This window comes from Streptomyces sp. NPDC028635, assembly GCF_040637635.1.
GTDB lineage: Bacteria > Actinomycetota > Actinomycetes > Streptomycetales > Streptomycetaceae > Streptomyces.
Genome location: NZ_JBEZWX010000051.1, coordinates 1 through 41,031 on the forward strand (window position 1 = coordinate 1; position 41,031 = coordinate 41,031).

Annotated in this window: 41 protein-coding genes and 1 pseudogene; 21 read left to right on the top strand and 21 right to left on the bottom strand. The window is 72.4% G+C overall.

What is annotated here, in order from left to right:
* Positions 1–245: 245 nt before the first annotated feature.
* Positions 246–1,076 carry a hypothetical protein gene (locus tag AB0E88_RS32435; protein ID WP_361638073.1) on the top strand — a complete coding sequence of 277 codons (831 nt, stop codon included), beginning with the start codon at positions 246–248 and terminating at the stop codon, positions 1,074–1,076.
* A 93-nt stretch (positions 1,077–1,169) separates the two neighbouring features.
* Positions 1,170–1,511: a hypothetical protein gene (locus tag AB0E88_RS32440; RefSeq protein ID WP_361638075.1), complete on the top strand. Its 342-nt coding sequence runs from the start codon at positions 1,170–1,172 to the stop codon at positions 1,509–1,511.
* A 44-nt stretch (positions 1,512–1,555) separates the two neighbouring features.
* Here AB0E88_RS32440 and AB0E88_RS32445 read toward each other — a convergent pair whose 3' ends face one another.
* From AB0E88_RS32445 to AB0E88_RS32480, 8 genes are all read right to left on the bottom strand, one after another.
* Positions 1,556–1,729, bottom strand: a complete 174-nt coding sequence (locus AB0E88_RS32445; RefSeq protein ID WP_361638077.1) for a hypothetical protein — start codon at positions 1,727–1,729, stop codon at positions 1,556–1,558.
* A 28-nt stretch (positions 1,730–1,757) separates the two neighbouring features.
* The gene (locus tag AB0E88_RS32450; RefSeq protein WP_361638079.1) at positions 1,758–2,114 is read right to left on the bottom strand and encodes a PRC-barrel domain-containing protein; all 357 of its coding nucleotides are present in this window, start codon (positions 2,112–2,114) and stop codon (positions 1,758–1,760) included.
* A gap of 449 nt (positions 2,115–2,563) precedes the next feature.
* The gene (locus AB0E88_RS32455; RefSeq protein ID WP_361638081.1) at positions 2,564–3,829 is read right to left on the bottom strand and encodes a cytochrome P450; all 1,266 of its coding nucleotides are present in this window, start codon (positions 3,827–3,829) and stop codon (positions 2,564–2,566) included.
* Positions 3,826–4,443 (bottom strand): ATP/GTP-binding protein, encoded by a 618-nt coding sequence (locus AB0E88_RS32460; protein WP_361638082.1) that lies wholly within the window; start codon positions 4,441–4,443, stop codon positions 3,826–3,828. The genes AB0E88_RS32455 and AB0E88_RS32460 overlap by 4 nt, the downstream gene beginning before the upstream one ends.
* On the bottom strand, positions 4,424–4,780 hold the full coding sequence (locus tag AB0E88_RS32465; RefSeq protein ID WP_361638084.1) for a DUF742 domain-containing protein: 357 nt from the start codon (positions 4,778–4,780) through the stop codon (positions 4,424–4,426). Before AB0E88_RS32465 ends, AB0E88_RS32460 begins: the two co-directional genes overlap by 20 nt.
* A complete protein-coding gene (locus tag AB0E88_RS32470; RefSeq protein WP_361638086.1) occupies positions 4,777–5,196 on the bottom strand; it encodes a roadblock/LC7 domain-containing protein in 420 nt (139 codons plus the stop codon). Before AB0E88_RS32470 ends, AB0E88_RS32465 begins: the two co-directional genes overlap by 4 nt.
* Before the next feature lie 120 nt (positions 5,197–5,316).
* Entirely contained in the window at positions 5,317–7,023 is a 1,707-nt protein-coding gene (locus AB0E88_RS32475) for an ATP-binding protein (RefSeq protein ID WP_361638088.1), read from the bottom strand.
* A gap of 587 nt (positions 7,024–7,610) precedes the next feature.
* Positions 7,611–8,474 carry a restriction endonuclease gene (locus AB0E88_RS32480; protein WP_361638090.1) on the bottom strand — a complete coding sequence of 288 codons (864 nt, stop codon included), beginning with the start codon at positions 8,472–8,474 and terminating at the stop codon, positions 7,611–7,613.
* 157 nt (positions 8,475–8,631) lie between these two features.
* On the opposite strand from AB0E88_RS32480, the gene AB0E88_RS32485 reads away from it, so the two are divergent.
* The 4 genes and pseudogenes from AB0E88_RS32485 to AB0E88_RS32500 all read left to right on the top strand — a co-directional run.
* Complete coding sequence (locus AB0E88_RS32485; protein ID WP_361638092.1) at positions 8,632–9,849, top strand: amidohydrolase family protein; 1,218 nt, start codon at positions 8,632–8,634, stop codon at positions 9,847–9,849.
* Between the two features lie 178 nt (positions 9,850–10,027).
* Positions 10,028–10,591, top strand: a complete 564-nt coding sequence (locus tag AB0E88_RS32490) for a DUF2243 domain-containing protein (RefSeq protein WP_361638094.1) — start codon at positions 10,028–10,030, stop codon at positions 10,589–10,591.
* Positions 10,591–11,448 (top strand): cytochrome c oxidase assembly protein, encoded by an 858-nt coding sequence (locus AB0E88_RS32495; RefSeq protein WP_361638096.1) that lies wholly within the window; start codon positions 10,591–10,593, stop codon positions 11,446–11,448. The genes AB0E88_RS32490 and AB0E88_RS32495 overlap by 1 nt, the downstream gene beginning before the upstream one ends.
* Positions 11,442–11,687: pseudogene (locus AB0E88_RS32500) on the top strand (SDR family oxidoreductase); the annotation flags it as partial. The gene AB0E88_RS32495 and the pseudogene AB0E88_RS32500, both read left to right, overlap by 7 nt.
* Positions 11,688–11,803: 116 nt before the next feature.
* On the opposite strand, the gene AB0E88_RS32505 reads toward AB0E88_RS32500, so the two are convergent.
* On the bottom strand, positions 11,804–12,760 hold the full coding sequence (locus AB0E88_RS32505) for a helix-turn-helix domain-containing protein (RefSeq protein ID WP_361638098.1): 957 nt from the start codon (positions 12,758–12,760) through the stop codon (positions 11,804–11,806).
* 117 nt (positions 12,761–12,877) lie between these two features.
* Here AB0E88_RS32505 and AB0E88_RS32510 point away from each other — a divergent pair, with 117 nt between their 5' ends.
* Both AB0E88_RS32510 and AB0E88_RS32515 read left to right on the top strand, forming a co-directional pair.
* On the top strand, positions 12,878–13,189 hold the full coding sequence (locus AB0E88_RS32510; RefSeq protein ID WP_361638099.1) for a hypothetical protein: 312 nt from the start codon (positions 12,878–12,880) through the stop codon (positions 13,187–13,189).
* 188 nt (positions 13,190–13,377) lie between these two features.
* On the top strand, positions 13,378–15,762 hold the full coding sequence (locus AB0E88_RS32515) for a phosphoketolase family protein (RefSeq protein ID WP_361638101.1): 2,385 nt from the start codon (positions 13,378–13,380) through the stop codon (positions 15,760–15,762).
* Positions 15,763–15,893: 131 nt separating this feature from the next.
* Here the strand turns inward: AB0E88_RS32515 and AB0E88_RS32520 are convergent, their stop codons facing one another.
* The gene (locus AB0E88_RS32520) at positions 15,894–16,394 is read right to left on the bottom strand and encodes a lamin tail domain-containing protein (protein ID WP_361638103.1); all 501 of its coding nucleotides are present in this window, start codon (positions 16,392–16,394) and stop codon (positions 15,894–15,896) included.
* Between the two features lie 175 nt (positions 16,395–16,569).
* Here AB0E88_RS32520 and AB0E88_RS32525 point away from each other — a divergent pair, with 175 nt between their 5' ends.
* A complete protein-coding gene (locus AB0E88_RS32525) occupies positions 16,570–16,884 on the top strand; it encodes a helix-turn-helix transcriptional regulator (RefSeq protein ID WP_361638104.1) in 315 nt (104 codons plus the stop codon).
* Positions 16,881–18,512 carry a helix-turn-helix transcriptional regulator gene (locus AB0E88_RS32530; RefSeq protein WP_361638106.1) on the top strand — a complete coding sequence of 544 codons (1,632 nt, stop codon included), beginning with the start codon at positions 16,881–16,883 and terminating at the stop codon, positions 18,510–18,512. The genes AB0E88_RS32525 and AB0E88_RS32530 overlap by 4 nt, the downstream gene beginning before the upstream one ends.
* Before the next feature lie 150 nt (positions 18,513–18,662).
* Here AB0E88_RS32530 and AB0E88_RS32535 read toward each other — a convergent pair whose 3' ends face one another.
* The 3 genes from AB0E88_RS32535 to AB0E88_RS32545 all read right to left on the bottom strand — a co-directional run bounded on the left by AB0E88_RS32535 (position 18,663) and on the right by AB0E88_RS32545 (position 20,725).
* Positions 18,663–19,148, bottom strand: coding sequence for a DUF6083 domain-containing protein (locus tag AB0E88_RS32535; RefSeq protein WP_361638108.1), 486 nt, complete (start codon positions 19,146–19,148; stop codon positions 18,663–18,665).
* Positions 19,149–19,293: 145 nt separating this feature from the next.
* On the bottom strand, positions 19,294–19,752 hold the full coding sequence (locus tag AB0E88_RS32540) for a TIGR03618 family F420-dependent PPOX class oxidoreductase (RefSeq protein ID WP_361638110.1): 459 nt from the start codon (positions 19,750–19,752) through the stop codon (positions 19,294–19,296).
* Positions 19,753–19,984: 232 nt separating this feature from the next.
* Entirely contained in the window at positions 19,985–20,725 is a 741-nt protein-coding gene (locus AB0E88_RS32545; RefSeq protein ID WP_361638141.1) for a YoaK family protein, read from the bottom strand.
* Positions 20,726–21,002: 277 nt separating this feature from the next.
* Here AB0E88_RS32545 and AB0E88_RS32550 point away from each other — a divergent pair, with 277 nt between their 5' ends.
* The 3 genes from AB0E88_RS32550 (at position 21,003) to AB0E88_RS32560 (ending at position 23,483) form a co-directional block, all read left to right on the top strand.
* On the top strand, positions 21,003–21,974 hold the full coding sequence (locus AB0E88_RS32550) for an alpha/beta hydrolase (protein WP_361638112.1): 972 nt from the start codon (positions 21,003–21,005) through the stop codon (positions 21,972–21,974).
* Between the two features lie 20 nt (positions 21,975–21,994).
* Positions 21,995–22,708, top strand: a complete 714-nt coding sequence (locus tag AB0E88_RS32555; protein ID WP_361638113.1) for an alpha/beta hydrolase — start codon at positions 21,995–21,997, stop codon at positions 22,706–22,708.
* Positions 22,709–22,907: 199 nt separating this feature from the next.
* Positions 22,908–23,483 (top strand): DNA starvation/stationary phase protection protein, encoded by a 576-nt coding sequence (locus AB0E88_RS32560; RefSeq protein WP_361638115.1) that lies wholly within the window; start codon positions 22,908–22,910, stop codon positions 23,481–23,483.
* An 11-nt stretch (positions 23,484–23,494) separates the two neighbouring features.
* Here AB0E88_RS32560 and AB0E88_RS32565 read toward each other — a convergent pair whose 3' ends face one another.
* Together AB0E88_RS32565 and AB0E88_RS32570 are read right to left on the bottom strand one after the other, a co-directional pair.
* On the bottom strand, positions 23,495–24,289 hold the full coding sequence (locus AB0E88_RS32565; protein WP_361638116.1) for an SDR family oxidoreductase: 795 nt from the start codon (positions 24,287–24,289) through the stop codon (positions 23,495–23,497).
* A gap of 130 nt (positions 24,290–24,419) precedes the next feature.
* On the bottom strand, positions 24,420–24,920 hold the full coding sequence (locus tag AB0E88_RS32570; protein ID WP_361638118.1) for a carboxymuconolactone decarboxylase family protein: 501 nt from the start codon (positions 24,918–24,920) through the stop codon (positions 24,420–24,422).
* A gap of 96 nt (positions 24,921–25,016) precedes the next feature.
* Here AB0E88_RS32570 and AB0E88_RS32575 point away from each other — a divergent pair, with 96 nt between their 5' ends.
* On the top strand, positions 25,017–25,988 hold the full coding sequence (locus AB0E88_RS32575; RefSeq protein ID WP_361638119.1) for a pirin family protein: 972 nt from the start codon (positions 25,017–25,019) through the stop codon (positions 25,986–25,988).
* A gap of 42 nt (positions 25,989–26,030) precedes the next feature.
* Here the strand turns inward: AB0E88_RS32575 and AB0E88_RS32580 are convergent, their stop codons facing one another.
* From AB0E88_RS32580 to AB0E88_RS32590, 3 genes are all read right to left on the bottom strand, one after another.
* Complete coding sequence (locus AB0E88_RS32580; protein WP_361638121.1) at positions 26,031–26,870, bottom strand: class II glutamine amidotransferase; 840 nt, start codon at positions 26,868–26,870, stop codon at positions 26,031–26,033.
* 113 nt (positions 26,871–26,983) lie between these two features.
* Positions 26,984–27,502: a hypothetical protein gene (locus AB0E88_RS32585; protein WP_361638123.1), complete on the bottom strand. Its 519-nt coding sequence runs from the start codon at positions 27,500–27,502 to the stop codon at positions 26,984–26,986.
* Positions 27,503–27,794: 292 nt separating this feature from the next.
* Positions 27,795–30,446: a LuxR C-terminal-related transcriptional regulator gene (locus AB0E88_RS32590; protein WP_361638125.1), complete on the bottom strand. Its 2,652-nt coding sequence runs from the start codon at positions 30,444–30,446 to the stop codon at positions 27,795–27,797.
* A gap of 303 nt (positions 30,447–30,749) precedes the next feature.
* Between AB0E88_RS32590 and AB0E88_RS32595 the strand changes: the two genes are divergently transcribed.
* Complete coding sequence (locus AB0E88_RS32595; RefSeq protein WP_361638126.1) at positions 30,750–32,663, top strand: glycoside hydrolase family 15 protein; 1,914 nt, start codon at positions 30,750–30,752, stop codon at positions 32,661–32,663.
* Complete coding sequence (locus AB0E88_RS32600; RefSeq protein ID WP_361638128.1) at positions 32,656–34,092, top strand: MFS transporter; 1,437 nt, start codon at positions 32,656–32,658, stop codon at positions 34,090–34,092. Before AB0E88_RS32595 ends, AB0E88_RS32600 begins: the two co-directional genes overlap by 8 nt.
* A gap of 21 nt (positions 34,093–34,113) precedes the next feature.
* On the opposite strand, the gene AB0E88_RS32605 is transcribed toward AB0E88_RS32600, so the two are convergent.
* Positions 34,114–34,974, bottom strand: a complete 861-nt coding sequence (locus AB0E88_RS32605; protein WP_361638130.1) for a YhjD/YihY/BrkB family envelope integrity protein — start codon at positions 34,972–34,974, stop codon at positions 34,114–34,116.
* A gap of 324 nt (positions 34,975–35,298) precedes the next feature.
* Here AB0E88_RS32605 and AB0E88_RS32610 point away from each other — a divergent pair, with 324 nt between their 5' ends.
* Positions 35,299–35,496, top strand: a complete 198-nt coding sequence (locus AB0E88_RS32610; RefSeq protein WP_361638143.1) for a hypothetical protein — start codon at positions 35,299–35,301, stop codon at positions 35,494–35,496.
* Positions 35,497–35,511: 15 nt separating this feature from the next.
* Here the strand turns inward: AB0E88_RS32610 and AB0E88_RS32615 are convergent, their stop codons facing one another.
* Together AB0E88_RS32615 and AB0E88_RS32620 are read right to left on the bottom strand one after the other, a co-directional pair.
* Positions 35,512–36,921 (bottom strand): DUF2252 domain-containing protein, encoded by a 1,410-nt coding sequence (locus AB0E88_RS32615; protein ID WP_361638132.1) that lies wholly within the window; start codon positions 36,919–36,921, stop codon positions 35,512–35,514.
* Positions 36,918–37,478 (bottom strand): potassium channel family protein, encoded by a 561-nt coding sequence (locus AB0E88_RS32620; protein ID WP_361638134.1) that lies wholly within the window; start codon positions 37,476–37,478, stop codon positions 36,918–36,920. The genes AB0E88_RS32615 and AB0E88_RS32620 overlap by 4 nt, the downstream gene beginning before the upstream one ends.
* Positions 37,479–37,746: 268 nt before the next feature.
* Between AB0E88_RS32620 and AB0E88_RS32625 the strand changes: the two genes are divergently transcribed.
* The 4 genes from AB0E88_RS32625 to AB0E88_RS32640 all read left to right on the top strand — a co-directional run bounded on the left by AB0E88_RS32625 (position 37,747) and on the right by AB0E88_RS32640 (position 40,919).
* Complete coding sequence (locus AB0E88_RS32625; protein ID WP_361638136.1) at positions 37,747–38,436, top strand: DUF308 domain-containing protein; 690 nt, start codon at positions 37,747–37,749, stop codon at positions 38,434–38,436.
* Positions 38,437–38,491: 55 nt separating this feature from the next.
* Positions 38,492–39,850 carry a hypothetical protein gene (locus tag AB0E88_RS32630; protein WP_361638145.1) on the top strand — a complete coding sequence of 453 codons (1,359 nt, stop codon included), beginning with the start codon at positions 38,492–38,494 and terminating at the stop codon, positions 39,848–39,850.
* 124 nt (positions 39,851–39,974) lie between these two features.
* Entirely contained in the window at positions 39,975–40,439 is a 465-nt protein-coding gene (locus AB0E88_RS32635) for an SHOCT domain-containing protein (protein WP_361638138.1), read from the top strand.
* Between the two features lie 27 nt (positions 40,440–40,466).
* Entirely contained in the window at positions 40,467–40,919 is a 453-nt protein-coding gene (locus AB0E88_RS32640; protein WP_361638139.1) for a hypothetical protein, read from the top strand.
* The last annotated feature ends 112 nt before the right edge of the window (positions 40,920–41,031 follow it).

Here is a 41,031-nt window from a genome sequence, read left to right on the forward strand (position 1 = left end):
GGTGCCGGCGTCCACCGCCGGCACCCCCGCCCCTCCCCATGCCCTCCGGTACGGCGCTCCATCAGCCCCCTACCGGTCCCAGCCGCGCCGCCCCTCCCTGCGACCCAACTCGCCCACGCTCCCTGTGTGTTCGGATGCATCCGGGGCAATCGGGACGACATGACGGCGGCTGGCCGGCAGCCGCCACGGGTCGAAGAGGGGGAAGGCGGATCATGCGGAACGCGTGGACGAGGTCCGGTGCGCTCATGGTGGCCACGGCCGTGCTGGGCGGCGTCCTGGCCGGCTGCGGAACCGAGGGCGGGGCCGACACGCCAGGAAAGGCCGGCCGGTCCGGCGCCGCGCCGGAACAGGGCACCGCGGCCGTGCGCGCCGCCTACGACAGGACGGCCGAGGCGGGCACGGCGAAGCTGACGGTACGGGTCAGGGCCACGGCGGACGGGCAGACGGCCGCCTCCGACGGACGGGGCGTCGTCGACCTGAAGGACGGCGACAGTGCCCTGACGGTGACCGCCCAGGGCCGTCCGGTCGAGCAGCGCGTGGTGGACCGGATCCTCTACCAGAAGGTGCCGGGCGCCCGCACGCCGGCTGGCAAGCCCTGGGTGCGGGTCGACCTGAAGCGGATGGCCGCACAACAGGGCCTGGGCACCCAGGGGATCGGCGACCCGGCCCGGTCCACCGCGTTCGCCAAGGCGGTCACGGACCGGGGGGTGACCGAGGCCGGCCGGGAGACCGTGGGCGGCGTGGCCACCACCCGCTACCGGGTCACCGTCGACGTGGCCGCCCTTCCCGGCGGGGCGGACCTGCGCCGGCAACTCGGCCCGGCCGTGCCGATGCAGCTCTGGCTCGACGACGACGGCAGGATCCGGCGCCAGCAGATCGAAACGGCCGTCAGGACGCCGATCCCCGCGTCCGCCCCGGCCTCCGGGCAGAGCGCGGCACCGCAGCAGCTGAGGATCGTCACGGTCCTGGAGTACTCCGACTTCGGCACGGACGTCGACGTCGAGGCGCCGCCCGCCGGGCAGGTGACCGACCTGACCGGCCGTGCACCCCAGGGCGGCGGCACCCCGCACGCCTGACAGCCGTGAACCGGTCCCCGGGGCGATCGCTTGATCGGGCCGATCGCGGGCATCCGCGACCTTGCCGACTCACGTCGCCAGGGGAGGATCTTGATGAACCGAGGAAGCCGCATACTCACCGCTCTGCACGCAGCTGTAGGCGTGTGGCTGGTCTGGTGCACGGTCCGTACCTGGGGCGCCGCGACGACGTGGATCAGTGTGATCATGGCCGCGGCTGCCGCCACCGTGCTCGCCGGCGTCGTCCGCCCCCTCGTCGCCGACCGGCGCCGGGCCGGGCGCGAGCGGGACGGGCGGCGCGGGACGCGGCACGTGGACGCCGCCGAGGCGCTCGCCCGGCGGGAACTGTCGGCCGCGTGCTGCGAGCGCTGGTGGACCTCGCTCGGCGCCGACCACGACACGGCCTGCGGCCGCCGGGCGCACCGCAGCGCGGCGTGACGTCCGCGGGCCGAGGTGTACCCGCCGCGGGGTGTGGCGCGGGGTCAGCGCATACGGCGGTGACGGCGTCCCCCGCGGCGGAACCGCATGGCTCCGTAGGCGAGATCGGCCACCAGGACGACGACGCCGATGATCAGCAGGTAGAGGAGGCCGTGGACGGCCGCCCCGATGATGCCCAGGATCAGGGCCACGATGATCAGCAGCAGGAACAGGCTCATCCTGCCCTCCCGGTTCGGGGCGGGCCGGTCAGCGACGGGCCAGGCGCCGTTCGCCGCCGACTCCAGGGATGTACTCGATGTCGTAGTGGGCGAAGACGGAGGGTTCGTCCTCGGCCGGGAGCACTCCGTCGACGTCGATGGACGGAGCCTTCTTGATCACGTTCTTGGACGGGGTGACCCTGAGGTAGCCCGGTCCTACGGTGGCGCCGGTGAGCGGCACGAACACCAGACGGCGGCGGGTGGGCAGGCCGACGGTGACGGTGGCGAAGAACGGCTGGTCGGTCGACGTGTCCACATAGACCGACTCCAGAACGCCGATCTTGTGGTCGTCGCTGTCGACGACGTCGTGTCCGCGCCAGTTACGGATGTCGTCCGCCTCGAACATGTACGGCCTCCCGTTCCAGGCCCCTTCCTCATCCTGCCCCGGCTCGCGGCCGTGACGAGGTGCGGTCGTGGCACTCGGGTGAAGCGACTCCCATGCCGGTACCACCGAGTGGTGCGTCTCACACGCACTGGGGAAAGAAACCCACCAGGTTGACCGTTCAACTTGATGCGGGTACGGAGGGGACAGTGTCCCCGGGCCTCACCCATCGCCCGTGGGGACGATCGTTCGGCTGAAGCCCCACGGAGCCACTCGCCGCGAGGCGACCGCCCTCCGCCCCCGCCCCTGACCGCCCCGGTCGGCTTTCCCCCGAGCCGGCCGGGGCTTCTCACGCGGTGACACCGCGGCCCCTCGCATCCCGGTGATCCTGAACGTCGGCACGGGCCCGCCTGTTTGCTCCGGCCCGGCGCGCCGACGGCTGCCGCGACGGCCCTTCGCCCGCAGGAGCCCTTCTAACGGATCGACGGAGTGAACCGGACCGGCAGGGTCGTCAGACCGCGCATCCAGATCGACGGACGCCAGGTCAGCTCCTTGACGTCGACCGCGAGCACCAGGTCCGGCAGATGCTCCAGCAGCGTCTCCACCGCCGTACGCGCCATGACGTCCGCCAGCAGCGGAGCCGGATAGGGGCAGCGGTGCTCGCCGTTGCTGAAGGACAGATGCGCGGAGTTCTCCTGGCCCACGTGGGCCTCGGGCCAGATCTGCGGATCGGTGTTGGCCGCGGCGAGGCCCAGGACGAGGCAGTCGCCCTCGCGGATGAGGCGCCCGCCGAGCTGCGTGTCGCGCACGGCCCACCGGCCGAGGAACGCCTGCGTCGGCGTGTCCAGCCACAGCACCTCGTTCAGCGCGTCCCCGACGCTGACCCGGCCGCCCGAGACGTTCACCGCGAAGCGCTCGTCCGTCAGCAGCAGCCGCAGGGTGTTGCAGATCCAGTGGGAGGTCGGCTGCTGGGCCGCGGCGATCACGGTGATCAGGTCCTGCGCGATCTCCTCGTCACTGAGCCCGGCCGGATGCAGCAGCATGCGGGAGACGACATCGGGCCCGGGACGCTCCCGCTTCTCCCTCACCAGCCGGGCCAGACGCTCACCGACCCGCACGTACGCCGCGACCGCGTCGTCGCCCTCACCGGCGTCGAGCGAGATCCGCAGATCGTCGACGAGCCGCTCGGTGTCCGCGCCGCCCGACTCCACACCGCACATCCACAGCACGCCGCGGGCCGGCAGGACATGGGCGTACATGCTCATCAGCTCGGCCTGGCCGCTGCCCGCGAAGCCCGCGATCAACTGCTCGGCGATCGACTGGCACTCACGGGCCAGCTCGAACTGGTCCACGCCCTCCAGTGCCTGGGTGATGACACCGGCGCGCCGCTGGTGCTCCGGCCCCTCGGTGAACAGCACCGACGGCTGGTATCCGACGAACGGCAGCAGGGGCCAGTCCGCGGGGATGTGGGGCCACTGGTTCCAGCGCCGGGAGTCCCGTGCGAACAACTCGTCGTGGCTGGTCACATAGCAGACCTCGGGGTAGCCGAGCACGAACCAGGCCGGGATGCCGCCCTCGAGCAGCACGGGCGCCACCGGGCCGTGCTCCTGACGCAGGGCGCGGTACAACTCTGCGGGGGTCTGCTGGTACTCCAGGCCGCCCAGCCGCACGGCGGAGGCGTGCGCGGGGCAGCCGGGTGCGGGCGCGCCGGCGTGGGGGAAGCCGGTGGTGTCGCTCACGGTGTTCTCTCCTGGGACAGGGCCAATGCGTACAGATGGTCCACCAAGGTGATGAGAACCTCCTTGCCGGAGGACCTGACCCGCGCGTCGCAGTCGACCATCGGCACGTCCCGGTTCAGGGCGAGGGCCTGCCGGATCTCCTCCAGCGAGAAGCGGTTCTCGTCACCGTCGAAGCGGTTCACGGCCACCACAAAAGGGGTGTTGTGGTGTTCGAGCCGGTCTATCGCGTACCAGGACTCCTCCATACGGCGGGTGTCGACCAGGACGACCGCGCCCAGCGTGCCGGAGAACAGCCGCTCCCACAGGAACCAGAAGCGCTCCTGCCCGGGTGCGCCGAACAGGTACAGCACCATGCGCTCGTTGAGCGTGATGCGCCCGAAGTCGAAGGCGACGGTGGTGGTGTTCTTCCGCTCCACTCCGGCCGTCACGTCGACGCCCTGCCCCGCCTGCGTCATCAACTCCTCGGTGTTCAGCGGCCGGATCTCGCTGACCGACCGCACCAGGGTGGTCTTGCCGACGCCGAACCCGCCCACGACCACGATCTTCAGACCGGTGTCGACGGCGTCGGCCAGCGGCGGGCGCTGGGAGGGCAGCTCAGAGGTTGCGGAGCCCATGGAGCACCTCCTGGAGCAGTGCGGTTTCGGGGAGGGACGCGACGGACGGGGCGGCGCGCGGGTGCCTGACGCTGATCTGGCCGGTGCTGTGGAGATCGCCGAGCAGGATCCGTACGACCGTGATCGGCAGTTTCAGCTCGGCGGCGATCTCGACCAGCGCCGTGGGGTGCCGGCACAGGTCGAGGATCCGCGCGTGCTCGGACTGCATCCCGGAGCCCGGCTCGCACTCGCTGACGATCAGCGTCACCAGGTCGAAGCTCTCGTCGGCTTCGCTCCGGCCGCCCGTGACCGTGTAGAGCCGGTCCGGATCGCCGACGTCCACGGGGTGGTGCATCACGCGGTGGTGCCCCGGGCGACCGCGGCGCGGGGCTCCGCCCGCAGGTGCTCGCCGATCTGCTCCACCATCTCCGTCATCTGGTGCCCCACGATGCCCGGATCGGCGCTCTCCTGGGCGACGACCGCGAGATGCGCGCCCTGACCCGCCTGCACGATGAACAGCAGACCTCCGTGGAACTCCGTCATGGAGTGCCGGACGCCGCCCGATCCGTCGCCGAACTCCATGGACGCGCCCTGGGCGAGGGCCTGGATGCCGGAGCAGATAGCGGCCAGCTGGTCGGCCTGGTCCAGCGTCAGATGATCCGTCCAGCACAGCTTCAGACCGTCCCGGGAGAGGACGAGCGCGTGGCGCGTGCCCGGCGTGCGCTCCAGGAGGTTCTTCAGGAGCCAGGTGAGGCTGTTGTCAGTGGTCTCCATGGTGGGTGGGCGGGGCGACCGGTCGGCGGTCGTCCGGCCCCTTCCTCCAATCCAACGAGGTGCTGTGAATCGGTGCGGGGTCAGGCAGTTGGAGTCGCACGGAAGGTGCGTGGCCCGACCCTAGTCGTCGGCCGTGGCGTCGGGCCTGTGGTCGGCGCCGGGCGTGGCGGCGGGGTCGGCGGCGCCCTGCCGGCCCCGGTGGAAGGCACCGAACCGGCTCCCGGCATCGCGTGCCACCCGCCCCTGGTCCGCCTCGGCCGCGGGAGAGCCGGGCGCCGGCTCGTTCCGTGACCGCTCCGCCTCCGCCATCGTGCGCCCCGGCGATCTGACCGGCAGCCCGTTGGGCGTGGCGGCGCGGCGCCGGGGCACGTCCGCGCGGGGCCCCGGCGCGCCGTCGGGTGAGGGGATCGGTGCCTGCCGTACCGGGAGGGGCGTCTCGGTCGCCGGAGCCGGCAGCCCCGCCTCGGCCGCGACCGGCTCGCGCTGCTGCGCCACCAGCTGAGGCGGTACGAGGACGACGACGCCCGTCCCGCCTCGCGACGACGGACGGTAGTTGACGCTGATGCCGTACTTGGCGGCGATCCGGCCGACGACCGCCAGCCCGAGCCGCGTGCCCTGAAGCGAGGCGAGGTCGGTGATCTCGCCCGACACCGCGTCCTTCGCGCGGCGCAGGGCGGCGTCGGACATCTTCAGCCCGCTGTCCTCGATGGTGATCACGACACCGGCGCTGCGCTCCTCCACGTACACGTGGACCTCGTCGATGGGGGGCGAGAAGTTGGCCGCGTTGTCCATGAGTTCGGCCAGCAGGTGCATCACGCCCTCGGCCGCGAAGCCGGCGATGGCCGCCCTGCTGGAGGAGTGCAGACGCACCCGCCGGTAGGCGGCGATCCGGCCGACGGCACCGCGCAGGATGCTCTCCATGACGATCGGCTTGTTCCAGACCCGGCTGGGACGGCCGCCCATCAGCAGTGCCAGCCGGTCGGTCATGAGTCCCAGCTGGGAGGTGCTGTGGTCCAGGCGCAGCAGATCGCCGAAGACCTCACCGGTGTGCCGGTCCTGCATCTCCCGCAGCGCCGCGAGCATGCTGACCGTCTTCGCCTGCACCCGGCTGAGCGCCTTGACGGAAGCGGCCTGGGCGGCGGCCGAGCGGCGCTCACTGTAGGCGAGTTGGCGGACGAACCACTCGGCGGACCCCTGCAGCAGAGGGCTGCGCGGCCAGTCGAACCGGGCGAGGACGGTGTCGGCGGAGCTTCCCTCCCGCAGCAGTGCCATCGCGGTGGGCAGCGTCTCGCCGGTCAGCCGCTCCAGTTCCGCCGTGCCCTGGGCCAGTTCGCCGCGCGCGGCCTGCTCCGAGGCCTGCGCTTCGTCACCTCGCCGAACCGATTCCGCGAGCTCGGTGACGACCAGGTGCAGCAGCCGGCTCTGCAGCGGGTCGGACGGCACGGCGACGCGGGAGAGAACCTCGTCCGCACTCGCCCCGCTGTGCAGCTGCTGGGTGACCGCCGGCAGCGTCACGTTGACCAACTGCGCCGTCCCCGCGCTGTGCTGCGTCCAGTTCTGCCGGACCAGCTCCAGCTCCTCCGCACGCGCCGCGGCCCGCCGGCGGGCGCGCAGCAGCATCCGGGAGGCGGACCCGGCGACGGCCGCCACGCAGCCGAATCCGGCGATCGCCGTCCCCAGCGCCCATGCCCGCGCCGTGGTGGGGGCCAGGGCGGCCACGACGGCGACGCCCAGGGCCGCCACCGACAGCGCCACCGCCGCCAGAGCCGGCGAGGAGCGTGCCCCTTCGGCGGATCGACGCTGGCGGGGAGGGGGAGGCACTGGCATTCCGCGGTTCCTCGGTCGGTGCGAGCAGGACGTGCGGGCACGTCGGGGACGATTTGCCGCGATCCGGTGGCCGGTCCGGCCGGGAGGTTCGGGCCATGCACACCCTTCCGGAGCCTTCCGGACCTTTCCGGATCAAACGCGCCGCTCATGCTAGCCACGCCGTGCCGTGCCGGGACGCGGGTAACCGGGCCGCCCCACGCACGAGTTCACTTCGTCGGAAAACAACCGGTGCATCCCCTGTGTGTGCTATGCGGCCTCCGCCACCCCGCCCCTGGCGCCGGGCGCGTCCCGTGGCCGGGCAGCCGCGGGTTCCACCGGCGGCCGCCATGTCCCTGGGCGAGCACCCCGGGTGGGGCGTGCGCGCCGGCACCCGTGCCGGCCGCCGCACGGACGCAGGCGAGGCCGCGCCCGCCGCACCGGGCCGCTCAGGGACATCCGGCGGCCGGCTCCTGGAACGACGCTGCGGCTTGCCTCGCAGGGGGCCTTTCCGCGTCCCCCGCGAGGAGGGCACGGTTTCAGCCAACCGGAGAGGAGCCGGCACCTTGCGGCAGGTGGCTCGGCGGAGCCGGCACGGTGCGGCAAGCGGCTCAGCAGATCACGTCGTCGTCCGCGGCGGCGAACCCCACGAGCACCCAGGGAGCGGGTCCGCTGCCGTCGCTCCAGGCGTGCAGCGCCGACCGGTCGACGCAGAGGATGCCGCACTGGTCGGCGTACTCGGCGGCCGGTGCCGTGAAGTCGCTCGTGGTCACCAGCACGGCCACATCGGCCTCGTGCACGGTGTAACAGGTGCCGCCGAACCGCTGGAGGTCCTGGGAGCCCACCCGGTGCTCACCGCTGTAGTGCTTGCACTGGATGACCATCCGCCGTCCGTCCGGCGTCACGGCCAGCACGTCCGCGCCCAGATCGCCGGCGCCGCCGACGACTTCGACTCCGGTGCACCCGTCCCGTTCGCACAGCGCGGCCACGGCCTGCTCGAACTCGTCCGCGTCGAGGGCGTCGTAGTCGACAGGACTTTCGCGCGGCAAGGTCTCGCCGGCTTCCGGGTGCGGCAAGGTCTCGCCGGCCCTCGGGCGCGGCAGGACGTCCCCAGCCCCCGCCGGCGGCAGGCTCCCGCCGGCCTGCCCGGGCACGAGCGGCGACTGCGCGGCGGGTGTCTCCAGTGCCTCCAGCGCCGTGTCCGTCGCCGCCTCCAGCGCCGCTGCGGCCCGCCGGGCGGTACGGGCGGCGGTGGTGCGGCGCCTGCGCCGGCCCAGTGCGAGGAGCGCGGAGACGGCCACGAGGCACAGGGCGGCCTGCCACACCGGCCGCCGGGCAGCGGCCGCGATCACGGTGCGGACGACGAACCCGAGGGCGCACACGACGAGGGCGAGAAGGCCGAAGTAGACGGCGGTGGCGCGCAGGTCGAACCGGCGGCGCCCGGTGCCGCGTATGCGGCGAGCGGGTGTGGTCACGGTGGTGCGGTCCCCCTCCTGACAGGTACGCGATCGACTCCCGCCTTGTGCCCGCGATCAGCCGGTTCACCGGTCGGCGGCACCTGCGGCGCGGCTCGCCGGACAGGCGGGTGCCCGGTGGATACGCTCACCGGTGAGAGCGCCGCAGGAGGTTCCCATGCAGGTGTCGTCCCAAGTGATCCGCGCCGCGCGCGCCTTCGACGGGGAACGCGTGCTGCCGGGCGGTGCGGCCGTGTTCGTCCGGGACGGGCGGATCGCCGGCGTCGAGAGCGCGCGGACGCCGGTCCCGGAGGGCTGGGAGCTCGTCGACCACCCGGACGCGACGCTGCTGCCAGGACTGATCGACATGCACTGCCATCTCGGCGCCGACAGTCACGACGGGGCACTGGAGCGGATGGCCACCGACTCTCCGGCACGGCTGGAGGAGGTCATCGACGACTCCCTGCGGCGCCAGCTGGCGGCGGGGGTCACCACGGTGCGGGACCTGGGCGACCGCGACTGGTCCGTCGTCCGCCGTCGCGACCTGGCCCGCAGCCCCGACAGCACGGGGGTGCCGGCTCCCGGGATCGTCGCGTCCGGGCCGCCGATCACCACGCACGACGGTCACTGCGCGTTCATGGGCGGGGGCGCCCAGGGCCCGGAGGAGTTGCGCGCGGCGGTGCGCGAGCGCGTCGAGCGGGAGGTCGACGTCGTCAAGGTGATGGGCAGCGGCGGGGTCCACACGCCGGGTACCGACGTGGCGCGCTGCCAGTTCACCCTGGACGAGCTGCGGCTCGTCGTGGACGCGGCGCACGCCGCGGGTCTTCCGGTGACCGTGCACGCGCACGCCCTCGTCGCCGTGGAACAGGCGCTGGACGCCGGCGTGGACGGCATCGAGCACTGCACGTGCCTGACCGCCGACGGCGTCCTGATCCCCGACGAGCTGCTGGAACGCCTGGCCCGGCGGAACACGGCGGTGTGCCCGACGCTCGGCAAGACGGCCGAGGGCGTCCCGCCGCCGCAGGTGCAGGCGGTCATGGACCGCTTCGGCCTCGGCCTCGAACAGCGGCAGCGCGCGGCCGCACGGATGCACCGCGCGGGCGTCCGCCTCGTCTCGGGTTCCGACAGCGGTATCAACGCCGCCAAGGCCCACGGCGTGCTGCCCGCGGCCGTCGCCGAACTGACCGCGGGGGGCATTCCCGCGGACGTCGCGCTCGCCACCGCCACCTCGCTCGCGGCGGACGCGTGCGGCGTCGGTGACCGCAAGGGCAGGCTCCGCCCGGGACTCGACGCCGACCTGCTCGTCGTACGGGGAGACCCGGCCGCGGACATGGCGGCCCTCGCCGATCCGGTCGCGGTGGCGGTACGCGGGTCCTGGGTCTCTCCAGGGCGCTGACCACCGGCTGGACCGGCGACTCCCTGGCCGGTTCACTCCGCTTCCCGGGTGGCCGAAAGAGCGGGTGCTCTTCCGCATGGCCGAAACGAGGGAGGCGCGGCGTGCGGGAGTGATGGAGTCTGGGCGCGGGGGAAACCGTGCCGGAACAACCGTGCCCAGACGGAACGGAGAGCGGGCGATGGCCACCACAGCGGGTGCAGGGCGGGCGGTTGCGGCACCGGGCAGTCTTCAGCTGCCGGGCATCATCCTCGGCGTCGGGCTCGGCGGCTTCGTGGACGGCATCGCGCTGCACCAACTCCTGCAGTGGCACCACATGCTCACCAGCACCAACCACGACCACATCGGAGTGAAGTACTACGACCCCCACACCGTCTCCGGACTGGAGATGAACACCGTGTGGGACGGCGTCTTCCACACCGTGTGCTGGCTCGCCGTCCTGCTGGGCCTGGCCGTGCTCTACTCCCGCGTCACCCACCGGCGGAGGGCCGTGTGGACCTCGAGGGTGCTGTGGGGGTGGATCCTGGCCGGCTGGGGCCTGTTCAACCTCGTCGAAGGTCTCCTGGACCACCAGATCCTCGGCATCCACCACGTCCGCGGCGGCCCCCACCAGGCCTGGTGGGACGCGGGCTTCCTCCTGCTGGGCGCCGCGCTCGTCGTCGGCGGCCACCTTCTCCAGCGCAGCGGCCGCCCCTTCGAGCCCGACGTGGCGCCCGGTGCCGAGCGGACCGGAGGCCACGCCTGATGCACCACACCCACCCCGGGAGCGAACAGGCCGGGGTCACCGGCCCGGCGAGCGTCCTGATCGTCCTCGCACTGCTGAGTACCGCCGCCGGCTACCTGCTCGCCGCCCGCCGGGTCCGGCGCCGCAATACCGCCCGGGGCTGGAGCCGCCTGCGGACGCTCTCCTTCCTCAGCGGGCTGGTCCTGCTGGCCGTGGCCCTGCTTCCGCCGTTGGCCCCGGCCGCGCACACCGACTTCCGCGGCCACATGACCCAGCACCTGCTCATCGGGATGTACGCGCCGACGGCGCTGGTCATGGCCGCCCCGGTCACCCTCCTGCTGCGCACGCTGCCACCGGCCACGGCCCGCCTCGTGACCGCCCTCCTGCACAGCCCGCCGGCACGACTGCTCGCCCACCCGGCCGTGGCGCTGACGCTGAGCACCGGGACCCTGGGGCTGCTGTACTTCACGCCGCTGTACAACGCCGCCATGGCCCACCCCGCGGGGCACGGGCTGATGCACGCGCACTTCCTCGCCTCGGGGTTCCTCTTCGCCTACGTCGTCGCGGGCCCCGACCCCGCGCCCGCCCGGCCCGGCGTGCGCCCCCGGCTGGTCTGCCTCGGCATCGCGATCGCCGCGCACGCGCTCATCGCCCAGGCCATGTACGGCGGCTTCTTCGTCGACATCCACGCGCCGATCGACCAGGTGCAGCAAGGCGCGGAGATCATGTATTACGGCGGTGACATCGCCGAACTCCTCCTGGCGGCCGCGCTGGTGGCCACCTGGCGACCCGAGCGCCGCACCCCGCTTCGGGCGCTGCGGGCGACGGACGGCCTCGCGGGTCCGTCCGGAACGGCCGCCGCGAGTCCCGTGCGATGAAGCCTCTCGTCCTGGCCCGTGAGCTGCGCGGACGCGACATCACCGTCAACGCCGTCGCCCCCGGGCCCACGGCCACCCCGCACCTCCCCGACGGCAAGGACGAGGCGACCGTGCGGCGACCGGCGGCGCAGACCCCGCTGGAGCGCCTGGGCACCCCCGCCGACACGGTGGCCTTCCTGGCCGGCCCCGGCCCCTGGATCAACGACCAGGTGCTCCACGCCAACGGCGGCATCGCCTGACGGCGCGCCCGGTGACGCCCCGGCCCGCGACGACGTCGTACCGCCGCTCCTGTCGTTGCGCGAGGGGCGGGCGGTGAGGCGGAGGCGGCGACGCGCGCCGGCGGCGGCCGGGCGGGTCACGAACCCTCGGGGGCCGGACGGGGGCGTGCCCGGAAGGTGCGGCGGTAGCCCGTGGGTGTGGTGGCGGCGTCCCGGGCCAGGTGCAGACGGAGGTTGGCCGCGGTGCCCAGGCCGCAACGGCGGGCGATCTCCTCGACGGGCAGGTCGGTGAGCTCCAGCAGGCGGCGCACCTCGTGCAGGCGCTGCGCGATCAGCCAGCGCAGCGGGGTCGTGCCCGTCTCGGCGGTGAAGCGGCGGGCGAACGTGCGCGGGGAGACACCCGCCCGGCGTGCCAGGTCGGCCACCGTGAGCGGCTCGTCCAGACGCTGCAGCGCCCAGGCGCACACCGCGCCCATGCCCGTGCCGGCACTGGGCATGCTGCGCGTCAGATACTGGGCCTGCCCGCCCTCCCGGTGCGCCGGGACGACGAGCCGGCGGGCCAGTTCGGCGGCCGCCTCGGCGCCGTGGTCCTCGCGCACCAGGTGCAGGCACAGGTCGATCCCGGCGGCGAACCCGGCACTGGTCAGGACGGGTCCGCGCTCGGTGTAGAGCAGGTCCGCGTCGACGTCGACCTCGGGATGGCGCAGGGCGAGCTCGTCGGCGTCCATCCAGTGGGTGGTGGCACGGCGGCCGTCGAGCAGCCCGGCCGCGGCGAGCGCGAACGCGCCGGTGCACACCGAGACCATGCGCGCGCCGCGTGCCGCCGCGGCGCGCAACGCGTCGAGGACGGGCGGCGGCGGGGGGATCAGCGGGTCGTAACCGGGGACGACCACGGTGTCCGCCGCGGCCAGCGCCTCCAGGCCGCGCGGCGCGACGAGGTCGAAGCCCGTGGTGGTCGGGACCGGCCCGGGCGCCGCCGCGCACAGGGTGAACCGGTAGGAGCCCGGCCCGTTCGGATCGCCGAAGATCTGCGCGGGGATGGCGAGATCGAACGCCACCACGCGGGTCAGGGCAAGCGCCACCACGTGATGCATGGCAGCAATCTTACGGAAGCTGGCATTGCTGCCACTCGTGCGGTACCGGCCGCCGAAGAGAGGGTGAAGCGTCCCGCACCGGCGAGGACAGCCGACCTCATTCCTGTGGAGCAGCCCATGCGTTTCCTCGACGCAGCCGAGTACACCGCCGACCGCCCGTGGGACGCCGTCGGCCTGGCGGAACTCGACACGGCGACGGTCCGCCTGCACTGGACCGACCAGCCCTACGTCTGGCACGTCAACGACGATCCGGAGGTCTTCGTCGTCCTCGACGGGGCCGTCGACATGCACTACCGCGAAGACGGCGTCGAACGCGTCGAGCGGCTGACGCCCGGGCGGGTGTGCCTCGTCGAGCCCGGCGACGCCCATGTGGCCCGTCCCAAGCCGCAGGCTCGCGTCCTCGTCGTGGAGCGCAAGGGCAGCGTCTGAGCCGCTCCGGACTGCGCGAGGGCACGGCCGCGCTGCTGGCTGCCGTGCCGCCGTCGCACACCGGAGGGCGGACGGCCACTGCTCCGTATGGTCCGTTCGGCCCTGCCGGGTACCCGGCGCGCGCGGGAGGGTGGGGGAGTGCGGACCGGCACGCCACCGCCCGACATCCGATCCGGAAGGGACCCGACATGTCCGTCGACACCCGGCAGGCGCCCACTCGGCTGAGCGACGAGGAGCTGAGGACCCTGGACGCCCACTGGCGCGCCGCGAACTACCTTGCCGTCGGCCAGATCTACCTCATGGCCAACCCCCTGCTGACCGAGCCGCTGCGGCCCGAACACGTCAAACCCCGGCTGCTCGGCCACTGGGGCACCTCACCCGGCCTCAACCTGGTCCACACGCACCTCAACCGGGTCATCCGGGCCCGTGACCTGAACGCCCTGTGCATCTGGGGTCCGGGGCACGGCGGACCGGCGGTGCTGGCGAACTCCTGGCTGGAGGGCTCGTACACCGAGACCTACCCCGACGTCACCCGGGACGCGGCCGGCATGGCCCGGCTGTTCAAGCAGTTCTCCTTCCCCGGGGGTGTCCCGAGCCATGTCGCGCCCGAGACGCCCGGCTCGATCCACGAGGGCGGAGAGCTCGGCTACTCGCTCTCCCACGCCTACGGCGCCGCCCTGGACAACCCCGGCCTGACCGTGGCGTGCGTCATCGGGGACGGGGAGGCGGAGACGGGACCGCTCGCCGCGTCCTGGCACTCCAACAAGTTCCTCGACCCCGTGCACGACGGCGCCGTCCTGCCGATCCTCCACCTCAACGGATACAAGATCGCCAACCCCTCGGTCCTGGCCCGGCTGCCCGAGAGCGAGCTCGACGACCTGCTGCGCGGCTACGGCCATGACCCCCTGTACGTCACCGGCGACGACCCGGCGGCCGTGCACCGCGTGATGGCACACGCGATGGACACCGCCCTCGACCGGATCGCGGCGCTCCAGCACGCCGCCCGCGAGGAGAGCGCCGACGAGCGTCCCCACTGGCCGATGATCGTGCTGCGCACCCCGAAGGGCTGGACCGGCCCGCCGGAGGTCGACGGCCTGCCGGTGGCCGGCACCTGGCGCTCGCACCAGGTGCCGCTGTCCGCCGTCCGCGACGACCCGCAGCACCTGCGGCAGCTGGAGGCGTGGCTGCGTTCGTACCGGCCCGACGAACTCTTCGACGAGCACGGCCGCCCCCACCCGGACGTCCTGGCCTGCGTCCCCGACGGCACCCGCCGCCTCGGCGCCACCCCGCACGCCAACGGCGGCCTGCTGCTGCGTGGACTCCCGCTGCCCGCGCTGGAGGAGTACGCCGTCGACGTCGACAAGCCCGGCACCACCCTGCACGAACCGACCCGCGTCCTCGGCGACATGCTGCGGGACGTGATGGCGGCCACCGAGGACCGACGCGACTTCAGGCTCGTCGGCCCCGACGAGACCGCCTCCAACCGCCTGCAGGCCGTCTACTCCGCCAGCGGCAAGGCATGGCAGGCACAGACCCTGCCGGTGGACGAACATCTCGACCGGCACGGCCGGGTGATGGAGATCCTCTCCGAACACACCTGCCAGGGCTGGCTGGAGGGATACCTCCTGACAGGCCGTCACGGGCTGTTCTCGTGCTACGAGGCGTTCGTGCACATCGTGGACTCGATGGTCAACCAGCACATCAAATGGCTGCGGGTGACACGCCGCCTGCCCTGGCGCGCCCCCATCGCCTCCCTCAACTACCTGCTGACCTCGCACGTGTGGCGCCAGGACCACAACGGCTTCTCGCACCAGGACCCCGGCTTCGTCGACCACATCCTCAACAAGAGCCCCGAGGCCGTCCGTGTCTATCTGCCGCCGGACGCCAACACGCTGCTGTCGGTGGCCGACCACGTCCTGCGCAGCCGTGACTACGTCAACGTCGTCGTCGCGGGCAAGCAGCCGTGCTTCGACTGGCTCACCATGGAGCAGGCGAAGGCGCACTGTGCCCGCGGGGCCGGGATCTGGGACTGGGCCGGCACCGAGGACGGCGCCCGGGAACCCGACGTCGTCCTCGCCTGCGCGGGGGACGTGCCCACCCAGGAGGTCCTGGCAGCCGCGCACCTGCTGCGCCGGCACCTGCCGCAGCTCGCGGTGCGCGTGGTCAACGTCGTCGACATCGCCCGGCTCCTGCCCTCGGAGGAACACCCGCACGGCATGAGCGACTTCGAGTACGACGGGCTGTTCACCACCGACAAGCCGGTCATCTTCGCCTACCACGGCTACCCGTGGCTCATCCACCGGCTCGCCTACCGCCGCACCGGCCACCCGCACCTCCATGTCCGCGGATACAAGGAGATCGGGACGACCACGACACCGTTCGACATGGTCGTGCGCAACGACCTGGACCGCTACCGCCTCGTCATGGACGTCGTCGACCGCGTCCCCGGCCTCGCGGTACGCGCCGCGGCCCTGCGCCAGCGCATGGAGGACACGCGCCTGCGCCACCACGACTGGATCCGCACCCACGGCACGGACCTACCGGAGGTCACCGACTGGACCTGGACCACCTGACCACGGCACACACGCGTGACGGCGTGGCGGCCGGCCGTGGGTGGCTTACGGCTCCGCGCCGTTGCCACTCGGCCGGGCGGCCGGTCGCGGGGCGGGGTTCGGTCCGCGACCGGTTTCAGGGCGTGGGTGGCTCAGCCGTGGTACGTGATGTAGCCGTTGCCGTCCCGGTCGTTGGCGCTCTTGGTGTAGGAGTGCACGTCGGCGCGGGCGCCGCCCGGCTTGTACAGGTAGATGGTGTCCTTGTCGTTGTTCCACATGAAGTTGCAGTTCTGGCGGTAGACGACGTTGTAGCGGTCGGAGTCGGTACCGCGGCCGCCGCGCAGCTGGACGTAGTCGCCCGGCTCGAGGGTGTGGTTCGCGGTGAACGCGAATCTGTTGCCGGCGGCGTCCTTGACGACGTAGCCCTTGAGGTTGACGTTGCTGCGTGAGTAGTTCTTGATCGTCAGGTACTCGTTCTTGGTGTTGCCGCCGTTGCAGCGGTTGTCGTCGCGGCCCGGTGCGTCGTACTGGACGCCCTTGATCTTCAGGGCCGAGGAGTACTCGGCGGCCTGGGCGGGTGTCGCGGTCACGACGGCCATCATCGCGGCGGAAGCGGCGGCGAACGTGACGGCGTGGCGCAAGCGGATGCGCATGAGGTGATCCCCCCTCAGTTGTGGCAGTGGTGCGGGCTGGAGCCTATCGGTCGTATGAGATGCGTGGCGTTAATGTGAGGAGAACGTGAACGGGAGGGGTGGAGGGATCGGTTCCGTGTGGCGCGCCCATGCGCAATGCGTATGAGGCATGCCTCTTGCGCGATAGAGTGGCCCTGTGGTGATGGGTCTCGATGAGCGGGTGCGGTCGGCTGTGGCCGCGCTGCTGCATGCCTCAGGGGAATCGCAGGGGGATCTCGCCGCCGGGCTGGGGGTGAGCCAGGCCCAGGTCAGCCGCCGTCAGTCCGGTACCGCCTCATGGAGTCTGGCGCACTGCGACGCGGTGGCCGCGCACTACGGTATCGACGTGCTCGACCTTCTCGCCGGACCGACCCGGGCCGTTCAGGCGCTGCCCGACGAGCGCCGTCGCGTGACCGGCCGGAACACCGCCACCGCGCGTCCTGAGACCGTAGGGGAGGGTGGAGCGCGGTGACCGACTTCGAAGCGATCGACGCCCTGCTGGCCGGCGCCCGCAAAGAGGTACCGCTGCCGCCCGCCGAGGAGCGGCGTGCCCTGCGCGAAGGACTGAACCTCTCGCGCGCCCAACTCGCGCAGGCGCTGAGTGTCAGCCCGTCCACCGTGGCGGGCTGGGAGAGCGGACGCGACCCGAGCGGCGACGTACGCGAGAAGTACGCGTACTTCCTCAAGGGTGCGCGGAGCAAGCTCGATGCCACCGCGGCGGAGGCAGAGACCACCGCGGCGGCGGCCGAGCCGGCAGCGGCGGAGACCGAGCCCGTCGCGGTCGAGGAGGCGCCCGCCGAAGAGGACGTGGCCGCCGACCACCCGGCCGCCCGGACCGCCGCCGCGGAAGCCGACCCGTACTCCGGTCTGGACGACGTCGAACCCTTGGCCGTACCCGAGCCCTGTGTCCTGTGCGGGCAGCCCGCCCGGCATCAGGTCGCGGGATTCGCGCAGCACCTCGACCCCGCCGAATGCGGCACGTCCCAGCCCGCGCAGACCGCACGCCCCCCGCAGCGAGGGCAGGCCGCCGCGCGGGCCCCCCACCCCCGGCGGTCGGCGCCGGCGGACCGGCCGGGCGCGCAGAAGGTCGTCCCGGTCGGCCGCCGGCTGAAGAGCGCCGACACCCCGGACATGATCGGGGCGGCCGTGTCCGCCGCCCTCGCCGAGCACGGCGGCGACGTCGACGCGGCCACGAAGGCGCTGGTCAAGCGGGCCATCCCTGATGCGATGGCCCTGCTGGACGCCACCCGCAAGGGCGGCAGGTACGACATCGTGGCCCACCCCTGGCTCCCCGACATCCTGCGCAAGCAGACCGCGCGCGGCGCCGACGAGATCTGGGAGGGCCGGCCCAAGTGGTCGCGCACCCACCTCCCCGCCGGTGAGCACGAGGTGACCGCCCTCGACATCAACGGCGCCTACCTGTCCGCGCTCAAGACGCATCTGCCGCTCGGCCAGCTGGAGCACAGCGCCGGCGACCAGCACGACCGCCGCCGCGCCGGAGTCCACCTCATCACCCCGCCCGACTGGGAGCACGACGCCTACCTGCCCAACCCGATCGGCAGCCGGGACGAGCCGGGACCGCTGTGGGTCACCGAGCCCACCCTGCGCCTGCTGCTGCGCCTGTCGGGACCCAAGTACGGCCTGTGCGACCCGCCGGAGATCCACGAGTCCTGGACGTCGGGCGCCACGGAGGGCCTGCTGGAGAAGTTCCGCGTCGCGTTGAGGGATGCCCGGGAACGGGCGCTGGCCGAGGACGACACCGTCACGCTGGAGTACGTCAAGGCGATGTACTCGAAGTTCGTCTCCACGATGGGGGAGTCGAACTACAACCGCGAGCTGTACCGCACCGACTGGATGCATCTCATCCGCTCCCAGGCCTTCGTGAACCTGTGGTGGAAGGCGCACCGCGCCTACGACGAGGGCCTGATGGTCGTCCGTGCGATGGGCACGGACGAGCTGCATGTGATCGGCGACTGGCGCGCGGTGTTCCCCGAAGGACGCGGCGTCACCGAGGTGAAGGTGAAGGACGTCTACACCGTCGGCACCCCGGCGGAGGCGGAGGCGGAGGCGGAGCCGGACGAGGACCCGTCGCTGCCTTAGCGCCACAGGACCCTTTACCGAATCTGCCGCGCCCGCACCACAGTGTGCGTGGGGAAGGGCGTGACCTTCTTCAGCCGGGCGGGACCGCAGTGTCGGCCCGTCCTGCTGCGTGAGCCCGCGTCCCGCGGTGTGAGGCCGAGTCCCGCGGTGTCAGCCCGCGTCGGTGAGCCGTTCCGGGAACCCTTGCTCGTCCGCCTTCCGCTGTGCCAGGACCGCGTTGTAATCACGCACCGCTGCCAGCCACCGCCACGGCTTGATCTCGTCCAGAGTCAGCCCCGGACAGGCCAGTTGGTGCGGGATCCGGCAGGTCTCACCGGGGCGCGGCTCCTCCAGACCACCGTTCCAGGCGACACCGTTGCCGTCGACATGCCAGCGGTGCCCGCCCGGAACGAGATGCGCCGGCACCTTCAGCCGGGGTTCCAGGAGCACGTGCTGCCCCGTGTAGGTGCGGAGGCGGTCACCGGCCAGCCCGCAGTGGGGACACAGGGGAGGCGCGGGCGGCTCGGGGCCGGTCGCGCCGTCACGGGCGGCCTGAGCGCGGTCCGCCTTCTCCCACGGCAGGGGCGTACCCGGCGGCCGTTGCCGCTGTCCGTCCGGGCCGGGTAACGGGATGATGCGTTCGGTGTCGTGCCCCATGGACCCGAGCGTGCAGTCGGCGGCCCCTGGTGGGGAAGGGCGCGATCCGGGCGCAACGGGAGCATGCGGGCGGGGCACACGGGTCGCTCGGGTGCCGTGCGGGCCGTCGTCCGGTGCGGTGCGAGCCCCACCCACCCTCCTGCTCCTAGCCGTTGATGTCGAGCGCCGTCCCGTACAGGCGGTCGACCTTCAGCCGGAGGACCACACGGCGCTCGGCGACCAGCTGCTCCAGGAAGCCCCGCTCGTCCGCCGGCCGCGCGTCCTGCGGGATCATGCCGAGCAGCTCCCGGCCGACGGCGTCACCCGGGGCGGTCGTGATCTGCGACACCTCCGCCTCGCCCTCGGCGACGGCGAACGACCAGACGTCGCCGCCCTGCACATGCAACGCCGCACGCGGCTCGCGCCGCAGGTGTGCGACCTTGACGCGATCGGCGGTCGTCGAGAACCGCGCGATGCGGGCCTCGGGGTCCCAGCTGTACAGCATGGTCGTCAGATGCGGGTGGCCACTGCGCTTGACGGTGGCGAGCGTACCGAAGCGCTGCGCGCCGAGCAGCTCCGAGAGAGCGTCGTCGGACAGCGGTCGAGGGGCGGGTCCTTGAGTCATGCCGTGATCAACACGACGGCCTCCGCGGTTATTTCGCGACCTGGTGTCGGTGGACGGTGCCGGGTCACGGGGTGCCGGTGCCGGTGTGGACGGCGTGCTCGGCACGGGGACGGGCGGGTGCGCCCGCGCGGACGAGGGACGGCCCGGCTCGCGGGCCCCGGGGACGCGGCGCGGGGCAGAGGAGCGGGCACCGGCCGGGCGGGACGGGCACGGGGCCGGGCGAGGCGTGCCGTCACTTGGCTCCCGGCCGCACCCAGTCCGGGTCACCGGCGGACAGCTGGTGGACCGTCACCGAGGTCACCGCGAGCAGGGCCAGGGCCACGGCCAGGGTGAGGACCAGGTGGCCGTGCAGGACGAGGGCCGCGCCGACGAGCGCGCCCAGGAACATCGTCAGCACCGACAGCAGGCGCCGGCCGGGCCGGGAGGTCTGTCCGCCGGCCGGAGTGGAGTCGGCGGCCAGTCCGGTCAGGGTCTGGGTCAGCACCGTGGTGGTCAGGTCGGGGACGGCGAGCCGTCGGGCGACCGCGTTCTGCAGACCCATGGCGAGCCCCAGGAACGCGATCAGCGCGTAGCGGACGCCGGTCGTGACCTGCCCGTCGCAGGCGGCGGCGACCGCCACGGTCACCGCCACCAGGACCGTCTGCGCGCCCGTCGCCGCGCGCAGCAGGCGCCCGCGGTGCGCGGCGTGCCGGCCGCCGACCAGGCCCCCGGCCAGCGCGCCGGTGAGGAAGGCGCCCAGCGACACGACGGACGCGAGCGCGGACAGGCTGGTGCTGCCGCCCAGGGCGAAGCCCAGGAGGACCACGTTGCCGGTCATGTTGGCGACGAAGACGCGCCCGAGGGCGAGGTAGCTGACCGCGTCGACGAGCCCGGTGACCACGGTCAGTATCAGCAGCAGCGCCGGCAGTGGCCCGTGCCGGTCGTCCCGGTGGGGCACCAGGGCGCGCAGGGCGTCCCTCGGCGAGCGGCGCATACGGCTCTCCTCCCACGACGGCGGACGGCCGGCGCGGCAGCTGCGGCGCATGCCGTCAGGCTTCCACCCCGCCCGGTCCGGTGCACTTGCAGGACATGGTGCAGGCAGCACCCGTTCAGGTGCGGACGCGCGCCGTGCGATCCCCGCCCGAACCGGCCGGAAATGCGCCGCGTGCGCTGTGGGGAAAGGGGGCGTGCACGCGTCGGCAATCCCGCCTTTTCGACCGGACCTAGCGTGGCTCACCGGCGCAGTCGAAACACAGAGCCAGGAGACAGACATGCCCGATGCCCTCGAGCCCGTACAGCCCGTGCTGGAACCCGCGGCCGCCGCGTTCGCCGAGGCGACCGCCAACCCGCCCTACCTCTTCGACCTGACCCCCGCCGAAGGCCGCAAGGCCGTCGACGAGGTGCAGTCCGGCGAGATCGCCAAGCCGGCGATCGAGGAGGAGTGGGTGACCGTTCAGGGCGGGCCCACCGGCAGCGTCCGCGCACGCATCGTCCGGCCGGCCGGCGCCACCGGCACCCTGCCGGTCATCCTCTACATCCACGGCGCCGGCTGGGTGTTCGGCAACGCCCACACCCACGACCGCCTGGTGCGCGAGCTGGCCGTCGGTGCCGAGGCCGCCGTGGTCTTCCCCGAGTACGACCTGTCGCCCGAGGCCCGTTACCCGGTCGCCATCGAGCAGAACTACGCCGTCGCGCGCTGGATCGTCGACGAGGGCGCCGGCCGGGGCCTGGACGGCACGCGGCTGGCCGTCGCCGGCGACTCGGTCGGCGGCAACATGACCGCCGCCCTCACCCTGATGGCCAAGCAGCGCGGCGGGCTCCCGCTGCGCCGGCAGGTGCTGTTCTACCCGGTGACCGACGCGAACTTCGACACCCCGTCGTACCACCAGTTCGCCACCGGCTACTTCCTGCGCCGTGACGGCATGCAGTGGTTCTGGGACCAGTACACGACCGACGAGGCCGAGCGCGCCCAGATCACCGCCTCCCCGCTGCGCGCCACCACCGAGCAGCTGACCGGGCTGCCCCCGGCGCTGGTCATCACCGGTGAGGCGGACGTGCTGCGCGACGAGGGCGAGGCGTACGCCAACAAGCTCCGCGCGGCCGGCGTCCCCGTCACCGCCGTCCGCTTCCAGGGCGTCATCCACGACTTCGTGATGCTCAACGCGCTGCGCGGGACGCACGCCGCCGAAGCCGCCATCACGATGGCCGTCCGCACCCTGCACACCGCCCTGCACGACGCCTGAACCCTCGAGGAGCACCCCTCATGACCACTCCCACCGTCCTCCTCGTCCACGGCGCGTTCGCCGACGCCGGCAGCTGGGCCGGCGTCATCTCCCGTCTGCAGGACCACGGTGTGCCCGTCGTCGCCCCGCCCAACCCGCTGCGCGGCCTCGCCTCCGACGCCGCCTACGTCGCCTCTGTCGCCGCCCAGATCGACGGGCCCGTCGTGCTGGTCGGGCACTCCTACGGCGGCGCCCTCATCACCGTGGCCGGCACCACCGACAACGTCGTCGGTCTCGTCTACGTCGCCGCCTACGTCCTGGAGGAGGGCGAGAGCCTGGGCCAGCTGCAGGGCCGCTTCCCGCTCTCCCCGCTGGTGAGCAACCTCAAGCAGCGGACGTACCCGGTGCCGGACGGTGAGCCGGCCGTCGAGGTCACCATCGCCGAGGACGCCTTCCCGTCCGTGTTCGCCGCGGACGTACCGGCCGCGACCACCAAGGTGCTGGCCGCGGCGCAACGCCCGCTCGCCGCGGCCGCCTTCGAGGAGACCGCCTCCGCGGCCGCCTGGCGGACCAAGCCGTCCTGGGCGCTCGTGGCGGCCGCCGACCAGGCGATCAACCCGGAGGTCGAGCGCTTCGGCGCGAAGCGGGCCGGGGCGACGATCGTCGAGCTGGAGGGTGCCTCCCACGCGGTGGCCGTCTCGCAGCCCGAGGCGGTCGCGGACCTGATCCTCCAGGCGGTCCGCGCGACCGGCTGACCGCACGGCCCGTGACCCGGCCGCGCAGGCGACTCCCCCCGCCCGCGCGGCCGTTCGGCATGCCCGTGCGCGATCCGCCGCGGTCGGGAGGCACGTCTGCGCTGACGCGCACACGGCCATGCGCTCTCGGACAAGGCGGCCCGGGCTGCGGCGCCTAGCGTCACCGGTGTACAGAGCGCACACACCGCAGGAGGCGGACATGACCACCGACACCGCGCACGCCGGGAGCCAGCCCCGGCTGCACCAGAAGGGCCGCGTCATCCAGGAGTTCGGCACCGTCAAGCAGTTCCCGCTGGCCCTGTCCTACGAGGCCCGCATGTACTCCTGCCAGCGGCTCAACAAGGTGCTCGCGGACACGCAGATCCTTTACGGCCTGTACAAGAAGCACCACTGGCTGATGCGCGGCGCGACCTTCTACCAGCTGCACCTGGTGCTGGACAAGCATGCGGGCGAGCAGCTGGAACTCGTCGACACACTCGCCGAGCGCGTCCAGACGCTGGGCGGCGTGGCCGTCGGCGACGCCCGCCATGTCGCCGAGCTGACCGCGATCCCGCGCCCGCCCGACGGTGTCGAGGAGGTTCCCGCGATGCTCTCCCGTCTGCTCGAGGCGCACGAGACGATCCTCACCGACGCCCATGACGCGGCGGCCCGTGTCGCGGAGCTGGGCGACGACGGGACCAACGACCTGCTGGTCTCCCAGGTGATCCGCACAGGGGAGCTCCAGACCTGGTTCCTGGCCGAGCACCTGGTCGACACGCCCCTGGTGCGGGCGTAGCCCGGAAGCGCTCAGGGCAGGATCGAGTCCACGTACCCGCCGTCCACCCGCAGCGCGCCGCCCGTGGTGGCGGAGGCCTGGTCGGAGCTGAGGTAGACCACCATGTTGGCGATCTCCTCCGGCTCGATCAGCCGCTGCAGCAGCGACTGCGGCCGGTGCTGCCGCATGAACGCGCGCTGGGCCTCGTCCCAGGGCAGATCCCGGCCGACCAGCTCGTGGACGAAGTCCTCCACCCCGCCCGTGTGGGTGGGCCCGGCGATGACCGAGTTCACCGTCACGCCGGTGCCGGCCGCCTGCTTGGCGAATCCGCGGCCGACGGCGAGGAGCGCGGTCTTCGACATGCCGTAGTGGATCATCTCCGCGGGGATGACCACGGCCGAGTCGCTGGCGATGTACTGCACCCGCCCCCAGCCGCGTCGCGTCATCTGCGGCAGATACAGGCGGGTCAGGCGGACGGCGGCGAGCACGTTCACCTCGAAGTAGCGCCGCCACTCGTCGTCGGTGATCTCCAGGGGGTCGGCGGCGCCGAACACGCCGAGGTTGTTGACGAGGATGTCCACGTGGGGGAGGGCTTCGGCCAGCCGGGCCGTGCCCTCCTCGTGCGTGACGTCCGCGGCGACGGGGACCACGTCGGCGCCGGGCACCTCGTCGGTCAGCCGGGCCGTGGCCTCGGTCACGCGCTGCTCGGTGCGGCCGTTGAGGGCCACCCGGGCGCCGGCCCGGGCGAGGCCGGCGGCGATGGCCGCGCCGATGCCCTGCGTGGACCCGGTGACCAGAGCGGTACGTCCTGTCAGATCGATGCGCATCCCTACGACTCTCCCTCAGGCGACCTCGCTTGCCCACGCATGCTAGGCGCGCGGGCCGGCACAGGGCGCGCGCAATGCCGGGAGGTGGCCGGGCGCGCGCAATGCCGGGAGGCGGCCGGGTGCGGGGCGGTCAGCGGGGAGGCGCCGGGCGCACCGGGTGCTTGCTCATGACGGAGACCCGGTTGAAGGCGTTGATGGTGATCGCGACCCAGATCACGGCGGAGATCTCGTCGTCCGACAGGGAGGTGCGGGCGAGGGCGTACGCGGTGCTCTGCGCCTCGGCGTCCGCGGGGTGGGTGGTGGCCTCGGCGAGCGCCAGCACCGCGCGCTCACGCGGGGAGAACAGCTCGGTGTCGCGCCAGGCCGGCAGTACGCCGAGCCGCTGTGTGGTCTCCCCGGCGCGCAGGGCCGCCCGGGTGTGCAGGTCCAGGCAGAAGGCGCAGGCGTTGAGCTGTGACACCCGGATGTTGACCAGCTCGACCAGGACGCGGTCCAGTCCGGCGTCGGCGGCGGCCTTGCGGACCGCTTCGGCGGTGGCGGTCATCGCGCGATAGGCCTCAGGGCTCTGCTTGTCGACGTACACCCGTCCGCCGGTGGTCGCCGTCACGGTCTCCGCCACCGTCTCCGCCACGTGTTCTCCTTCATTGCGTGATCTTACGATGTACGTCCTATCATCAACAGTGAATGTTGAAAAACGAACTACCCTTTACGGGGGAGGAGCTGAACGGTGAGCAACACAGAAGCACTGCCCGCCCCCGTCCCGTGCGGCGGCGAGGCCGGCGGTCCGCCACCCGCGGACATCGAGGTCCTCACCCCGCGCGACGTACCGCTCGGCGGCCCCCGAGCCATGCGCGTGCGCCGCACACTGCCGCAGCGCGCCCGGACGCTGATCGGTGCCTGGTGCTTCGCGGACCACTACGGTCCGGACGACGTCGCGTCGAGCGGTGGCATGGACGTCGCCCCGCATCCCCACATCGGCCTGCAGACCGTCAGCTGGCTCTTCAGCGGCGAGATCGAACACCGTGACAGCCTCGGCATCCACGCCTTCGTGCGCCCCGGCGAGCTGAACCTGATGACGAGCGGCCACGGCATCTGCCACTCCGAGGTGTCCACCCCCGCGACGACGATCCTGCACGGCGTGCAGCTCTGGGTCGCCCTGCCCGCGGAACACCGCGACACCGCACGGGACTTCCAGCACCACGCCCCCACGCCGGTGCCGCTCGACGGCGGCGAGGCCCGGGTCTTCCTCGGCACCCTCGCCGGGGACACCTCCCCGGTGCGCACCTTCACCCCGCTGCTGGGCGCCGAGCTGCACGTGGCCCCCGGCGCCACGCTCACCCTCGACGTCGCCCCCGACTTCGAACACGGCGTCCTGGTCGACACCGGTCACATCGTCCTCGACGGGACCGCGCTGCAGCAGGCGGAACTCGGCTACGCCGCCCCGCACCGCACGACCCTCACCCTGACGAACCCCGCCGACGAGCCGGCCCGCCTCATCCTGCTGGGCGGTCCGCCGTTCCAGGAGGAGATCGTCATGTGGTGGAACTTCATCGGCCGGTCCACGCAGGAGATCGCCCAGGCACGCCGGGACTGGACGGAAGGCCGGCGCTTCGGCGAGGTGCGGGGCTACGACGGTGACGCGCTCCCTGCTCCCGAACTGCCGACGGTACCGCTGAAACCCCGGGGCAACCGGAACTGAGCCCGGCGCCGGGGCCGGACACCGAGCGCCCCTGCAGGGGCGTCAGCCGCCCGGCACGGGCCGGAAGGGGTGAAGCGCGTCGCGTCCCGGCTGGACGACTCCGTAACTGCTCTCCGGTACCTCGTTCCAGGCGCCGACGAGTTCGCCGAGAGGTTCGGAGACGACCAGACGGGTCTCGTCGGAGATGTCGTGCAGGAACCCGGTGTCCGGGTGCAGGGCGCGCAGGGAGGACACCTCGGTGCTGAAGTACAAGGATCGCGAGTGGCCTTCGCTGGAGTAGCGGAAGACCCACAGGCGCTCGCCGTCGCTCACCGCGACGGTCATCTGCAGCGGGTGCCGGATGCCGCGGGCGTGCCCCGCGTCCTCGATCAGGCCGGCCATGCGCGCCACGGCACCGGGCGGGTCCTCGGTCAGGCCGAAGGTGAGCGCGAGGAAGAACATGAGCTCGGAGTCCGTGGAGCCCTCGATGTCGGGGTACAGCGCGGGATCGACCGCCACGGCGAGGTCACGCCTGACGAGGCGGAATCCGTTGATCATCCCGTTGTGCATCCACATCCAGTTGTCGTGCCGGAAGGGATGGGAGTTGGCCTGCTGCACGGCCGTCCCGGTCGCCGCCCTGATATGGGCGAAGAAGAGACCCGATCGGACGTGGTGGGCCACCTCCCGCAGATTGCGGTTGTTCCAGGCCGGGCCCACATCCCGGACAACGGCCGGAGTGACCGTCGTGTCCTCGGTGTACCAGCCGATGCCGAAGCCGTCCCCGTTGGTCGTCTCCACCCCCATACGGGAGTGCAGGCTCTGGTCGATGAGCGAGTGCGACGGCTCGAACAGGACCTTGCTCAGCAGGACAGGAGTGCCCGAATAGGCGATCCAGCGGCACATCTCCGATCAGATCCCTTCGTTTGCGGGGACGCCGGGCGGGCCGGCGTCACGGCGCGGGGCCGCCCGCCCGTGAGCGGCACGGCGTGGTGGGTGGCGTCCATACGACCTCTGGGTCAGTGCTTCACGAAAAGCTTGAAAGAGATGATCAGCAGTCCGAGGACCAGGTTGACCAGCGCCGTGAGCGCGAGCATGCGGCCCGGGGCGCCGGCCCGTCGCGCTGCCGCCACCGACCACCCCACTTGCCCGGCCACGGCCACACCGAGCGCCAGCCACAGGGCGCCCGCCACGTCGAGCCCCAGCAGGGGGCTGACCGCCACGGCCAGGGCGGGCGGGACCGCCGCCTTGACGATGGGCCATTCGTCCCTGCACACGTGCAGGACGGTGTGCCGGTCGAGCGGGTTCTGGGCCAGGCGGGCGCCGAACAGCTGGGCGTGCACATGCGCTATCCAGAAGGCCACCCCGCTCAGGAGCAGCAGGGCGACCAGTTCCAGGCGGGGGAAGGAGCCCAGCGTCCCGGCACCGATCACCACGGTGGCGGCGAGCATCGAGCCGTAGACGCCGCCGGTGTAGTCGGCGTGCGTGCGGCGCTCCCTGCGCCGGATTCGAGCAGCGGCCGGGTCGGGTCTCAGCATGACGGCTGCTTTCCCGACGACGGCTCAGGGGGCCCGGGGGCGCCCCGGCCCGCAGCGGCACCGTTGGGACCACCAGGCCGCCGGCCAGGCCGATGCAGCTCGCAGCTCAGGCATCCCACGGTGTCCACCTCGCCGAGTCCATCCCTCCGGGCCACGCCACCCGCACCCGGGCCGGCGGCCGGACGTCCTGCCGCCGCCCCCCATCGCACCCGAAACACCCGCGGGCCGCCTCACCCCCGGCGGGGGAGGGGGCCCGACGGCGCACGACGGCGGGACGGGCCGCCGTGTGCCGTCAGAGGAGTCCCAGCTCGCGTGCCCGCCGCACCGCGTCGCTCCGCCGGTTGACCGCGAGCTTCCGGCAGAGGTTCTTGACGTGGGTCTTCACCGTGTTCAGGGACACGAACAGGTCCGCGGCGATCTCCTCGGTGGACATCATCATCGCGATGCGCTCCAGGACCTCCCGCTCGCGTGCGCTCAACTGTTCGATCAGTACCGGCGTCGGCTCACCGCCGGTGACGGTCGCCCCGTCACCCGGCGTGAGCCAGCCGGTCGCCAGCTCCCGCAAGGGCGCGTGGGCCAGGAACGGCGTGAGCCACCGTCCGGCCTCCCGGAAGGCCCGGCGCAGCCTGTCGCGGCGAGCGGTCAGCAGTGCCTCGGTGAGGAGCCGACGGGTGGCGGCGTCGTCGCCTTCGGCGTACGCGGCCTGCGCCCGCACCAGCAGCGCGCGGACGCGCACCGCGGGGCCGAGGTTTCTCGCGCCGGGTATGTCGTCCAGTACGCGCAACGCCGCCGACCGGTCACCCGCCGCGAGGTGGGCCCGGGCCGCGCCCACCGCACACACCGGCTGCTCGGTGGCCAGCTCACGCAGCACGTCCGCGGCGGCGCCCGGCCGCCCTTCGGCCAGGTGGGCGGCGGATGCGACCAGGGCGGCATGCGCCCGCGCCCAGGGAGAGGCCACGTCGGCCGCCACGTCCGCGGCGGTGGCCGCCGTGGCGGCGCGCGCCCTGCCCCGCGCCAGCAGCAGCCGAGACGTCACCAGGGCCTGGCCGGCTGCGGTCACCGGGTCCGGCGGCTCGCCGGGCATGCTCTGGTCGAGCAGCGTCTGGGCGTGGTCCAGTTCATCACGCTCGACGGCCACCGCCGCCATGACGATCCCCCCGAGCCCGGTGTCGGCGCGGTCGGGCAGGCTGAACCGCTGCGTCTCCGCAACGGCCGCCGACACGTGGTGCCGGGCCCTCTCCGGCCATCCGTTGAGATAGTCGATCAGGGCCAGGTGGACCAGCGACTCCTGCCGGGGGACCGCGGTCGACGCACGGCCGGGGTCGCCCGTCACCACGGTCAGGGCGTCGCGTGCCTCGTCCAGGTGACCCGCCCACAGCCTGGTGGAGCCCAGATGGGTCAGCAGCAGGGCGGGAAGCTCCGGGTGCTGGTCGAGCAGGTGGACGGGCACCTCCCGCTGGAGCTCCCTGGCCGCCTGCGCGGCCTCCTCCGCCCTGCCGGGGGACCCGGACAGCCGCGCGGCCAGCGCCTCCAGCAAAGCGCAGCTCAGATGCGCCGCCGGGGGCCCGGCACCGTCGGCGGCGAGGTGCTCCTTCGCATCCTGCAGGTGGGCCAGACCTCGGTCCAGATCGTGTCGGGACAGGTCGCGGGCCGCCTGGACGAGGTCGGACTCGGGAGTCGTCACGACCGGCTCCATGTGCGCGAACAACCGGGCCATGTCATCGGAGGGCAGGCCGGTGAACAGCTGCCCGATCGCCAGGTCGTCGACCACGGCACGCGCTGTGAAGTCCCAGTCACCCGCGGCGGCGCCGTGCGTCACCATCTCCGGAAGCGCCCCGGACCGGCGCAGCCAGTGTGCGGCCCGCCGGTGCAGCTCCGGCTCGAGGCCGGGGCGCCGCTCGCGGAGATGGACGCGAAGGATCTCCCGGAACAGCGGATGCAGGCGGTACCAGGAGTGCCCGAGGTCTTCGACGAAGGCGTTCACGCGGTGCAGATCGGCCAGGATGAGCGCGGCGTCATGGCGACCGGTCAGCGTGTCCGCCAGGTCGGCGCAGAAGCGGTCCAGCACGCTGACCCGCAGCAGCAGCTCCTGCGTCGCGAGCGGCTGCCGCTGAAGGACCTCGGCCAGCAGGAAGTCGGCGACCGTGCTGTGGCCGGCCTCGAACTCCTTCAGATAACGCTCGGGGTCCTGGCTGTGCTGCGCCGCCATGGCACACAGCCGCAGGCCCGCCGCCCAGCCACGGGTGCGCTCCACCAGAGCGCCCGCCGCCGCGAGGGAGACCCGCAGCCCGTGCAGTTCCAGCAGCTCGGCGGCCTCTTCCGGGGTGAAGGCCAGCTCCGCGTCCCTGATCTCGGTCAGCTCGCCGGCCGCCCGGTAGCGGTGCAGCGGCAGCAGCGGTTCGCTCCGGCTGATCAGGACCACACGCAGACCCGGCCCGGCGTGGTGCAGGACGAACGCCAGCTGTTCCGAGACCTCGGGCGCGGCTTTGTCGTACTCGTCTATCACCACGGTCGCGTCGGTGCTGCCGCTGCTGAGGTGCGCGGCCAGCCGGTTCAGCAGCGTGTGATCCACGTGCCGCGCGTCGGAGGGGAAACCGACGTCGGCGGGCATCGGCACATCCGCCGTGCTCAGCGCCCTGATCAGGTGGGCCCAGAACATGCCGGGCCGCCCGACCGCCGCGTCCACGGTCAGCCAGGCGAGCGGCTGCTCGAGGTGCGCGGCCCAGTCGGCGACCAGCAAGGTCTTGCCCGCTCCGGCGGCCCCGTTGACCATCACCAGCGGTGTCGTCGACGACCGTTCGAGGTGTGCGGCCAGCCGTGCACGCCGCAGGAACGTCAAAGGGGTCGCCGGCAGGACAAAGCGGGTTCGCAGAAACGGATCTCCCAGGGGATCGACGTCCTGACCTGCGGGATGTCGTGTGCTTCCCTCGCCATCCGGTGTCATGGCTCTCACCACCCGGAGGTACGCGGCAGATGTCCTTCCTCCATCACACCCTCTCAGCGCCCGCACGGCCACATAAGGGCCGGTCGGCCCGTGTCCCGGGGGCCGGTCGTCCCCGCCCCGGTGCTCGCCTGCCGCGCCGCGCCCGGCACAGGCCGCGGCGCGGACGCCGAGGGCCCGGGGCACGGATCCGGGCTGCTTCACCCGCGCGGGGTGATGCCGCGGCGGCGCCCCGCACGAACGCTGGACGGGTGCAGGTCGGACCCGCACCGTGCCGCAGGGCATGTCCGCGAGCCGGAGGACGCCGTGAACGAATACCCGCCCATCGCCGACCACGGCATGATCGGTGACCTGCAGACGGCCGCTCTGGTCTCCTCCGGCGGACAGATCGACTGGTGGTGCACGCCCCGCTTCGACTCGCCCAGCCTCTTCGCCTCGCTGCTCGACAGCGAGCGCGGCGGGCACTGCCGGCTCGCCGCGGACCTCTCACCCGGCGACGGCACGACCGTCCGGCAGCTCTACCTGTCCGACACCGCCATCCTGGTCACCCGTTTCATGGCGCCGGAGGGCGTCGGCGAGGTCGCCGACTTCATGCTGCCCATCCAGTCCGCCGCACCGCACGACCAGCACCGCCTGGTCCGGGTCGCGCGCGTGGTCCGCGGCACACTGCCCTTCACCCTCACCTGCCGCCCGCGTTTCGACTACGGCCGCGCCACCCACCAGCTCACTGTCGCCGACGACCACGCGGCGGTGTTCCACGGCCCGGGCACGGACCTCCACCTGCAGTCCACCACCGGCGTCGCCCTGCGCGCCGAGGGCGACGACATCACCTCCCGGTTCACCCTTCACGCCGGCGAGGCGGCCGCCATCGTGCTGACCAGCACGGCAGGGGGCGGATCGGCGCCACCGCACCCGTCGCTGGAAGGCGTCACCGAGGACCTGGAGGCGTGCCGCTCCTTCTGGCTGTCCTGGCTGCGTTCGTGCACCTACCGGGGGCGCTGGCAGGACATGGTGAACCGTTCCGCGATCACCCTCAAACTGCTCACCTACGCCCCCACCGGGGCTCCCATCGCCGCCGCGACGATGGGACTGCCCGAACAGATCGGCGGGGAACGCAACTGGGACTACCGCTACACCTGGGTCCGCGACGGGTCCCTGTCCGTGCGGGCCCTGATCGACCTGGGTTTCCACGACGAGGCGCACGCCTTCCGCCGGTGGCTGCGGGACCGCATCCAGGTACCCGAGACCCCTCAGGGCGACCCGCTGCAGATCATGTACCGCGTCGACGGCGATCCGTACCTCACCGAAGAGGTCCTGGACCACCTCGAGGGATACCAGGGCTCCTTCCCGGTCCGGTCCGGCAACGCGGCAGCGGACCAACTCCAGCTGGACATCTACGGCGAGGCCTCGGACGCCTTGATCGTGGGCGGAGACATCGGCGCCATCCGCGGCTGGAAGGCACTGAGCGACGTCCTGGACTGGCTCGCCGACCACTGGGACCAGCCGGACGAGGGCATCTGGGAGACGCGCGGCGGCCGGCAGAATTTCACCTACAGCCGGCTGATGACCTGGGTCGCCTTCGACCGCGGCATCAAGGCGGCGCACACCTTCTCCCGCCCGGGCGACACACTGCGCTGGACCAAGGAGCGCGACGCCGTGTTCCGGCAGATCGTCGAACACGGCTGGCACCCGAAGCGGAAGGCGTTCGTACAGCACTACGACACCGATGTGCTGGACGCCTCCCTGCTGCTCATGCCGAGGGTCGGCTTCCTCGCACCGCGCGACCCCGACTGGCTCAGCACCCTCGACGCCATGGACGAGGAACTGGTCAGCGACAGCCTGGTCTACCGCTACGACCCCGCGGCGTCCCCCGACGGCCTGCGCGGCTCGGAGGGCACCTTCAACCTGTGCAGCTTCTTCTACGTGGAGGCGCTGGCCCGCAGCGGCAGGCTCGCCCAGGCCCGGTACGCCTTCGACAAGATGCTCACCTACGCCAACCACGTCGGTCTCTTCGCCGAGGAGATCGGCCCCTCGGGCGAGCAACTCGGCAACTTCCCGCAGGCCTTCACCCACCTCGCCCTGGTCACCGCGGCCATGGCACTGGACGAGGAACTGGCCGAGCAGGACCGCAGGCCCCGTGGCACCGCCCGAAGGCACCCCGCGACCCGCGGCCTCAAGGTGCCCACCGAGAGCGCTCCTGTGAGCCCCGGCAGTGACTGAGCAAGCCGCGCGCCGCCCACCGGCCGGACCACGACAGGCCCTGGCCGCACTGGCCCTCGCCCAGTTCATCTGCAGCTTCGCCGGCTCCAACATGAACGTGATGATCAACGACATCAGCGAGGACCTGGACACCACCGTGCAAGGCGTGCAGGTGGCCATCACCGTCTTCCTGGTGGTGATGGCGGCGCTGATGATCCCCGGCGGCAAGCTGACCGACCGCTACGGCCGCAAGCGCTGCTTCCTCACCGGTCTCGCCGTCTACGCGACCGGCGCCCTGCTGAGCGCCGCGGCACCCAACCTGGGCGTGTTGATCCTGGGCAACTCGATCCTCGAGGGCATCGGCACCGCGCTGCTCATCCCGCCGGTCTACATCCTCACCACGCTCCTCAACCCCGACCGGACCTCACGCGCCCGCGCCTTCGGCGTCATCATGGCGCTCGGCGGCATCGGTGCCGCCGCCGGCCCCCTCATCGGCGGACTGATCACCACCGGCATCAGCTGGCGCGCGGCGTTCGTGTTCCAGGCCCTGGTCATCGCCTTGATCATCCTCCTCAGCCGCCGCCTCGACGATCCGCTGCCGCCGGATCCGACCCGGTCGTTCGACGTCTTCGGCGCGGTCCTGTCAGCGGTGGGGCTCGTCCTCGTCGTCATGGGCATCCTGGCCGCCGACAACACCATCTGGCTCACCGTCGCCCTGCTGCTCCTCGGCGCGGCCGTCCTCGCCTACTTCCTCCACTGGGTCCGCGCCCGGGAAGCGTCCGGCGGAGAGCCACTGCTGTCGGTCAGCCTGTTCCGCGACCGTGTCTCCAACCTCGGACTGATCACCCAGAACCTCCAGTGGCTGATCCTGATGGGCACGTCCTTCACGGCGGCGGCCTACCTCCAGACCGTGCGCCACTACGACGCCATCCGGACCGGGGTCGTGTTCACCGCGGCCACGCTGGGGCTGCTGACCGCGTCCCTGGCCGCCGAACGGCTGGCCGTACGGAGGTCGCAGCGCACCCTCATCATGACCGGCTTCATCGTGTGCGACGCCGGAGTGGCCGCCCTGGTCGCCCTGGTCGCCACGTTCTCCACCGCCTGGGCCTTCGTCCCCGGGCTGCTGCTGATCGGACTCGGCCTGGGCGTCATGCTGACGCCGTCGGTCAACCTCGTGCAGTCGCAGTTCCCGGAGAAGCGGCAGGGCGAGATCTCCGGACTGTCCCGCAGCGTGTCGAACCTCGGATCCTCCTTCGGCACCGCCATCGCCGGCACCATCCTGGTCTCCGGACTGACCACGGGGGCCTACGCGGCCGCCATGATCACCCTGGCCGTCGTCGGACTGGGCGGCCTGGCGGCAGCCATGCGCCTGCCTCGAGGAAGCGAGGCCGGGCCCGTGCCCGCGCCGCCGGCACCGCGAGGCACGGACGTGTACGGCAACAAGGACTGACCTCAGCCCGGCCGCCGGGACTCACGTGCGCCTTCGCCGACGCCGGGAGGCGTCGTCGCGCGCTGCGCGCCAGCGCGAACGGGTGTGCTCCACCACGCCCGCCCACTGCTGACGGACCTCGTGTTCGGAAGGCTGCAGGCCCTGCCGGATCCGGCCCAGCTCGTGCCCCACCTCACGCCCCAGCGCGGCGGACGCGACGAGGACGAACATGACCGCGAAAAGAGCCGACAGCAGCGCGAAGACACTGCCGACCACGCCGTAGCGGTCCGCGTAGGAGTTGAACAGATGCGGCAGGTACAAGCCCGCGCCCCACGAGTAGACGGTGGTGAGCACGGCCCCGGTGACCGCGAACGGGAGCAGCTCGCGCCGGGCGATCCGCTTCGCCGACAGGAGCCAGCCGCTCTCCATGAGGAACAGCGAGGTCACCGCCGCTTCGCACACGTCGGCCGGCAGACCGGCCGCCCAGTCGCCGAGCACCGTGGAGATCCACCCGCTGACCACGGCGTAGGCGCCGAAGGCGAGGATCCACCACAGACCGTTGCGCGAGTTGCGCACGCTGAGCGGCCTGAGTTCCCAGGCCTGCTCGAAGAGCCGCTGAGCGGCGCGCGCGAAGCTCAGCACGGAGATGGTCAGGAAGAGCACACCGAAGACGCCGGTGCTCGCGCCTTCGTTCTGCGCGGGGGAAAAGAGAAGGTTCACGGCGTCGGCGCCGGCGCCGCTGAGGTCGTAGCGCCGGATGATCCGCTCCGCGGCGTCGACGTGGACGATGTTGCCGAGGACGACGCCGGCCAGGAGCGCGAGCGGAACCAGCGCGGTGAAGGCGCTCGACGCCAGGGCCATCGAGCGGTCGAACCCGACGACCCGCTGGAAGCGGTTCAGCACGCGCAGGGCGAAGGCAGGACGCAGCCAGAACGTCAGCGTCCTGCGCAGACGCTCGCGGTCGATCCCGGTCGTGGCCCTGCCCTCCCTGACGTGCGCGCACCCGAAGGCGACGTGAGCCTAAACCGCCGTCCGCCCACGCCCGTGGCCGCCACGAGGACCGGTCAGCCAGACGGACGTCTCCTCGCCGCGCACCGGGCGCGACCCCCCGGCCCGTAACTCGCCCGGGTCACCTGCGCGGGGTGAGGCCCGGTGGCCCCGGTACGCGGAAAGCTGGAGGTGAAGCGCCACGAAGAAGGCCACCGGCTGCCGGCGGGAGAGCGGTACATGCGCTACGAGATCCGCGTCGAGGGACACCTCTCGGAGACACTGGCCAATGTCTTCCCGGAGCTGGACCACGTCGTGATCTCCGACGAGACGGTCCTCTTCGGTCCGGTCGTAGACGAGGCTCACCTCTACGGCCTGCTGGGACGGTGCCAGTCGCTGGGCCTGCGGGTGCTGGAGATGCGGCGGCTGCCCGACTGACGGGGCGGCCCCGGCTCACAGGGCGGTCGCGCGCACACGCCCCGAGGCGACAGCCGCGGCGAGGGCGTCGGCGTCCCGCTCGTTCAGATCCGCGTAGGCCTGGGCGAAGACGGTCAAGGCGCGGTCGAAGCGGTCGCTGCCGCCGAGGTAGGCCGCGATCGCGACGGGATCACCGGAGCGGGCGTGGGCACGGGCCAGCGCTGCCCCGCACAGCTGCGCGAAGAGGCGGAGCAGGGACGGGTCCATGGTGTCCGGCTGGGCGATGCCCTTCCAGTCCCGCAACTGGCGCACGTAGAAGTCCCGGCCGACGCCGTCGAACCCCACCGCGTGGGTCCAGCCGAGGAAGATGTCGCTGGTGGTCTGGATCAGCCGCTGTCCGCTCACCACGCGGCGGCCCTGGTTGTCGTAGGGGGTGGCACCGCTGTAGGCGGCGAGCACGGATTCACCGGCCTCCTTGGCCTGCAGCAGCAGGGGATCGTCGTCCCCCTTGCCGAGCAGGAGCAGGATCCAGCAGCGTGTGCCGACGCTGCCGACCCCGACCACCTTGCGGGCCATGTCGACCAGCCGGTAGCGGCGCAGCAGGAACCGGCGCTCCGAGGACAGCGTCCGCGCGTACCCCTCCACGACACCCCGCAGCTCCTTCTCCTGCCGGTCGTCGGACGGGTCGTCCACGAGGTCCCGAAGCGGGGTGACGAGCGGAGGGTCGGGTGCGATGCGCCTGCCCTCGGCCGTGACCCGGGTGAGTTTGGCGAAGGCCTGGAGCTGAGTGCGGGTGCGGGCCTTCGCGGTCGCCTCGGCGGTGCGGCGCCTGGCCTCCTTGGTCATCGACGAGGCCATGAGGTCCCGCATCCGGTCGGCGTCGTCCTGCGCGTACCAGACGTCCAGGGTCGGCATCGCGGCGAACTCCCGCATACGCGTGCGGTAGGCCCGCACGCACGCGAGGACGGCACTGTCCTGTTCCGCGGTGGAGAACCCGTTGTGCCGGCCGGCGATGGCGAACGAGGCGGCGAGCCGTTTGACGTCCCACTCGAAGGGACCGGTGTGGGTTTCGTCGAAGTCGTTGATGTCGAAGACGAGATGCCGCTCGGGCGAGGCGAGCAGCCGGAAGTTCAGCAGATGCGCGTCGCCGCACAGCTGTACCGTCAGGCCGGTGCTCGGCAGCCGGCCGAGATCCATGGCCATGAGGGCGGCGGCGCCGCGGTAAAAGCGGAACGGGGATTCGAGCATGCGGCCGTAGCGGATGGGGACCAGTTCGGGGACCCTTCGGGCGGACTGTCCCTCCAGCACCTCGACCGGATCGGTGCGCTCCCCGTCCGGCTCGAACCAGCCGTGGCAGGACCGCGGGGCGCGTTTGCGGGCGTCCTTGCCGTACGCCGCCCGGTCGGCTGCCGGCAGCACCGCGTGCGCGGTGATCGGTGTCGTCATGGCCGTTTCTCCGCTTCCCTCTCGGCACCGGCTCGCCCCGGCGCCCCCTCCCCTTGTCTGCTCAGGCCCGTGTGCACGGCATAGGCCAGGATGCGCGCCGCGACGCCCACCAGCATCAGCCCGCCGGCCATCTGGATCATGGTCACCACGCGTGCCGCCTGGGAACGGGCGGTGATGTCTCCGAACCCGACGGTGCTGAACGTCGTCAGCGTGAAGTACAGGGCGTCGGTCTTGGTCAGCGCCTCGCTGAAGGAGCCGGTGACCGAACGCTCCAGCAGGTAGTAGATGCCGGCGAAGAGAACCAGATACAGCGCCACGGTGGCGGCCAGCGCCTCGGTGGCCTTCAGGCGCGGGTGCGGCGAGCGCATGACCGTATGCGCCTCCCAGGCGAACACACCGGCCACGGCCAGCAGGCCGCACGCCAGGAGTGCCGTGGTGCCGGCCCGCCCCTCGGGGTCCAGCGGCAGCAGGTAGTAGGCGGTGACGAGGGCGGCCGCGAGGAGACCCGCCCGCGCGAGCGCGAGAGCCACCGCGGGCCGGCCGGGGTGCGTGGGCACAGCCGGCGGCGAGGTGGTGCCATCCACCTTCGCCGTTTGCTCCCAGGAGCCCGAATCACTCATGGCGCGGCACGTCGTCCCTCCGAAACACCTTGTCCCGTTCCCCGGTCCAGCCCACCGTCACGGAGCCCCGTACGGATCACCCGCGGGGGGTGACCCGGCCCGTGGGGGTCGCGCAGGAGCCTGATCGGAAGAGGACGGTGCGAGCAGCTCGCGCACCGTTTCACCCCAGGTCCGCCGCCGGACCGCGTCAGGCGAGGGAGCAGCCATGACCGTGTCGCGTGCTCCGGCACCACCCACCGGATCCGAGCCCCCGCCCGAGGGGGCGGAAGCCGCCAGGGGTGGGGGCCCGGCCCGGCCCGCCGACGCGACGGACGCCGAACTGGACGCGCGTCTGGCGCAGCTCGGCGGTTCCTGGACCTGGCTGCTGGGTTCGGCGGCGACGACGCTGATTCCGGGCATCCTCGTGCTGGTGTGGCCGGACGAGACCCTGCACGTCCTGGCCGTGCTCATCGGCCTGTATCTGATCGCGACCGGCGTCTTCCGGCTGGTCGCCGCGTTCGCCCGGGAGTACGGGGACCGGCACACCGGCCTGCTGATCGCGGTGCTGTACGTCCTGGCCGGTGTGCTGTGCCTGCGCCACCCGCTGCAGACCATCGCGGCGCTCGCGCTGATCACCGGCGCCCTCTGGCTCGTGACCGGCCTGCTGACCGCCTGGGCGGCCCTCGCGGCCAAGGGCCTCCCGCACCGCGGCTACTTGCTCGGCGTCGCCGCCCTGGCCGTCGTCGCCGGTGTGGTGGTACTGGCCCTGCCCTCGGAGTCCGCCGTCGCCCTGACCCGCCTGCTCGGCCTGTGGCTCGTGCTGCTCGGCGTCGCCGAACTCGGGCTCGCCCTGGCGCTGCGGGCGTCACTGCGCAAGAACCGCTCCGTGACCCCGTCCGGCCCGCCGCCGGCCTGAGGTCCCCCACCTGACCTGAGGTCCCACACCTGAGGAGTCCGACATGGCCCCGAAGATGTCCCCCGCGTCCTCCGACCCGGGTCAGGGAGTCGACGCGCCGGTGGTGCTCAGCTCCGAGGAGCACGCCGACTACAAGCGGCTGCGCCGGGCCGCGGCCGTACGCCACCGAAAGACGCGCTACACCGGTGCGTCCCTGCTGCTCGTGGTCGTCCTCCTGCTCGCCCCGCTGGCCGTCGTCGCGGCCTGGGTGGACGCCACGGTCACCGACACCGGCCGGTACGTCCAGACCGTCGCCCCGCTGGCCAAGGAACCGGCGATCCAGAAGACCGTCACCGACAAGCTGACCGCCCGCGTCGTGGCGAACGTCGACGTCGAAGCGGTGACGGCGTCCCTGAGCAAGGTGCTGGCGGACAACGGGGCGCCACCGGCCGTCGTCGACAAGTCCACCGCCCTGGCCGGCCCCCTGCGCAGCGCGCTGACGAACGCCGTGCACGGCATCGTGAACCGGGTGATCACCGGCGACGTCTTCCAGCAGGCGTGGGAGGGCGCCAACCGGCGCGCACACGCGGGAGTCGTGGGCATGCTCACCGGGGACGAGAGCCGGGCGGTACGGGCCCAGGGCGACAAAATCACGCTGGACCTCGGCACCGTGGTCGACCAGGTGAAACAGCGGCTCGTCGACCAGGGCTTCGAGAAGGCCGACGCCATCCCGGCCCCCGACCGCCAGATCACCCTGTTCGAGACCGCCAAACTGTCCAAGGCGCAGGACGCCATGCGGTTGCTCGACATCATGGGTGCCTGGCTCCCGGTGATCACCATAGTCCTGGCCGCCCTGGTCGTGTGGATCGCTCCCGCACACCGGATGATGCTGCTGATCACGGCCTGCGGTGTCGGCATCATGATGATCGTTCTGCTCGTCGGGCTGGCCGTCGTGCGCCGCGTCTACCTCGACTCCGTGCCGGCCACCGCACTGCCCCCCGATGCCGCGGCAGTCGTCTACGACACGTTCGTCCGCTTCCTGCGCAGCAGCACCCGCACCCTGCTGATCGTCGCCGTCATCACCGCCCTGGCCGCCTATCTGTACGGCCCGAGCAGGGTGGCGCGCGGCGTGCGCTCCCTGGCGGGGCGCGGTACCGGAGCGGCCGGACGCGCGCTGCGCGACGCCGGGATGAACACCGGCACGACCGGCCGGTGGCTGGACGGCCACCGTTCGTGGACCACGGGCGTCGTCATCGGGCTGGGGGCTCTGGCACTCCTCCTGTGGAACTACCCCACGGTCGGGGTGGTGGTCCTGGTCGTCGGCCTGGTCGTCGTCGTCCTCGCGGTTCTCGCCGTGCTGGCCGCCGCGACGAGCCGACCCGCGCCCGAGGGGCCCGAGGCTGCCGCCCCCGATCCCGGCCGGGCCGCTCCCTGACCTCCGCCCCCGGACTTCACCCGCGCCGGGTGAGGTCCGGGGGCGTTCGCCGTGTGCACGCTGAGACCAGCCGGGGACGGCGGCAGCAGGCCCGCCCGGAACCGAGAAGAGAGATGAGCACCCCATGGAACTGGCCTACGACTACCCCCTCCTGAGCATGTTCTGGACCATGCTGTGGTTCTTCCTGTGGATCATGTGGTTCGTCCTGCTCTTTCGGATCATCGGCGACATCTTCCGCGACGACGAACTGAGCGGCTGGGGCAAGACCGGCTGGATGATCTTCGTCATCGTGCTGCCCTTCCTCGGCGTCTTCGTGTACGTCATCGCGCGCGGCAAGAGCATGGGGCGCCGCGAGATCGCCCATGCCCGCGCCCAGCAGGCGGAGTTCGACGCGTACATCAAGAAGGCGGCGGGCGAAGGCGGCCGCCCCACGAGCGCCGACGAACTCGTCAAGCTGTCCGACATGCGCGCCCGCGGAGACATCACCGAAGAGGAGTTCCGCCGGGCCAAGGACCTCGTGCTGAGCGAGACCGGTACCCGGGCCGGCTCCGGCGCCACCGGCGCCACCACCGCATCGACACCCCGCTGAGCACGGACCAGGAAACGAGGCACCAAGATGACCGCCACCCACGCGCCCCGGGCCGCGCACTCCACGAAGTTCGCATGGGCCGCCGGCCTGATGACCTTCGCCGCCGTCATGCTCACGCTGGTGGGAATCCTCGACATCTTCCGCGGCATCATGGGGATCGCCGAGGACGACGTGTTCCTCACCACGCGCAACTACGTCTTCCAGTTCGACCTCACCGGCTGGGGCTGGCTCCATCTCGCCCTGGGCGTGGTAGCCGTGATCGTCAGCATCGGGCTGTTCCAGGCGGCGACATGGGCGAGGGTCCTCGGCGTGGCCATCGCCGGGCTCGTCATCATCGCCAACTTCCTCTCGCTGCCGTACTACCCGGTGTGGTCCGTCATCATGATCGCGATGTCCGGGTTCATCATCTGGGCCCTGTGCGTCGCCCGTAAGGAGGACTTCGGCGATCCCTTCGACACCGTGCCACGTGGCGACAGGTGAGCCGCGGCCGGGCGCTCCGCGCACCGGCCCGGCCCCCGGCTGAAGAGGCATCTCCGGTGAAGCGCCCCGACCAGGGAGCGGTGCCGGCGGGTGGGGCCGCTCGTGCGGCCCC

Bases quoted from the DNA above. Each gene is read 5' to 3' on its own strand.
- AB0E88_RS32540 (WP_361638110.1), bottom strand. From the start codon at position 19,752: ATGACTCAAGGACCCGCCCCTCGACCGCTGTCCGACGACGCTCTCTCG.
- AB0E88_RS32565 (WP_361638116.1), bottom strand. From the start codon at position 24,289: ATGCGCATCGATCTGACAGGACGTACCGCTCTGGTCACCGGGTCCACG.
- AB0E88_RS32460 (WP_361638082.1), bottom strand. From the start codon at position 4,443: ATGGGCTCCGCAACCTCTGAGCTGCCCTCCCAGCGCCCGCCGCTGGCC.
- AB0E88_RS32440 (WP_361638075.1), top strand. From the start codon at position 1,170: ATGAACCGAGGAAGCCGCATACTCACCGCTCTGCACGCAGCTGTAGGC.
- AB0E88_RS32545 (WP_361638141.1), bottom strand. From the start codon at position 20,725: ATGCGCCGCTCGCCGAGGGACGCCCTGCGCGCCCTGGTGCCCCACCGG.
- AB0E88_RS32485 (WP_361638092.1), top strand. From the start codon at position 8,632: ATGCAGGTGTCGTCCCAAGTGATCCGCGCCGCGCGCGCCTTCGACGGG.
- AB0E88_RS32555 (WP_361638113.1), top strand. From the start codon at position 21,995: ATGACCACTCCCACCGTCCTCCTCGTCCACGGCGCGTTCGCCGACGCC.
- AB0E88_RS32445 (WP_361638077.1), bottom strand. From the start codon at position 1,729: ATGAGCCTGTTCCTGCTGCTGATCATCGTGGCCCTGATCCTGGGCATC.
- AB0E88_RS32610 (WP_361638143.1), top strand. From the start codon at position 35,299: ATGCGCTACGAGATCCGCGTCGAGGGACACCTCTCGGAGACACTGGCC.
- AB0E88_RS32535 (WP_361638108.1), bottom strand. From the start codon at position 19,148: ATGGGGCACGACACCGAACGCATCATCCCGTTACCCGGCCCGGACGGA.
- AB0E88_RS32590 (WP_361638125.1), bottom strand. From the start codon at position 30,446: ATGACACCGGATGGCGAGGGAAGCACACGACATCCCGCAGGTCAGGAC.
- AB0E88_RS32450 (WP_361638079.1), bottom strand. From the start codon at position 2,114: ATGTTCGAGGCGGACGACATCCGTAACTGGCGCGGACACGACGTCGTC.
- AB0E88_RS32640 (WP_361638139.1), top strand. From the start codon at position 40,467: ATGACCGCCACCCACGCGCCCCGGGCCGCGCACTCCACGAAGTTCGCA.
- AB0E88_RS32585 (WP_361638123.1), bottom strand. From the start codon at position 27,502: ATGCTGAGACCCGACCCGGCCGCTGCTCGAATCCGGCGCAGGGAGCGC.
- AB0E88_RS32615 (WP_361638132.1), bottom strand. From the start codon at position 36,921: ATGACGACACCGATCACCGCGCACGCGGTGCTGCCGGCAGCCGACCGG.
- AB0E88_RS32515 (WP_361638101.1), top strand. From the start codon at position 13,378: ATGTCCGTCGACACCCGGCAGGCGCCCACTCGGCTGAGCGACGAGGAG.
- AB0E88_RS32635 (WP_361638138.1), top strand. From the start codon at position 39,975: ATGGAACTGGCCTACGACTACCCCCTCCTGAGCATGTTCTGGACCATG.
- AB0E88_RS32475 (WP_361638088.1), bottom strand. From the start codon at position 7,023: ATGCCAGTGCCTCCCCCTCCCCGCCAGCGTCGATCCGCCGAAGGGGCA.
- AB0E88_RS32510 (WP_361638099.1), top strand. From the start codon at position 12,878: ATGCGTTTCCTCGACGCAGCCGAGTACACCGCCGACCGCCCGTGGGAC.
- AB0E88_RS32490 (WP_361638094.1), top strand. From the start codon at position 10,028: ATGGCCACCACAGCGGGTGCAGGGCGGGCGGTTGCGGCACCGGGCAGT.
- AB0E88_RS32435 (WP_361638073.1), top strand. From the start codon at position 246: ATGGTGGCCACGGCCGTGCTGGGCGGCGTCCTGGCCGGCTGCGGAACC.
- AB0E88_RS32625 (WP_361638136.1), top strand. From the start codon at position 37,747: ATGACCGTGTCGCGTGCTCCGGCACCACCCACCGGATCCGAGCCCCCG.
- AB0E88_RS32470 (WP_361638086.1), bottom strand. From the start codon at position 5,196: ATGGAGACCACTGACAACAGCCTCACCTGGCTCCTGAAGAACCTCCTG.
- AB0E88_RS32495 (WP_361638096.1), top strand. From the start codon at position 10,591: ATGCACCACACCCACCCCGGGAGCGAACAGGCCGGGGTCACCGGCCCG.
- AB0E88_RS32630 (WP_361638145.1), top strand. From the start codon at position 38,492: ATGTCCCCCGCGTCCTCCGACCCGGGTCAGGGAGTCGACGCGCCGGTG.
- AB0E88_RS32560 (WP_361638115.1), top strand. From the start codon at position 22,908: ATGACCACCGACACCGCGCACGCCGGGAGCCAGCCCCGGCTGCACCAG.
- AB0E88_RS32520 (WP_361638103.1), bottom strand. From the start codon at position 16,394: ATGCGCATCCGCTTGCGCCACGCCGTCACGTTCGCCGCCGCTTCCGCC.
- AB0E88_RS32505 (WP_361638098.1), bottom strand. From the start codon at position 12,760: ATGCATCACGTGGTGGCGCTTGCCCTGACCCGCGTGGTGGCGTTCGAT.
- AB0E88_RS32580 (WP_361638121.1), bottom strand. From the start codon at position 26,870: ATGTGCCGCTGGATCGCCTATTCGGGCACTCCTGTCCTGCTGAGCAAG.
- AB0E88_RS32550 (WP_361638112.1), top strand. From the start codon at position 21,003: ATGCCCGATGCCCTCGAGCCCGTACAGCCCGTGCTGGAACCCGCGGCC.